The sequence below is a fragment of the Brevibacillus brevis genome, assembly GCF_001039275.2.
Classification (GTDB): Bacteria; Bacillota; Bacilli; order Brevibacillales; family Brevibacillaceae; genus Brevibacillus; species Brevibacillus brevis_C.
The window spans coordinates 1307785-1365455 of the sequence record NZ_CP030117.1; the positions used below are offsets into that span (position 1 = coordinate 1307785).

Annotated in this window: 51 protein-coding genes and 1 other annotated feature (2 of these 52 only partly in view); of the genes, 34 read left to right on the forward strand and 17 right to left on the reverse strand. The window is 47.9% G+C overall.

The window, feature by feature from the left end; translation table 11 throughout:
* Window positions 1-1216, forward strand: the 3' portion of a protein-coding gene (locus AB432_RS06875) for a HAMP domain-containing sensor histidine kinase (RefSeq protein WP_048031615.1). It extends 236 nt beyond the left edge of the window; the window shows 1216 of its 1452 coding nt (coding positions 237-1452); the start codon falls outside the window, past its left edge; the stop codon is at window positions 1214-1216.
* Between the two features lie 5 nt (window positions 1217-1221).
* Here the strand turns inward: AB432_RS06875 and AB432_RS06880 are convergent, their stop codons facing one another.
* Window positions 1222-2271: a DctP family TRAP transporter solute-binding subunit gene (locus tag AB432_RS06880; protein WP_048031616.1), complete on the reverse strand. Its 1050-nt coding sequence runs from the start codon at window positions 2269-2271 to the stop codon at window positions 1222-1224.
* A 98-nt stretch (window positions 2272-2369) separates the two neighbouring features.
* Here AB432_RS06880 and AB432_RS06885 point away from each other — a divergent pair, with 98 nt between their 5' ends.
* From AB432_RS06885 to AB432_RS06900, 4 genes are read left to right on the forward strand one after another with little or no spacing between them, the layout of a single operon-like run.
* Window positions 2370-3941 (forward strand): ATP-binding protein, encoded by a 1572-nt coding sequence (locus AB432_RS06885; protein ID WP_048031617.1) that lies wholly within the window; start codon window positions 2370-2372, stop codon window positions 3939-3941.
* Window positions 3928-4689, forward strand: coding sequence for a response regulator (locus tag AB432_RS06890; protein ID WP_048031618.1), 762 nt, complete (start codon window positions 3928-3930; stop codon window positions 4687-4689). The genes AB432_RS06885 and AB432_RS06890 overlap by 14 nt, the downstream gene beginning before the upstream one ends.
* Window positions 4676-6043 (forward strand): sigma-54 interaction domain-containing protein, encoded by a 1368-nt coding sequence (locus AB432_RS06895; protein WP_048031619.1) that lies wholly within the window; start codon window positions 4676-4678, stop codon window positions 6041-6043. Before AB432_RS06890 ends, AB432_RS06895 begins: the two co-directional genes overlap by 14 nt.
* Before the next feature lie 49 nt (window positions 6044-6092).
* Window positions 6093-7022 carry a S66 peptidase family protein gene (locus AB432_RS06900; RefSeq protein ID WP_048031620.1) on the forward strand — a complete coding sequence of 310 codons (930 nt, stop codon included), beginning with the start codon at window positions 6093-6095 and terminating at the stop codon, window positions 7020-7022.
* Window positions 7023-7147: 125 nt separating this feature from the next.
* On the opposite strand, the gene AB432_RS30675 is transcribed toward AB432_RS06900, so the two are convergent.
* Both AB432_RS30675 and AB432_RS06905 read right to left on the reverse strand, forming a co-directional pair.
* Window positions 7148-7300: a hypothetical protein gene (locus tag AB432_RS30675; RefSeq protein WP_173629614.1), complete on the reverse strand. Its 153-nt coding sequence runs from the start codon at window positions 7298-7300 to the stop codon at window positions 7148-7150.
* 74 nt (window positions 7301-7374) lie between these two features.
* Window positions 7375-9363, reverse strand: coding sequence for a serine hydrolase domain-containing protein (locus tag AB432_RS06905; RefSeq protein WP_048031621.1), 1989 nt, complete (start codon window positions 9361-9363; stop codon window positions 7375-7377).
* 272 nt (window positions 9364-9635) lie between these two features.
* On the opposite strand from AB432_RS06905, the gene AB432_RS06910 reads away from it, so the two are divergent.
* From AB432_RS06910 to AB432_RS06945, 8 genes are all read left to right on the forward strand, one after another.
* Window positions 9636-10223 carry a sensor domain-containing protein gene (locus tag AB432_RS06910; protein WP_048031622.1) on the forward strand — a complete coding sequence of 196 codons (588 nt, stop codon included), beginning with the start codon at window positions 9636-9638 and terminating at the stop codon, window positions 10221-10223.
* Window positions 10224-10227: 4 nt separating this feature from the next.
* Window positions 10228-12036: a helix-turn-helix transcriptional regulator gene (locus AB432_RS06915; RefSeq protein WP_048031623.1), complete on the forward strand. Its 1809-nt coding sequence runs from the start codon at window positions 10228-10230 to the stop codon at window positions 12034-12036.
* Between the two features lie 150 nt (window positions 12037-12186).
* Window positions 12187-14904, forward strand: a complete 2718-nt coding sequence (locus AB432_RS06920; protein ID WP_048031624.1) for an S-layer homology domain-containing protein — start codon at window positions 12187-12189, stop codon at window positions 14902-14904.
* A gap of 99 nt (window positions 14905-15003) precedes the next feature.
* Complete coding sequence (locus tag AB432_RS30975; protein WP_235617630.1) at window positions 15004-15168, forward strand: hypothetical protein; 165 nt, start codon at window positions 15004-15006, stop codon at window positions 15166-15168.
* Window positions 15169-15509: 341 nt separating this feature from the next.
* The gene (locus AB432_RS06930; protein WP_048031627.1) at window positions 15510-16133 is read left to right on the forward strand and encodes a hypothetical protein; all 624 of its coding nucleotides are present in this window, start codon (window positions 15510-15512) and stop codon (window positions 16131-16133) included.
* Between the two features lie 403 nt (window positions 16134-16536).
* Window positions 16537-17121, forward strand: a complete 585-nt coding sequence (locus tag AB432_RS06935; RefSeq protein ID WP_048031628.1) for a hypothetical protein — start codon at window positions 16537-16539, stop codon at window positions 17119-17121.
* A gap of 16 nt (window positions 17122-17137) precedes the next feature.
* Window positions 17138-18031: a nucleotidyl transferase AbiEii/AbiGii toxin family protein gene (locus tag AB432_RS06940; protein ID WP_235617631.1), complete on the forward strand. Its 894-nt coding sequence runs from the start codon at window positions 17138-17140 to the stop codon at window positions 18029-18031.
* 181 nt (window positions 18032-18212) lie between these two features.
* Window positions 18213-19829: a GMC family oxidoreductase gene (locus AB432_RS06945; protein WP_048031630.1), complete on the forward strand. Its 1617-nt coding sequence runs from the start codon at window positions 18213-18215 to the stop codon at window positions 19827-19829.
* Window positions 19830-19968: 139 nt separating this feature from the next.
* On the opposite strand, the gene AB432_RS06950 is transcribed toward AB432_RS06945, so the two are convergent.
* Complete coding sequence (locus tag AB432_RS06950; RefSeq protein ID WP_048031631.1) at window positions 19969-20400, reverse strand: DUF1259 domain-containing protein; 432 nt, start codon at window positions 20398-20400, stop codon at window positions 19969-19971.
* A 52-nt stretch (window positions 20401-20452) separates the two neighbouring features.
* Entirely contained in the window at window positions 20453-20878 is a 426-nt protein-coding gene (locus AB432_RS06955) for a DUF1259 domain-containing protein (RefSeq protein WP_048031632.1), read from the reverse strand.
* Between the two features lie 239 nt (window positions 20879-21117).
* Between AB432_RS06955 and AB432_RS06960 the strand changes: the two genes are divergently transcribed.
* The 3 genes from AB432_RS06960 to AB432_RS06970 all read left to right on the forward strand — a co-directional run bounded on the left by AB432_RS06960 (window position 21118) and on the right by AB432_RS06970 (window position 23177).
* Window positions 21118-21570 (forward strand): Dps family protein, encoded by a 453-nt coding sequence (locus AB432_RS06960; RefSeq protein WP_048031633.1) that lies wholly within the window; start codon window positions 21118-21120, stop codon window positions 21568-21570.
* 191 nt (window positions 21571-21761) lie between these two features.
* Window positions 21762-22700 carry a type I pantothenate kinase gene (coaA, locus tag AB432_RS06965; protein ID WP_235617632.1) on the forward strand — a complete coding sequence of 313 codons (939 nt, stop codon included), beginning with the start codon at window positions 21762-21764 and terminating at the stop codon, window positions 22698-22700.
* 24 nt (window positions 22701-22724) lie between these two features.
* On the forward strand, window positions 22725-23177 hold the full coding sequence (locus AB432_RS06970; RefSeq protein ID WP_048031635.1) for a 2-thiouracil desulfurase family protein: 453 nt from the start codon (window positions 22725-22727) through the stop codon (window positions 23175-23177).
* Between the two features lie 33 nt (window positions 23178-23210).
* Here AB432_RS06970 and AB432_RS06975 read toward each other — a convergent pair whose 3' ends face one another.
* Together AB432_RS06975 and AB432_RS06980 are read right to left on the reverse strand one after the other, a co-directional pair.
* On the reverse strand, window positions 23211-24734 hold the full coding sequence (locus tag AB432_RS06975) for a glycine betaine uptake BCCT transporter (RefSeq protein ID WP_048031636.1): 1524 nt from the start codon (window positions 24732-24734) through the stop codon (window positions 23211-23213).
* A gap of 94 nt (window positions 24735-24828) precedes the next feature.
* Entirely contained in the window at window positions 24829-25701 is an 873-nt protein-coding gene (locus tag AB432_RS06980) for a LysR family transcriptional regulator (RefSeq protein ID WP_048031637.1), read from the reverse strand.
* A 167-nt stretch (window positions 25702-25868) separates the two neighbouring features.
* On the opposite strand from AB432_RS06980, the gene AB432_RS06985 reads away from it, so the two are divergent.
* On the forward strand, window positions 25869-27149 hold the full coding sequence (locus AB432_RS06985) for an NCS2 family permease (RefSeq protein ID WP_217366623.1): 1281 nt from the start codon (window positions 25869-25871) through the stop codon (window positions 27147-27149).
* A 110-nt stretch (window positions 27150-27259) separates the two neighbouring features.
* On the forward strand, window positions 27260-27661 hold the full coding sequence (locus AB432_RS06990) for a VOC family protein (protein WP_048031639.1): 402 nt from the start codon (window positions 27260-27262) through the stop codon (window positions 27659-27661).
* A 39-nt stretch (window positions 27662-27700) separates the two neighbouring features.
* On the opposite strand, the gene AB432_RS06995 is transcribed toward AB432_RS06990, so the two are convergent.
* Window positions 27701-28771: a hypothetical protein gene (locus AB432_RS06995; RefSeq protein WP_048031640.1), complete on the reverse strand. Its 1071-nt coding sequence runs from the start codon at window positions 28769-28771 to the stop codon at window positions 27701-27703.
* A 161-nt stretch (window positions 28772-28932) separates the two neighbouring features.
* Window positions 28933-29889, reverse strand: coding sequence for a GntR family transcriptional regulator (locus tag AB432_RS07000; protein ID WP_048031641.1), 957 nt, complete (start codon window positions 29887-29889; stop codon window positions 28933-28935).
* 138 nt (window positions 29890-30027) lie between these two features.
* On the opposite strand from AB432_RS07000, the gene AB432_RS07005 reads away from it, so the two are divergent.
* The 4 genes from AB432_RS07005 (at window position 30028) to AB432_RS07020 (ending at window position 37737) form a co-directional block, all read left to right on the forward strand.
* Window positions 30028-30555, forward strand: a complete 528-nt coding sequence (locus tag AB432_RS07005; protein WP_048031642.1) for an HPP family protein — start codon at window positions 30028-30030, stop codon at window positions 30553-30555.
* 141 nt (window positions 30556-30696) lie between these two features.
* Entirely contained in the window at window positions 30697-31332 is a 636-nt protein-coding gene (locus AB432_RS07010; RefSeq protein WP_235617633.1) for a Crp/Fnr family transcriptional regulator, read from the forward strand.
* Between the two features lie 69 nt (window positions 31333-31401).
* Complete coding sequence (locus tag AB432_RS07015; RefSeq protein ID WP_048031643.1) at window positions 31402-32082, forward strand: queuosine precursor transporter; 681 nt, start codon at window positions 31402-31404, stop codon at window positions 32080-32082.
* A 171-nt stretch (window positions 32083-32253) separates the two neighbouring features.
* Window positions 32254-37737, forward strand: a complete 5484-nt coding sequence (locus tag AB432_RS07020) for a chitobiase/beta-hexosaminidase C-terminal domain-containing protein (protein ID WP_048031644.1) — start codon at window positions 32254-32256, stop codon at window positions 37735-37737.
* A gap of 61 nt (window positions 37738-37798) precedes the next feature.
* On the opposite strand, the gene trpS is transcribed toward AB432_RS07020, so the two are convergent.
* Complete coding sequence (gene trpS, locus AB432_RS07025) at window positions 37799-38785, reverse strand: tryptophan--tRNA ligase (RefSeq protein WP_048031645.1); 987 nt, start codon at window positions 38783-38785, stop codon at window positions 37799-37801.
* 78 nt (window positions 38786-38863) lie between these two features.
* Window positions 38864-39141, reverse strand: a binding site (T-box leader).
* A gap of 107 nt (window positions 39142-39248) precedes the next feature.
* Here trpS and AB432_RS07030 point away from each other — a divergent pair.
* From AB432_RS07030 to AB432_RS07070, 8 genes are all read left to right on the forward strand, one after another.
* Window positions 39249-39863, forward strand: coding sequence for a TetR/AcrR family transcriptional regulator (locus tag AB432_RS07030; RefSeq protein WP_201265918.1), 615 nt, complete (start codon window positions 39249-39251; stop codon window positions 39861-39863).
* A 15-nt stretch (window positions 39864-39878) separates the two neighbouring features.
* Window positions 39879-40415 carry an HXXEE domain-containing protein gene (locus tag AB432_RS07035; protein ID WP_048031647.1) on the forward strand — a complete coding sequence of 179 codons (537 nt, stop codon included), beginning with the start codon at window positions 39879-39881 and terminating at the stop codon, window positions 40413-40415.
* Window positions 40416-40458: 43 nt separating this feature from the next.
* Entirely contained in the window at window positions 40459-41787 is a 1329-nt protein-coding gene (locus tag AB432_RS07040; RefSeq protein ID WP_235617634.1) for a helix-turn-helix domain-containing protein, read from the forward strand.
* 151 nt (window positions 41788-41938) lie between these two features.
* Window positions 41939-43525: a M4 family metallopeptidase gene (locus AB432_RS07045; protein ID WP_048031648.1), complete on the forward strand. Its 1587-nt coding sequence runs from the start codon at window positions 41939-41941 to the stop codon at window positions 43523-43525.
* Window positions 43526-43659: 134 nt separating this feature from the next.
* Complete coding sequence (locus tag AB432_RS07050) at window positions 43660-44607, forward strand: aminoglycoside phosphotransferase family protein (protein WP_113732263.1); 948 nt, start codon at window positions 43660-43662, stop codon at window positions 44605-44607.
* A 1-nt stretch (window position 44608) separates the two neighbouring features.
* Complete coding sequence (locus AB432_RS07055) at window positions 44609-45046, forward strand: hypothetical protein (protein ID WP_048031649.1); 438 nt, start codon at window positions 44609-44611, stop codon at window positions 45044-45046.
* 268 nt (window positions 45047-45314) lie between these two features.
* Window positions 45315-46538 (forward strand): Zn-dependent hydrolase, encoded by a 1224-nt coding sequence (locus AB432_RS07065; RefSeq protein WP_048031650.1) that lies wholly within the window; start codon window positions 45315-45317, stop codon window positions 46536-46538.
* A 50-nt stretch (window positions 46539-46588) separates the two neighbouring features.
* Entirely contained in the window at window positions 46589-47773 is a 1185-nt protein-coding gene (locus AB432_RS07070; RefSeq protein WP_048031651.1) for a M20 family metallopeptidase, read from the forward strand.
* An 83-nt stretch (window positions 47774-47856) separates the two neighbouring features.
* On the opposite strand, the gene AB432_RS07075 is transcribed toward AB432_RS07070, so the two are convergent.
* The 6 genes from AB432_RS07075 to AB432_RS07100 all read right to left on the reverse strand — a co-directional run bounded on the left by AB432_RS07075 (window position 47857) and on the right by AB432_RS07100 (window position 52623).
* Entirely contained in the window at window positions 47857-48327 is a 471-nt protein-coding gene (locus tag AB432_RS07075; RefSeq protein ID WP_053079555.1) for a DinB family protein, read from the reverse strand.
* An 84-nt stretch (window positions 48328-48411) separates the two neighbouring features.
* Window positions 48412-48921 carry a HugZ family pyridoxamine 5'-phosphate oxidase gene (locus AB432_RS07080; RefSeq protein WP_048031652.1) on the reverse strand — a complete coding sequence of 170 codons (510 nt, stop codon included), beginning with the start codon at window positions 48919-48921 and terminating at the stop codon, window positions 48412-48414.
* 17 nt (window positions 48922-48938) lie between these two features.
* Window positions 48939-49718 carry an ABC transporter ATP-binding protein gene (locus AB432_RS07085; protein WP_048031653.1) on the reverse strand — a complete coding sequence of 260 codons (780 nt, stop codon included), beginning with the start codon at window positions 49716-49718 and terminating at the stop codon, window positions 48939-48941.
* A gap of 1 nt (window position 49719) precedes the next feature.
* On the reverse strand, window positions 49720-50715 hold the full coding sequence (locus AB432_RS07090; protein WP_082195882.1) for a FecCD family ABC transporter permease: 996 nt from the start codon (window positions 50713-50715) through the stop codon (window positions 49720-49722).
* A gap of 12 nt (window positions 50716-50727) precedes the next feature.
* The gene (locus tag AB432_RS07095; protein ID WP_048031654.1) at window positions 50728-51723 is read right to left on the reverse strand and encodes a helical backbone metal receptor; all 996 of its coding nucleotides are present in this window, start codon (window positions 51721-51723) and stop codon (window positions 50728-50730) included.
* Window positions 51724-52029: 306 nt separating this feature from the next.
* Entirely contained in the window at window positions 52030-52623 is a 594-nt protein-coding gene (locus AB432_RS07100) for a MerR family transcriptional regulator (protein WP_048031655.1), read from the reverse strand.
* A gap of 272 nt (window positions 52624-52895) precedes the next feature.
* Between AB432_RS07100 and AB432_RS07105 the strand changes: the two genes are divergently transcribed.
* The 3 genes from AB432_RS07105 to AB432_RS07125 all read left to right on the forward strand — a co-directional run bounded on the left by AB432_RS07105 (window position 52896) and on the right by AB432_RS07125 (window position 55579).
* Window positions 52896-53093 carry a hypothetical protein gene (locus tag AB432_RS07105; protein ID WP_048031656.1) on the forward strand — a complete coding sequence of 66 codons (198 nt, stop codon included), beginning with the start codon at window positions 52896-52898 and terminating at the stop codon, window positions 53091-53093.
* Window positions 53094-53226: 133 nt separating this feature from the next.
* Window positions 53227-53922, forward strand: a complete 696-nt coding sequence (locus AB432_RS07110; protein ID WP_048031657.1) for a metal-dependent hydrolase — start codon at window positions 53227-53229, stop codon at window positions 53920-53922.
* 1198 nt (window positions 53923-55120) lie between these two features.
* Window positions 55121-55579, forward strand: a complete 459-nt coding sequence (locus AB432_RS07125; protein ID WP_048031659.1) for a TspO/MBR family protein — start codon at window positions 55121-55123, stop codon at window positions 55577-55579.
* 13 nt (window positions 55580-55592) lie between these two features.
* Here the strand turns inward: AB432_RS07125 and AB432_RS07130 are convergent, their stop codons facing one another.
* Complete coding sequence (locus tag AB432_RS07130) at window positions 55593-56885, reverse strand: amidohydrolase (RefSeq protein WP_048031660.1); 1293 nt, start codon at window positions 56883-56885, stop codon at window positions 55593-55595.
* 210 nt (window positions 56886-57095) lie between these two features.
* Between AB432_RS07130 and AB432_RS07135 the strand changes: the two genes are divergently transcribed.
* Window positions 57096-57671, forward strand: partial view of a MurR/RpiR family transcriptional regulator gene (locus tag AB432_RS07135; protein WP_048031661.1) — the 5' portion only. 291 nt of this gene lie beyond the right edge of the window; only the first 576 of its 867 coding nucleotides appear in the window; it begins with the start codon at window positions 57096-57098; the stop codon falls past the right edge of the window.

The window sequence follows — 57671 nt, forward strand, 5'->3', positions numbered from 1 at the left end:
TCAGGTATTGGACAATCGGCGCAAGTTTATGGGTGTTGATCGCAACCTGATTTTGTTCATTGAAGATGTAAAAGGAGAGGTCGTTTACAATCGGCCAACCAAGCTTCCACCTCCTTTGCAGCAGGCGGCACCTGAGTTGTTGGATCAGGCGAATATATGGGATAAAGTGAGGCATCCGTCAGGTGAGACACTGTATGTAGTGCGGAAAAATTTGGAATACAATGATCAAGTCATTGGTAAAGTAATCTTGCTTTTCCCAGAAACAGATATCAAGGTAGGCAAAGAGGAAATCCAGTATTTGGTCATCATGCTGGGCAGTTTGGGTGTACTTGGCTGGGCGGTTATTTATTTTCATGCGAGGAAGCTGTCTGAGCCAATTCAAAATGTGGTGATGTCCGCTCGCCAGATCGTTGAAGGAAACTACGACGTCTTGATCAATAAAACGATCAAGGAAAAAGAAATTCACGAGCTGGTGCATACGTTTGCGGAAATGGCAGACCGTCTTCGCCAGTTGGAAAGCATGCGAACAGAGCTTTTGGCTGGAGTGACACACGAGCTGAAAACCCCCGTAACGTCAATTAGCGGACTAATCCAGGCAATTAACGACGAGGTGGTGTCCGGTGAGGAGCAGAAGGAGTTTTTGGAAATCTGCTTGAAGGAAACGAAGCGCCTGCAAAAAATGGTAGAGGATTTGCTAGACTTCAATTCATTTGCCGTAGGAGCGATCACGGTTTGTCAGGAAGAGCAAAACGTGAACAAGCTGATCCGCGAGATCGCCTCACAATGGCAGATTGTCCACGACCTCGGTCACGTCACATTTACCGTTGGGGTTCTGGAAAAGCAAACGATGATCTATGTCGATCCGGGCCGTGTTCAGCAAATCTTGATTAACCTTTTGAACAACGCGAAACAGGCTGTCGGTGAGGCTGGGAACATAGCGCTTACTCTCTACAAAACGGACACCGATTTACGAATCGACGTCAAAGACGATGGGCCAGGAATACCCGCAAAGGAACAGCCTCTTGTGTTCGAGCGTTTCTTTCGGGGAAGCAATAAAAAAGATAAAGTACGTGGACTCGGTTTGGGGCTGTCCTATTCTCGCATGATGGCGAAGGCTCTTGGCGGAGATCTCCTCCTCGCAAAAAGCACGTCAGAGGGATCTGTATTTACGCTGATTTTGCCCATGCGCAAGGAGCAGACCGAGGAGATTGCTTGAGAGCTTCACCTGCGTTGGTGGAGCTCTCTGATTTTCTGCATCAAGGGTTCTCCGATACTCGGAGCGAATTGATCGTAGACTGGTTGCAATGCTGCTATCCAGGCCGCACGTTCTTCTGCTGTCTGAATGTGGATGTGCATTCCCCCATTTTCTTGGAGCAAGCGCAGTTGTTTGTCATTCATCGAAACAGCCAATTGATTATTGTAAGCTGTCGCTTCCTGCATGGCTTCCGATATGGCTTGCTGAATATCGGCGGGGAGGTTGTTCCAAAACGTTTTATTAATTACGACGGCGTAGCCCAGATAGCTGTGATTGCTGATCGTCATGTGCTTTTGTACTTGGTAGAGCCGTTTGGTGTAGACATTGGAGATCGTATTTTCTTCGCCGTCTACTTTTCCGGCAGCCAGCATGCTGTATAATTCATTGAAGGAAGAGCCTACAGGGATTGCCTGGAGCGTGCGAAACTGAGCTTCGATTACGTTGCCTGGAATAATGCGCAAACGTTGACCGACAAAATCGGAAGGCATGATCAACGGGCGGTTAGCTGTCACTTGCTTAAAGCCGCTTGCCCAGAAGGCCAGCCCTTTCATGTCGGAATCTTCAAGCTTATCGAATAGTATTTGACCGATTTCCCCATTGAATACGGTTTCGACATCCTCTTGCGATCGAAACAGATAAGGCAGATCAAGCACAGCCCACTCGGGAATGCTGTTGGAGAGATAGGAGAATGCAGGTGCGATCATCTGGATTTCGCCGTTTTGCAAAGCAGTCATCTCGGTTTTCTCGGTGTGAAGGATACTGTTGGGAAAGACTTGTACCTCTACACGTCCGTTTGTCTTTTCCTTCACTAGTTGGGAAAAGCGTTCGATAGTCAGACCCTTAGGCGTGTTTTCTGCGATAACGTGGCTGAACTTGATGATAATTTGATTGGACAGCCCTACCTGTTCTTCGTCGTATCCTCTGTTTTCCATCAGGAAATCTTGTCCGAAGCCAATGATGACAGCGCTCACAAGTCCGAGGAGGACAATGAATGTACTGGTTACCAACGATTTCATTTTCAAACACCTGCTTACGTTGAATGAATTTGAGTTGCAAACCCAATGGAAAGGAAAGAACGAACCTGTTCGAACGCTTAACAATCAAATGGAAGATTATGCTACTCTCCGTCGGAATCGTTCTTTTTTCCTTGATCATCGGAAACTTGATCATGGCCGGAGGGATTATTCGGATTACGGAAACCCAACTGGGACAACGGCTGATGACCACAGCGCGCACGGTTGCGACGATTCCAAATGTACAAAAAAGCATTCAGGAACCAGACGGATGGAAGGTGATCCAACCGACAGCAAACAACCTGCGCGTCGTCAATGATGTGACGTATATCGTCGTGCTGAATAAGGAGCGTGTGCGTTACTCAGACCCGCTAGATGAGCGGATTGGTACGGTGTTTATGGACCCTGCGGTTGATGAGGCCTATGCCGAGCACTCCTATTTTCAAAAAGTGAAAGGAGAGATGGGAACGGCTCTGCGGGCCTACGTGCCGATCATGGATGACCAGCATCAGCAGGTGGGCGTCGTTCTGGTCGGACGTGTAATGCCTGATGTCTGGGGGATCTTGTACAGCGAGCGAAACAATATCGCGCTGACCTTTTTCTTCTCCCTATTGTTCGGGGTGTGGGGCTCCTATCAGTTGGCCCGTCACATGAAAAAGCAGATGCTCGACCTGGAGCCGGACGAAATCGCGCGAATCCTGGTAGAGAGAACCGCAACCTTCCATGCCATGCATGAGGGAGTCATCGCCATCGACAATCGGGAGCGAATCACGATCTTTAACGACAGGGCGAAGCAAATTTTTGGCATAGAGGGAGAGGTGCTGGGCATGCACATACGGTCTGTCCTGCACGACACCAGATTACCAGAAGTGCTGGAGCTTCGCCAGAATTTTACCAACACCGAAATTCACGTCGGCAATACGCTGCTCTGGTCGAACCGTTTTCTGATCAAGGTCGAGGAAAAGATCGTCGGCGCAATTGCGATTTTTCAGGATAGAACAGAAGTGGCGAGAATGGCGGAGGAGCTGACGGGCGTAAAAGAATTCGTTGGTGCGCTGCGGGTACAAAATCACGAGCACATGAATCATTTGCATACCATCGCAGGTTTACTCCAGCTCCATCAGCATGAAAAGGCACTCGCGTATTTGTTCGAGGTCAACGAGCAGCAGGAGGAGCTCACCTCCTTTTTAACAACACGGATCATGGATGAGAATTTATCTGGGCTCTTGATTGGAAAAGTAAGTCGCGGAAGAGAGCTGGGCATCCGTGTTGTCATTGATCGCAGGAGTCATCTGGAACATTTTCCGCCGTATATGGATCATCACAATTTCGTGCTCATTTTGGGAAATCTGATCGAAAATGCCTTTGATTCACTCGAGCGAATCGAACGCGAGGAGAAGGAGATCATGATCAGTATCGAGCAAGACGAAGAGATTTGCTCCATCCTGGTGGAGGACAATGGAATCGGCATGGACGAAGAGACGCGCCGACACATGCTGGAACGGGGATTTTCTACGAAAGAACGAGCGCACCGTGGACTTGGTCTGCATCTGGTGCATCAGTTGGTCAATAAAGGGAGGGGCGAGCTGGTTTGCCATTCGGAACCCGGAGAAGGGGCCAGTTTTCTCATAACGTTTCCGATGGAGGAGGTGGAGAGTCATGGAGAAGGATAACGATAACGTGCGCGTACTGATTATGGAAGACGATCCGATGGTACAGGAAATCAACAAGCAGTTCATTGAGCGGGTCCCGGGCTTCGTCGTGGTCGGAATTGCAGCCAATGGGGCAGATGGACTCAAGCTAGTGAATGAGCTTACTCCTGACTTGGTGATCATTGATATTTTCATGCCGATCCAGGACGGGGTGAAGGCTCTGATGGAGCTGCGTGCCGCCAAACATGCTGTGGACGTCATCGTCGTGACAGCAGCAAAGGACAAGACCACGATCCAATCCATGCTGCGTAACGGTGCCATGGACTATATTATCAAGCCGTTTCAATTCGAACGGATCAAGCAGTCGTTGGAAAACTATCGGGAATTTCGCCGACGGATTGATTGGGAGGGCATCGCATCCCAGGATGAGGTCGACCGGCTACTATTCCGCAAAAGTCCAGAAAAAGAACAATCCGATACGAATCCAGGCAGGGCAGTGCTGCCGAAGGGACTGCACGCTGTCACCATGGAGCAAATCATGCGTCAAATCGAGAAAGAGAGTCAGCCACTATCGGCAGACGACGTGGCCGAACGCGTAGGGATCGCGAGAGTGACGGCCAGAAGGTATTTGGACTATCTGGAGAAGAGCGGGAGTGTCAGAATGGATGTCAGCTATGGTGGGGTAGGCAGACCGACGAATCGTTATGTACGTGTCACTCCACAAGATACGGGGGGCACGGGAGGTAGAGAGCGCCATGATCGATTATGAAGTGTTATTAGGCTCGCTGTTTGATATCGTGCACGTAACAGACGCAGAAGGCAGAACCTTATTTTGCTCAGGACGATATGAGGAATTTTTCGGAATCGATCCCAAGGAAATGATGCGCAAGCCGGTTGAGGAGTTTTATCATCTTGGTTATTTTGCCCCAACGATCACGAGGCGGGTCATTCGTGACAAGAAAAAGATACATACGATTCAAACCACCCGCAAAAATCGGAAGCTTTTTGTGGAAGGCACACCGATTTGGGATCAGGACGGGAATTTTAGCGGAGTGATCCATACGTTCATTGATATAACAAGCCAGGAGCAATTGCAGCAGGAATTAAACGAAGTCAAGTACGTCGGGACGGTCTTGCAGAGTGAAATGACCAAGGAGAACAACAGACAAAAAGGAGAGACTAGCTTGATCTACCGCAGTCAGTCCATGGAGCAGGTCGCCCTGTTGGCCAAAAAACTGTCGCAGGTAGAATCATCCATGATCCTGTTGGGAGAATCAGGCGTCGGAAAAGGCGTGCTGGCAAAATACATCCACGAGTGCAGTCCACGGGTGGACAAGCCATTTGTGCACATCAACTGTGGAGCCATTCCTGAGACATTGCTGGAGTCAGAGCTGTTTGGCTATGAAAAGGGTGCTTTTACAGGAGCGTTCAAAGATGGGAAGGCAGGTTTGATTGAGAAGGCAAACGGCGGCACGCTGTTTTTGGACGAGATCGGGGAGATGTCACTCTCCTTGCAAGTGAAGCTGTTGAATGTGTTGCAAGAAAAAACGATTACGCCCGTGGGCAGCTCTGTTTCGCGAAAAGTTGATGTAAAGCTGATCACAGCCACGAATAAAAACCTGCGGCAAATGGTCAAGGAAGGCAAGTTTCGCGAGGATTTGTACTATCGCATTCACGTCGTCCCGTTGGAAATTCCACCGCTGCGCGAACGGCAGGAAGAGATACCCGTGCTCGTTCATTACTTTCTCAATGTCTTTTCGCAAAAGTACTGTTTGGAAAGACAGCTCGCAGATACCTGCTATCGCATCCTCAGTGAATACGATTGGCCTGGCAATGTACGAGAGTTGGAAAATGTGGTGGAACGGCTCGTCGTCACGTCTCACGATGTCCTCATTACACCCGCGCAAATTCCGCGTTACATTCATAACCAAGAGTCCAGTGAGCACAAAGGGATCAAGGTCGATCGTGTGATGGCGATGCAGGATGCAATGGACGAGGTGGAGCGCCAGCTCGTGCATCGGGCCTATGAGCAGCATAAGACGACGACAAAGGTAGCGGAAGCGCTCGGAATCAGCCAGCCGTCTGCAAGTCGCAAGCTGCGAAAATGGCTATGCACCATTTGACACAGATGTACGATAATGGGGAGAGAAACCGGAGGAGGAGACTGGACAGATGAACAAAGGGAAAGCATTGCGAGCGGGAGATACAATCGGAGTAGTGGCAACCTCTAGCCCTGCTACAGAAGAAGTGCTGAACAAAGCAATGGCAGAACTGCAAGGTATGGGATACAAGGTGAAAATATCGGATACGTGCCGGGAATCGTACGGTGGGTATTTGGCGGGAACTCCTGAGCAACGGGCGGCTGAGCTGAATGCCATGTTCGTCGACGAGGAAGTGGACGGGATCATGTGCATGCGCGGCGGTTATGGTTCCCCACAAATTCTGTCCTTGCTCGATTATGACCTCATCGCCCAAAATCCGAAGCTGTTTATCGGCTACAGCGACATTACGGCGTTGCATACCGTTTTCGGACAGCGGGCGAATCTGGCTACTCTTCACGGACCGATGGCTACCTCGGACATCGCGCATGGACTGGATGACTGGTCCAAGCAATATTTGCTGCGCGCCATGACTCGCCCAGAGCCATTGGGAGCAATCATCAATCCGCCTGGAGAAGAAATCGTCTGTCTCGTCGAAGGTCAGGCAGCTGGACCCGTAGTCGGCGGGAATCTCGCCCTCGTCTCCGCGTTGATGGGGACGCCTTACCAGCTCGATACGAGAGGCAAGCTGTTGTTTCTGGAGGATATAGACGAGGAGCCGTACCGGATTGACCGCATGCTGACACAGCTTGCTCAGGGCGGCTTGTTTGATGATTGTGCAGGCGTCGTCATCGGGACATGGACCGATTGTGAGCCGAAAAAGCGCGAGGGCTTCTCTGTCTGGGATGTGTTTCAAAATATCGTCGTCCCGTACGGAAAACCGACTATCTGGAACATTCAGATCGGACATGGCGCGTGCAACATCGCTCTCCCACTGGGCGTAGAGGCTAGTCTCGATGCGACAAACGGTAAACTGGTGATCGAAGAGAGTGTAACGATATAGTGAGAATGAGAGTGTGTTTTAAATGGTACTGGCGAGAATCCGTCTTCTATAAGCGGATTCTTTTTTTGTGGACGAAGAAAGGCTGCCGAGTTTCTCGACAGCCTTAAAGTGGGAGACAGTAGTTATTAATCTTTCAGCTCAGTAATCACGTTCGAAGCGTGTTTTTCATCAGGGGTAGGGAACATTTGAAATTGATGCTGAAGCTCGATTTCCTTCTCATTCAAGTCACTTGAATCTTTTTGTTCAGCTTGTCCCCTGTGTTTATCGCTAGTTTCCACGACCAGTCACCTCCCTCAAAGGAGTAGGGTATACAACAAGTCCCTACTTTATCCCAAAAAGAGGAAAAGGATGCTTATCGTTTAATCGGCAATGAATAGTAACCAAATGCTAAGTCAAGTAAGGCACTGGCTTCTTGACGCTTCAGTAAATCTTTTGCGCGGAATGTGAAGGAGCCATCTGGTTTTACCTTCGTGTCAGGATCGACGATGCCTTGTGAAACAAGAGCAGTGATCGCATCTTTTGCCCATGCGTCGGCTGTGTCTTGCAGCGTCACTTTGCTGGTTGCCACAGGTTCAAGCTGCTTTAAATTTTGGATCATGGCAGCAGCGACTTGTCTTGTGATTGGTGCCGATGGGTTCAAATTAGGGATGCCCGCGGCTAATTGCTGTCTAAGTACGTCTTCCATCCCGGCCATTACGTAATGGCCTTCTGCTTTGATCAGGGCGTCAGCAAATTCGCCTTGTGTCATGGTCCCTGTAGGATCAAATTTACTTCCTGATTTCGCTCCCATAATGGAAAGGGCGCTAAGGTTGTTGATATGGGTCTTATAGCTGCTAGTGTTAGGAACGTCTGAGTAGGTATTTTCCATTTCCATTTTTTGCGAATGGGCAACAAGGCTTAAGCCATTCATCGTTGTATAATAGAAGTATTTGATGTTACCGTTTTTGTCTTCCTTGAACGCGACTTTTTCTCCTGCCTCATCTACAAATAGCAATGGGCGAATCATTCGCAGCTTTTGTTTTCCGGTGGCCTCACTCTCGAGCACGAGTGATCCATTCTCATAGGTAATAGAAGTGCGTGTCCAATAGGCACGTGTATTTCGATACAGCCCGAAATATTTTTGTGCATCCGCTTCACTCAAGGGCAAGTAATCAGGCTCAGCTTTTTTTTCTGTTTCTGGGAAATAATGATCCATGAATTCTTTGTAAATATCAGCGCTAACCATTGAATCATTGTTGTAGGACATGAAAAAGCCGGTTTTATGTTCCGGGATCAATACCATCAGGGAAGAATGGCCTGGCATGTTTCCGCCCTTCAAAACAACGTGCTGACCATTTGTATACTCTGGAAAATAGTTTTCAAAGCCTACGGTTGTGATCGGGATGTCATCCGCGAAAACCTGGTGCGTATGCATCAAATCCAAGCTTTTCTGACTGACGATTTCCTTGCCGTCAAATTTTCCGTTTTGCAGGTGCATGATCATGTACTTTGCCATGTCTTCTGCGCTTGATATAATGCTTCCCTGCGGACCATCAGTTGGAGCGTGTCCTTCTAGCGGACGTTGCTCGCCATTAAGATCGTAATTGGCAGCCATTCTCTTCATGAGCTCAGGCTTCAAACGTACACTGGTCGAGGCCATTCCGAGAGGCTTGAACACTTTTTCATCCATATACTGGGCAAAGGGGATTCCACTTGCTTTTTCCACTGCGTAGCCAGCGAGTAAGAATCCTGTATTATCATACGTATAGACTTCGCCAGGTGGTCGGATGATGGTCGGCATGTGCTTTGGAAGGAATTCATCCATAGAGATGTCTTGCCCGATGTATTGTGGACCGGTAAAAGTAGTTTCATCCGGCAATTCGAAGCCAGGTGTGTAGGTGAGCAAGTCGTACATGGTGACTGGTTTTCCTGTCTTATTCGGAATTTTTAGCCCATCGAGATATTCCTCTATATTGGCATGCAGGTCAATTTTACCCGCATCGACTTGCTGCATGGCAGCCAAGGCGGTAAAGGTTTTCGATACTGAGCCAATTTGGAACACCGTGTCTTTATCAACAGGGATTTTCTTTTCCTTGTCAGCGAAGCCGTAGCCTTTGTTCACGATGACTTTTCCATCACGGACGACAACAAAGCTGGAACCAGCCACATTATGTTCTTTCATTTTTTCTGCAAACAGTGGATCGGCAAACGCTTCTATTTCTTTGGCATCCACCGGCCCTTGGGTAGCAATGGAAGCAGTCTGAGTGGATTCCACAGCACCGAGCGACTGTGTGCATGCGGAAATCAAGGTTGTGGAGAGAAGAAAAACGACGAGACTCATTTTTTGTATCACTTTTTTCATGTGCGATTCTCCTTTTTGTGCTGGCAACACGGTTTGACGCACCGACTCTGAGAGTGAGCGCTTGAGCACAGTATGACAAAGCTCGTGTCATGCTCGGTAGTTACTTCCTGTCATCACTTTTCCGACTGACAAAATGATTTTGATGAAATGACATAACTTAGCCTGTCATATGACATTTTGATACTGGCTCATATGACGCGCAGTGGATTACGGTAAGGGCATACCGTCATCAGTGTGTCGGAAAAGGTATAGATGGGAGAGAATTAGCTTAGATGAAAAGAGCGATCATGCGTAACGTTCAAAATGTTATCTTTTTGCTGTATACATTTGTCTCGGGAGTATTTTATTTATGTTTTTACTTGGTCAGTATCGTGCTTGGCTTGGCCTTGTCATTTACCGTAGTGGGAATTCCGTTGCTCACCAATGTGTTGCGTACAACTCAAACCTTTGTCCAGCATGAACGTATTCAGACGAAGATTTATACGGATATTTCCATAGAATCGTTGGCGATGAGACAAAGAGCAGAGGGAAATCAATGGATGCAGGCAAAGGCGGAATTAATGGATGTGAGAAACTGGATATCCGTTTATTGGCTGATGCAAAAATTTGTCCTAGGCTGTATCTGCCTTGTGGTCGGAGTACTCATCTACATTGCACCCGTATGTTTTGCGTTCATACCATTGCTCTATCCTTTCGTGGAGCTACATTTTTTTGGGAGCGTAGTGGATTCAGAGCTGAAGGCATTGCAAATTATGAGTTTAGGATTCATACTCATGATCGGATGCTCCAAGCTAGGGAACGGTCTGGTACAATTAGTTGGTGGGTACACGCGCTTGATGTTCAAAGCAATTAGGGGATGATGGTTTGTTAGAAATCGTGAAACAATGGGCCTGGTATGACTGGGTGATGTTTTTTTTACGTCTGATCGGTTGCTTTTCACTCACCGTTACGACCGTAAAATTTGGAGATTATCTCACGCTACCCTTATGGATGGTTATACTTTGGGAAATGATGGTGTTTTCCGTCCCGTGGATTTGTTTAATGCTGAGCTATCGTTATTATCTGATAGCAGAAATGCTCTTGTTTGGCGGATTATCGATTTATCTCACGTCTATGTTTCCAGAGGCGTACCTTACTTTATTGATGCCAGCTTTTTTGATTGCCGCCAATAGTGCGGAGAAATCGTTTCGCTGGTCGGCTCCCATTACGATTGTTTTTATCCCACTGGTGATTATGTTTTTTTCTCGTGCATTTGATGTCTTCGTGATTTTTTCGCAAGTCGGGCTTGCTTATGCGATAGGGTTTGCTTTTCATTTGCTCATCGTCAACCATCGGCAAAATGAAATTATTCGCAAGCAAAACAGTGTGCTGGAGCAATACCTCACCCAAATCGAGAGAGTGACTTTGCTGGAGGAGCGGGACCGCCTCTCCAAGGACCTGCATGATACGATGGGGCATTCCTATGTCTCGATCATCATGGGGCTGGAAACCTTACGTCAGGATATAGCGTCGCAGGAAGGGACGCAAAAGCTCGAATCCCTCTTGCAGCTTGCGCGAAAAGGCATGAAGGAAGTGAGAGGGTACTTGCATCAGATGGGGTCACCGCAAGAGACGCTTCCCTTGGGTCATTCGTTGAGGCAGCTTGCGGAGGAGTTTCAGACACATGCAAAGGTAAATGTGCGGTTTCGTGCGATCGGAGAAGAGTATCCTGTTGGTAAGCAGGTGAAAATGACGTTGTTTCGCTGCTTGCAGGAATCTTTGACGAATGCCGTACGCCACGGGCACGCTACGGACATCGTCGTTTCCTTGCATTTTGAGCAGCAACAGACGAGGCTGGAAGTACAGGATAACGGTCACGGGGTGGAAAATTGGGAGGACGGCTTCGGGATCACGACGATGAAAGAGAGAGCTGCTCATTTGCAAGGAAGAGTATCCGTATACTCAGAGGGGGGAGAAGGAACGCTCGTTACTTGTTTGGTGCCGAGGATGGTAGAGAGCGCCGACGAAATCATTCGTTTGTTTATCGTCGATGATCACTCGTTTATTCGGGAAAGCTTGCGCTCCATACTCGAGGGACAGCGGGACCTGCGAGTAGTCGGAGTAGCCGAGGATGGGGCGCAGGCTGTGGAGCTGTGCGAGGAGCTAGTACCAGACCTGGTGCTGATGGACTTGGAAATGCCGAATATGGACGGGATTACTGCCACAAAACGAATAAAGGAAAAATGGCCAGGTATTCGTGTCCTTGTCCTGTCTACGTTTCAGGATACTGAAAAAGCCAAGGAAATCATGCGCAGTGGTGCAGACGGGTATCTCTTGAAATCGATTGAATCACGCGAGCTTGCGGAAACGATTCGCCTCGTCCATCGCGGTGGTACGATGATTGCACAGGACCTGTTTCATAAAATGCTGGATGCACAGCCAGTAAACGAACAGGAAGATTTGCTCGGTGCACCGAAACTAAGCGAAAAAGACGAGAATGCTTATGGTTTAACGAAACGGGAGCAGGAGATTTTGCAGATGCTTTCCCAAGGCATGCGCTATAAAACGATTGCTTCCAAGCTGTATTTGTCAGACGGGACCGTGCGTAACTATGCGTCTGCTCTGTATGACAAGCTCGGAGTGCGGAATCGGGATGACGCGGTACAAAAAGGGAAAAAGGAAGGACTTCTGTAACGTATGACAGCCAGGGAAAGTAGGCCCTGGCTTTTTTTCTTTTTTATTCTGACTAAAATAGCTTGTTTATTGTAAATATTTCTTGTTCTGTTAATATAAAGTTTAGCCCAGATTATGGTATACAGAAGACAGAGCAAGGAGATTGCGACAATGAAACGATTCATGGCAGCATTGCTAAGCGTTATGTTAATCCTAACGGCCCACCCTAATACGCTCCAAGCCAAAGGGGACGACACAACAACCGTATACGGAGAGCAATATACACGTATCGGGGAGGATTACCATATCCTGAACGATAATGTGCTCCTCTCGAAAAAAGATGGAACTGTATGGACGTGGTACATCCACGACTATCCGCTTAGTTCTTCCGATCCCTTCTATAAAGCGAAGATGGTGCAAATTCCGGGCTTGCAGAATGTGAAGGAGATGACGGTAAGAAGGAAGACGGCCACCGGAAACCATATTGGTAACTATGTGGCGCTCAAGAAAGACGGAACTGTGTGGTATTGGGACGCCGATCCTAGCGCCACCCTTGCAACTAGTCCTGCCAGTGATCCGCGACAGATCAAAGACTTGAAAAATGTAACATCACTAGACGCCCACTATAGCGGTTCCTACAAGGTCTTCTTCGTATTGAAATCAGATGGTTCTGTTTGGAGCTTGGGAAGTGAAGTAGGCACGACTAATGGTGTCTCACCGATTCCAGTCCGAACAAAGCTGCTGGATGATGTCGCATCTATAGGAATGGCTAGAGGCTTCGGCTTCGCTGTTAAAAAAGACGGTTCAGTATGGAGATGGAATGCAAATTTGTATCTTCCGAATAACCGCTCTAAAAACAAAAGTCCAGAGAAGATGAACGGATTTGATAATATCGTCAAGATAGAGCCAGGCATGTCTACCAGCTATGCCTATAAGAAGGATGGCAATGTCTTGTCTTGGTCAACAACTGACGCTAAAAAGTTTCCCTTGTATTTACATGCTGCAAAAGACGCGCGAACGATGGTTCATTTCAACTCCATTCGTGATCGGAAAATCGACGAAGCTTATGCCTTCCGAGAGGACGATCAGCTTTGGTCTGTGGAAAACAATAAAGTTTTCCCAGAGCTTACGGAAATCGCTTCTATCCACCATAGGGACTTTTCTTCCAAAGAAAGATTTTACTATGTATTAAAAAAGGACCAGACTTTGTGGGCATGGGCAGATGCAATTGCCTTACCGAAGCTGGTTGTTTTCACGGAAGAAACGGTAGCTCGTAATCTCCCTGGGACAGCAGCTAAACCGACTGGCGATCGTTCTGGGACAACAGACAAACCAACTAGCACTCGCCCTGGGACAGCAGCCCAGGCTGTGATACGAACTTCGCCGGAAATCAGTCTCTATCCGTATATCACGATGCTGCAACCTGGCGGAAAACAGTCAATTATGGTAAATAATTTGCTTCCCGGGGCAAAAATGACGTACACCATTGACGATCCGAGCATAGGAACCTTATCGAATGTGAATGGCACACAGGTCGTAAAAGCGAACAAACCCGGGCAGACCATTGTACGGGCTACTGCAAGCAGAGCAGGTTATCCGGACGTGACCGCTTACTTTTTGTTGTACGTCGTCGATAGCAACATGCTGTCCGAGACGTATTACACTGCCGTCCGATCTGTTCCTGTCGCTGACAGACAGCGTCCGTTTATTGTGGAGGGACTGACCCAAGCAGGAGAGCTTGTTATTACAGCAGCAAGCAGCGAAAAGCCGGAGCTTGTTAATGGCCAATTCGTCATCACTCCCGAGTTGGTTGATCGCGTAGCTGACAATGCACGAAAGACTAAGACTGCGGTAGAACAGACGCTGTCGGATAACAAGATTGTTCTTGCGAGAGAGTTAGTCGTGAATGGGGAAATTTTGTCTTCGCCTGATCAAAATGGTTATACATTCAAGCTGGACAAGGATAGCTTCATTAATCGTAAGGATGTCGACTATCTTACCCTGCGTGCGGGAGATGCAAAGCTGGTGGTTAATTTTGCGACCGTAAATCAACTGTTCCATTCGTTCCCCGTTATCGTTATTCGCCTGGTAGAAAGCAGTAACGGCAAATATCATGTGCAATTTTTAGATGAACATGGCCAGGAGCTTTCGAACGTATCTAGCAACATCCGGCTCATTCTGCCTGCCAATCAGGCGGACGCGACCCATAATAGCGTGTTCTATACGAATGGGAAAATAACGCAGCCGATCGGAGGAAAGTTCAATCCGTACAATAACGGCATGGAAGCCGAAATAAACCGTTCTGGAACGTATTTCTTGGACGATAATACCAAAACGTTCCCTGATGTTGACAATCGGGATCCTGAGCTACAGCAAGCCGTACAGTTTCTGGGATCGAAAGGAATCGTAACCGGGAAAGAAGATGGCAGCTTTGAGCCCGATTCACCGCTTACCCGTGCAGAGTTTACGGCGATGCTTGTAAGAGCTTTTTACGCTTTGGACGAAACGGCGACGGAGAGCTTTTCAGACGTGAATCCGCCGCAATGGCATGTTCCCTTTATCGCTTCATCCGAAAAAAAGGATATCGTCAAAGGTTATCCAGATGGTACATTTAGGCCGGACCATACGATATCTCGGGAAGAAATGGCTGCGATCGGCGCGAGAGCATTGCATGAAAAGAAAAATTATTATTACCCTGCGAATACGGAGGACTATCTGAGTCAATTCACTGACCAACAAACGATTTCCGATTGGGCGAAACCAACGATGGCTTTGGCTGTGAAACAGCGTTTGATCGATATTCCTGCTGATAAACAGATTAGAGCTGGCGAGGCTGTTACTCGCGGGGAAGCTGCCCGCATGCTATATCGACTATATTTGCAGCTTTGATACTGTTAATAACGAGATAAACTTTCCAAAGCTCATTTCAACCTGACTATAGGGAGGAATGAGCTTTTTAAAATAATGGAGAACGGGAGAAGTGAGAGCATGGACTTTGATATTGAAGAGATCCGCGATTATTATGACTCTGAATTACAGGCCTACGATTACTTTGAAATAGTCAGTCTGGGCATAAGCCATAATAATGCTGACTTTATGATTAGTATTGGAGTACCGGCGGAATTTGATGACTTCGTATTCTTTATGTGTTGAATATAAGTTTGGAAACATTTTTCTTGTTTCATCTAATTAAGAACGAAGTGGCAATGAAGATGAGAGAACAAGGTGAATTTACTTCATATAAATATGGGTGTGAGCTGCGTAGGCTATTTGAACAAATCGATCCTGCACCAATGAAGGATGCTGAAAGTTACTGGTCACATCTGGTAGAAGATTATGAAACTGGGTTATGAAACAGTGCGAATGGTCTAGGGTGATTTCATAGAAACTAGTTTGACAGCCATTTACATATAGTTGTATATTAAACTACCAAATGTACCCCCTATATACATAAACAATTCTTCTATCAAAACTCCACGAGGAGGAATGACACGATGGAAATGTCTATCACAAGAGGACTCTCAGAATTAAAATTACTCGATAAAAGAATTCAAAAAGGCATCAATGAAACGACTTTTATGACTTCGGCAATTGGGCATAAACCAGTGTCTGGCTATACATCCACTGAGCTATATGAGGAAACGACAGAGCGCAACTACCAATCAGTCGTTGATTTAATAAAAAGAAGACAAAAAATTAAGTCCCTGATCGTCGAGTCCAACGCAAAGACGATGGTAACGATTAGCGGCAAGAGCATGACAGTCGCCGAAGCAATCGAGCGAAAAACGTCCATTCAATATGAGAAATCACTGCTGGAAAAAATGAGAAGAGATTACAACCACGCTGTTACGCAGGTAGAATCAAAAAATGAAGAAGTACAGATGCGATTAGAAAAGCTGCTCGAAGCGAACTTTGGCAAAGACTCCAAGGTGAAGGATACGGAAATGGAGGCAATCTCCAAACCGTTTAAAGAGCAAAATGAAGCGAAGCTCGTAGATCCATTGAAATTGAAAGAGAAAATGGATACGCTTAGTAAAGAAATTGACGAGTTTGAGTGTGAAGTCGATTTTATTTTAAGCGAATCCAATACGATTACCAAAATTAATCTTGTGGATTAATAGTGTGATTTGCTAATCATTTGAATAGCTGATAAACGAGAGTCCCTTGCCTAGTGGGTTAACCAGGCCATCCTAAAACTATTTGGTAAATATGAGGATGAAAGCTCAAAGATGAGAGCTCAGCTTTCAAATCTTACGTATCAAAGCTCTTTAGGCTCAAAGCTCAGAACTTAGGCTTTAAGACTCGATGAAATCTTGGGGCATTGGTCCATAAAAGTACACTCTCTGGACTTTTCAGCAACCACCAAGCTAAATGGTTAGCAATTAGCACTCATACAAAGTAGAGATAGGTTGAAGAAATAATTTTCAACGTACCTCTACTTTTTTTATTTGATGAAAAGCCAATAGGTGATAGGATTCAGGTATAATATGACAAGGAAAGAAATGGTTAGGGAGTGTGGCAATGGAATTTGAATTTCACATTACACTTAATGATATGAGTTTGGATGAAAAAGAAGCGTTTATCGATATTTGCAAGGCGGAACAAGTGAAACCGGTCATGATCGTCTTGGATCAGGGAAATTACATCAATCAACCGATGATAACAGGAGTAATCCAACGCCCAGATTTTCATGAAGCCAATAAAGAGATGGAAAAGATTGCGGCTACGTTTCAAAACAACGGTTTTAGCATCGTCCGAAAAAAAGTAGAGATTTCTCCAAAGGAAGAAAAGTTCTTTTACCAGCCCATCCTAAAAAACTCGAAGCCTTACTTCGAATGGCATGGCAAAGTAGCGGTCGATGATGTCGCCGCATTACGAAATTTATGTGAAGGTCATGGCGGGCATATTTCGAGAAACTCTTTGAATGCGAATGGAAAAGTGAGATTTATTACCGTCCGAGAATATGAGAGTCCAAAACAGTTTTACGATCGAGTAGAAATGATACATATCATTTTGCAAGCAAATCAGATCGAGCTAATCAAAGAACAATATGAACTATGTATTTATGACAGCCGCGAAGAACTGGACAGCGGCTGGATTTCCTAATTTGTAGAGGGGGCTCATGATGATTACGTATGAGGATGTAGCAGAGTTGGAATATGAGGCGAGAGAGCTCGTTGTTTTGGAAGCACTATTGAGAAGAATTGCTCTAGTGAATATGCCCTTTGTATTAAAAGGCAGCCTGCTAACCAGACAATATTTGGACAACCGAGAGATTCGGGACGCGGATGATATCGACTTATTGTATGTGGGGAAAATCAGGGACGTCGAACATGCACATGAAGTATTTACACAATGGATGATCCAAGTAACGGAAATGGATCTAAACGACGGCGTGGTGTTTAGAAGTTTTCGAAAAAATGCCTTTTGGAGATATATCGATTACGCAATGGCAGATGATTTTCCGACAATCAATACGGATATTGCCTATTATTTCACAGGTCAAACAAGGGAAGCGAATGACTATAACGAGCTGAATCTGGATATTTCGTTTAACTTGGAAATGGATGCAGACCCGGTTCCGCTAGAGTACCAACCTGTCTTTGGGGAAAGCTTTTTGGTTCCGTACACGGTACCTCTGTCCATCCAGGTTGCTTGGAAGCTACATCAAACGATTGTCAGGCCGAGGTTTAAAGACTTGTACGATTTGAAATTTTTACTCTCTCACCCGTCCTATGACAACGATGCGCTCAAGGAAACATTACAGGCGCTCGTGAACGAATGCAGTATCGATCCGTCTATTAAAAAAGCGGATATGAAAAAGGTGCTGGTTGATGATTTACATCACATATACGATTCATTATCCTACGATTACGACTTGAGAAAATATGCGGGCAGCATGGATCGTGGCCTCTATTTTACGCAGTTTGTCAGTGATTTGCGTAAAAAGATGGATTTTGCCGGGATTAATGGGTATGCGTTTGAAAGTTTGCCGAGCCCGACACCGAAAAAATGATAACAGCATAGTAAGTGAAGTAGGCTTGTTCCGTCTGTCGTGGTAGACGGAATGAGCTTTTTTTATAACATTCACCATCATCATTCATGAATAATACCCTACATTAACCCAATTTCTTTCGAACACAGGTGTCTTACGAGTCAATGGGATGATCCAAACTGTGCATGTAGGGGAGTAGCGAATGAGCGAAAGCAAACAAAAAGATGGGAAGATCATTTTTGATTACATTGTTGTAGGCACTGGTCCAGCAGGTTCTGTTATTGCAAAGAAACTAACGGACGATAAAAAAACATCCGTCCTCGTATTGGAAGCAGGAGAAAATAATGATAGGGACACGCCAATTAGCAACTCAACGTTTGCCTTAGAACTGGAGGAGCTGTATCTTCCTCAATATTTTTGGCAAGGAGAAGGAGTACCCCAGGAAAAAGTAAATGAACGAAGTTTTGAATGGACGACGGGGCGATTATTGGGTGGAGGCACTTCTATTAACACACAGCAGTATGTAAGACCTACGACAGCAGTTTTTCAACAATGGGAGAAGCTGCTGGGACCTCTTTGGTCACCAAAGAATGCAACTCGCAGATTCCGAACAATGGAAAATTACAATGGAAAAACAAACAATAAAGAGGTTCATGGTTATAAGGGATTGATCGACATTCGGCAAGCACCTGAAAATCCAACACCCATGTCCAAAAAGTTAGTGTCGGCCATTGAGAAAGCAACGGGATTTCGAAAAATTCTCGATTACAATGACCCGAAAACTCCCCTTGGACCCTTTACCCGTTGGCAATTATTTCAGCAGCCCAATGGACGGCGTGAAAGTGCCTCCACCGCTTTTCTATCATCAGATATCATGACTACTGCTGGTCAAGGAGTCAATGGTCGAAAGCTGCAAGTTTTCTTTAAATCAACAGCTCTTCGGGTATTATTTAAAAATAAGCGAGCAATTGGCGTAGAATTTCTCAAAGAGGGTAAACGCGTGAGAGCCTACTCACGGAAAAAAGTAATCATCTCAGCAGGCATCAATAGCTCTCAGCTTTTAATGCTTTCCGGAATCGGTCCTGCCCAAATGCTTAAGGACGCAGGAATCCCTGTTGTTTTCGCCAACCCCCACGTAGGCAAAGGCCTTAGAAACCACACGCTCAACTTTGCTGAGTTTAGTGCCAATCCGAAAGATAACCCATTGCCTGAGGATGATCCCAATGCGCTTTTTACAGGTGGGGCCTTCTTGCCAGATCCCACCCCAGGATCAAACAAAGCTCGTCGTGCAGTCCAACTAATTGGAATCGGCTCAAAAGGGAAACTGATGATAGCTATCCTTTTCCTAAAACCAAAAAGCCGTGGTTCCATAAAAATACAAAGCAATGATCCGTTGAAAATTGTGCTGGCTGATGAAGGATATCTCCATAATCCCGCAGATCTTGAAGCCGTTAAAAACTGTTACAAGGTATATATCAAGAAGATTGCCGCACAATTAACCGCGATCGATCGATCATACCGGCTTATTTCTCCAACGCTAGACATCATCAATAATAATCGCAAGCTTGAAGAGTTCATCAAAAATAATTTTGACCATAATCATCATGAACAAGGTGCGCTTCGCATGGCGCCTCTTAGCAAGGCGGGAGTGGTGGATAGCTATGGTCAAGTCCACGGAGTAAAAGACTTAATTGTTGCTGATGATTCGATTATTCCATTTACGGTGGATGGCAACACGTCTGCACCAGCCTACCTTATTGGAAATACAATTGCACAGCAGCTCTTGAAACAAAACTCGCGACATAATAAGAAAAGGTAAAAGTAGTAATGAAAATGGTAATATCCCGTGAATCCGCAATTGTACGGAAATTCAAGGGATACTGTTTGAAGCTGAGCGGCAGCCTAGGACGATATTACCACGTCATACTGCCGCCGTTTTCTGTTATCAATACCAATGATTAGCCCAAAAAAGCAATAGAACGCTTCACTTTCCTGGCGAATGCAATGGGATTATCAATCGACTCCCAATGAATATACATAAGACGCGGGTTGTCAAAGAGCCAGTGATTATGGACTGCTGTTACCTTTATCCCGTTTTTACGAAGGTTTGACAGCAAACGGTTTACTTGGTTTTGGAAGAGAGCCGTTTCCCCTAAACATAGTGCACGTCCCGAACTGTTCAAGGATTCGAATGAGAACAATTGATAGCGGACCAATGGGGATGTCGTTTTTCTGCCTAATATGGACGCATTGAATACTCTATTTCTGGAGACGAAACAAACGGGACCTCTTGTAATTTCATGCTCTGTTCCACCTAAAATGGCTGAAAATCGGTTACACAGTCTTCTAAACTGGGGACTTGCCTTTGCTTTTGCCTTTACTTTGCCCATATCCGTCATCCTTTCGATTATGATGAAATGAAAACTTCATGGCTCCACCATGTTATCCCAGGAATGCGATGGACTCTTTGGTTTTCCTGGCGAATACGATAGGATTCTCTATCGCTTCCCAATGCATATACATTAAGCGCGGGTTTTCTTTTAGCCAGTGGTTGTGAAGTGCCGTCACTTTAATCCCACGTTTGCGGAGATTCGACATCAAACGGTTCACCTGATTTTGGTGAACGGCAGTCTCGCCCAAACAAAGGGCACGACCCGACTTATCAAGGGATTCAAACGAAAACATTTGAGCGCGAACTAAAGGGGAAAGCGTTCGTCTTCCCAAGATTGTTTCTCGAAGATTTGCAAGCCGCATGACAAAACAAACCGGCCCATTTTCAACTTCCGACTCGCCCCCTAATATTCTTCCAAATCTGGCACAGAGCCTTTTGAATTGTGGGCTAACCTTCGTTTTCGCTTTATGCGCCATAGTAATCCTCCTTTTGTCAATCTAGAAATATCTTATGAATGACAGTAAAAAGGGAAATGAGTAAATAGTGGTTTTTTCACATGAAAAAGACACAGATTTCACTCTAGTTTAGTAGCGTTAGATGCGCTCTGTTTCGTCCGGCCCGTAGAAAAGATGGACTGACGTGAAAAGAATAGGAACGCCCGATTCACCACATACTACAAACGCTATATCTATACCATGAGAGGTGGAGCGTCCGGATGAGTATGACAATGAGTCGGCCCGTGACCGACGTACTTAATAAACAGGTTGCCAACTGGTCTGTGCTGTATATGAAGCTGCATCATTATCACTGGTTTGTCAAAGGCCCGAATTTTTTTACCCTGCATGAAAAATTTGAGGAGCTATACAACGAGGCAGCCAAAAATGTAGATGAGCTGGCAGAGCGGTTGTTAACGGTTGGAGGTAAGCCTGTTTCGACGTTGAAGTCCTGTATGGAGCAGGCTTCCATTAAGGAAGCGACAGGTGGAGAGTCTGCGGATCAGATGGTAGAGGCAGTCGTGAGCGATTTTACACTCCTGATCAAAGAGCTCAAAGAAGGGATTGCAGCCGCGGAAGCAGGGGACGATGAAGCGACTGGCGATATGTTCTTGGGGATCATGGACAGCTTGCAAAAGCATGTGTGGATGCTGCAAGCTCACTTGGGAAAATAACGAGAAATTCTTTTGCAAGCAAAGCTGATGCCATGGGGTGTCGGCTTTTTTCCTATGTACTCATGAAGGCAAAGTGCAGAGCTGGTCTGATTTGGGGCAACGCCCTTGTTCCCAAGAAAGACATGCTGGTGTAAACTAACCTTGTGTGAAATAAAGAAAGCACTTTCATGATGGAAAGGATGTACATTCCCATGGCATCACCCTATGCTACATTTAATCGCGAGCAGTGGAGTGCTCTGCGGGCTTCCACGCCGTTGACCATATCTGATAACGAGCTTTCCCTTTTGCAGGGCTTGAACGAGAAAATGTCCATGACCGAAGTCTCTGACATTTACCTCCCGTTGTCCCGTCTGCTGAATTTATATGTCGGAGGCACGCAGGAGCTGTACCAGGCAACTCACACTTTTTTAGGGAACCAGGATGGCAAGGTTCCATTCATTATCGGAATCGCAGGTAGTGTGGCTGTAGGCAAAAGCACAACGGCTCGCATTTTGCAGACGCTGTTGTCCCGCTGGCCGAATCATCCGAAGGTCGATTTGGTAACGACAGATGGATTCCTGTATCCGAACAAGGTTCTAGAAGACAGAGGAATCATGAAGCGCAAGGGATTCCCCGAGAGCTATGACTTGCGCCGTTTTATCAATTTTTTATCCGATGTAAAATCGGGCTTGCCTGAAGTGAAAGCGCCAGTTTATTCCCATCTTGTGTATGACATCGTACCAGATGAATGGCAGACCGTCAGACAGCCTGACATTTTGATTGTCGAAGGCTTGAATGTGCTGCAACCACCTAGAGGTGACGACAATGATGCTCGTATTTCCGAGGTGATTGTTTCCGATTTCTTTGACTTCACGATCTACGTGCATGCGGAAGAGAAGCACATCCTGCAATGGTATGTAGAGCGGTTCAAGCTGCTGCGCCAGACCGCGTTCTCCGATCCATCCTCGTATTTCAAGCGATATGCGAGTCTGTCTGACGAGGAGGCGACTGAGGTAGCCACGGGTATCTGGACGGAGATCAACGGAGCTAACCTGCGCCAAAACATATTGCCGACGCGTGTTCGCGCACAATTGATTTTGGACAAAGGGCAGGATCATATGATACAAAGCGTGAAGCTGCGCAAGCTGTAGATAAAAAGGTGGGGGACGGTTGTCATGAAAGTGATTAGTGCCTGTTTGATCGGCTGTGAATGCCGTTACGATCAGAAGTCATGCTTGGACCAAGAGCTGGAGCAATTGCTCCGGGAAGGAAAGGCTATCCCCGTCTGTCCTGAACAGCTGGGAGGTTTGCCAACACCACGACCGCCAGCAGAAATCATCGGGGGGACGGGAGAAGATGTTTTGGATGGCAAAGCACGCATCATAGACAACACAGGCCAAGACGTCACCGAAGAATTTTTGATGGGGGCGAACCAAGCGCTGAAGCTGGCGAAAACGGTTGGAGCCACATCTGCCATTTTAAAAGAAAACAGCCCGTCCTGTGGAAGCTCCTTTGTTTACGATGGCAGCTTTTCCGGGAAAAAAGTGCCGGGTGTCGGGCTGACGGCGGCGCTGTTTCGCAGAAACGGGATTGAGGTAACATCTGAGTCTATAGTATCCAATGAATAACAAGGGGGGACGCGATGGATAGCGTCCCTCTTTTTACAACTCCTTCAACAACCTCTCCAGCTTCTTCTGTTGATCCTTCCGTTTCTTTTTCGCGATCCGGTCTTCTTCTTGCAGGGCCTTGACAAGAGAGAAGCACATCAGGACCATGATGACGGTAAAAGGCAGCGCTGCCACAATGGAGGCTGTCTGTAGGCCTTCTAAGCCGCCGCTTAACAAGAGAACGATTGCGATTGCGGATTGGAGGATGCCCCACGTGATTTTTACCCGATTTGACGGGTCCAGATTGCCATCAGAAGACAGCATGCCAAGCACGAAAATAGCTGAATCCGCCGATGTGATAAAAAACGTGATGATCAACAGAATCGCAACGACAGCGAGAATGTACCCCATGGGCAACTGCTCCAGTGCGAGGAACAATGCAGTCGAGATGTCACGTTGCACTGCTGCCCCTATAGCCGCTTGATCAAAAATCTCGAGGTGAAGCGCTGTCCCGCCAAACACCGAAAACCAAATAAAGCTCAACAAACTCGGTACGAGCATCACGCAAATGACGAATTCCTTGATCGTGCGACCTTTGGAGACGCGTGCGATAAACATGCCGACGAACGGCGCCCAGGCAATCCACCACGACCAGTAAAACAGTGTCCAGTTAGCTACCCATGTGCCTTGTGTAAACGGGGTCAGCCGCAAGCTCATCGAGATGAGATTGTTCAAATAACTGCCCAGTGTACTGGTGAAGGCGTCAAATATAAACGAGGTTGGTCCCAATGTGAGCGTCAGCAAGAGGAGCAACAAGGCCAAAACCAGATTCGTATTGCTCAAATACTTGATTCCCCGATCCAGTCCTGTCGTAGCCGAGAGCAAAAATAGGACCGTAATAACGGAAATGATCACGATTTGCACGGTGGTGTTGGTCGGCAATCCAAAGAGGTGAGACAAGCCTCCGTTTATTTGCAGAGTTCCAAGACCAAGTGAGGTTGCGACACCGAATGCCGTGGCGATGACAGCTAGAATATCAATCCCTTTTCCAAGCGGTCCGTGTATGCGTTCACCGAGCAGCGGGCCAAAGGTGGAGGAGATCAAGCCCTTTGTTCCTTTGCGAAATTGAAAATACGCGAGAGCGAGAGCGATGAGAGCGTAGATCCCCCAAGGATGCAGACCCCAGTGAAAAAATGCATACCGCAGAGCAGTTTGTGCGGCTTCGGTCGTTTGTCCAGTCACGCCTGCTGGCGGAGAGAAGTAATGAGAGACGGGCTCCGCCACTCCCCAAAAGACAAGACCAATCCCCATCCCAGCAGAAAACAACATAGCAAACCAGGTAGGCAGTGAATACTCCGGCTCGTCATCGTCGCTCCCCAAGGGGATTTGTCCGTATCTGCTAAAGGCAAGGAAGATGCAGAAGATCAGAAAACCGAAAGTTACGATTAAATAAAACCAGCCAAAATTCGTCGTGGTCACTTTTAGTACTTGGGAAGCCGCTGAGGCGAAAAGCTCAGGAGAAATCGCGCCGAACAGCACAATGACAAATACAATGACCAAGGATATCAGGAAAGTCATCTCTATCCTCCCGGGAATCTACAAGAAATGGTAATAGTTTATCATCCCGCGGGATTTCCAAGATTATTCCGGATGTGACCGCCCTTAAATGGAGTTACGATGAAAACGTCTCGATAAACCGATTCGCTGCTTTGGACAGATGACGTCCAGACTGCCAAACGACAGCAGCGGAAGAATAAATGGAAGTCCCGGAGAGTCGAATCCCGCGAATTTGTTCGCTCTGATGAGTCTCCCATGCCGAGATGGGGACGATAGAAGAACCGACCGAGGAGGCGACCATGCTGACAATGAGAGAGATGTCCGGGCACTCGCAGATGACGTGCGGTTCCACACCTAGACGGGAGAATTCCTTGATAATCAAGTCGTAGATGCCCAATCCTGGCGTGCTCGGCATGATGAGCGGAAGCTCCGCGATCTCGCGCATTTCGATTTCCTTGCGATCGGCATAGGGGGAGGTGGCAGGAACGATGAGCACAAAATCCTCTTCCTCCAACGGAATCATGGTGCAGTTGTTCAACGAGTGGGGAAGGCGTACGATAGCGACTTCTATGGTTCTGCGCTCCAGCCACTGATTGAGGAGCTGCGTATCGCCTTTCCAGATTTTATACGTAATGAGCGGATACTTTTGCTGAAACACACGAATTTGTTCTGGCAGGCGATAGGCCGACAGTGCACTGACACCGATGGACAGCGTCCCACGAATGCCTTCGCCTGTTTCTTTGACCTCGGAGAGAGCTTCCTCCATTTGATGAACGATATTGAGTGCCTGTTTATAGAGAGTGACGCCTGCTTCCGTCAGGACCATTTGTTTTCCGGAGCGCTCAATGAGCATGATCCCGAGCTCCTCCTCCATTTGCTTCAGTTGCTGACTCAACGGCGGCTGAGCCATGTTCAGCCTTTTAGCCGCCCCCGTTATTTGACCTTCCTCTGCTATGGCGATAAAGTAACGCAGTTGCCGAATATCCACACACAATGCCTTCTTTCCTTACGAGAATAGTTCCATATGAAAACGATATGAAAATTAGATTATATGGATATTTTTCATATTGATGAAGCTATGATAGCATGTTTCCTGTGAATCTTCACTTCATGGAAAAGACATAAAAGAAAGAAGGGAAATCCGTGCGTACGTGGATGGAAAAGCTATTTCACTTGCGCGCTTACGACACGACGTTTCAAAGGGAACTCATCGCCGGATTTATTGGCTTTGTCACCATTGTCTACATTGTTGCCGTAAACGCTTCGATTTTAAATGATGCTGGAATACCGATGGAAGCAGGCATTCTGGCGACTGTATTGACGGCATTTATCGGGTCACTTCTTATGGCTTTTTGGGCAAATGCTCCGATTATTCTGGTTCCCGGAATGGGGATCAACGCCCTGTTTACGTTCACATTATGCCAATCGATGGGCCTCACTTGGCAGGAAGCGTTGGCTGCTGTTTTTGTTTCGGGTCTAATCTTTACTGTGATTGCCTTTACCAAGGCCGCGACGATATTGTCCAATGCGATTCCCGCTTCGCTAAAAGAAGCGATTACCGTAGGGATTGGGTTGTTCTTGACCTTCATCGGTCTGCAAAAGGGCGGGTTGATCGTCATGAATCCGTCTACATTTGTCGCGCTGGGTGACTTGTCCAGCCCGCATGTGATCGTCACGCTGATTACTTTGATTGTTACGTTGATTTTGTTTGTTCGCAATGTGCCGGGCAACTTCTTGATCGGAATTGCGATTGGTACAGGACTTGGCTTTTTGTTCGGGATTGTCGAGCCAGGAGGGGGAGGAACGTTTTCGTTCGCGGATTACGGAAGCGTTTTTGCGGGTCTTTCCTTTTCTGCCATTTGGGCGCTGCCATTTTGGATCGCGACCTTCTCATTGGCGATGGTCATCGTCTTTGAAAATATTGGCTTGATTCATGGACATACCTCGATGCTTGGACAGCCGCAGAAGTTCGGCCGCTCGCTGCAAGCGAACGCGTTGTCGGCTGCCATCTCTGGCATTTTGGGAACCAGTCCGACAGTTTCAACGGTGGAGACCGCGGCAGGAATTGCAGCAGGAGGACGGACGGGACTGACCGCACTTGTAACAGGCACCTTGTTCCTGCTCTCACTCGGTTTGCTGCCTGTCATCAAAATGATTCCGGATGGAGCCATTGCTCCGGTGCTTATCATCATTGGCGCACTGATGCTGCAAAACGTACAGAATATCAATCTGAAGGACTTCTCGGAAGGCTTCCCGGCCTTTTTGATCATCGCGATTATCCCGCTGTCCTACAGCATTGTAGATGGGATTGCGTTTGGATTCGTGGCGTATCCGCTCATGAAGCTGGCATTGGGCAAACGTCGCGAAGTGCCTGCGCTGATGTACGTCATCGCGGGATTGTTCTTGCTGAATCTGATGCTGCCGATTTTCGCATAACGAGTAGTCTTCCCTCGACTTGGGTCGGGGGTTTTTTGTTCTGTTCTCTAGAAAGTGGCGCAAGGATTGTGAAATAATGGATGGAAAGTCGAAGGACAGGAGGATTTTCCATGATCCATGAGATGACGTTTCAATTGCGTACTTCAAATTTCGCCAAAGGACAAGCCTGGTACCAGAGCTTCCTACAGAGAGAGCCGGATTTTGTTCCGCATGAAGGTTTTGCTGAATGGGAAGTCTTGCCTGGGTGTTGGTTGCAGTTGGCAGAGGGGACACCAGCGGAAGGAAGCGGTCCCGTGCGTTTTGCTGTGGTCGATATCGAGATGGAAAGAGAAAGACTGATCCACGAGCTGCAAATCGAGCGGTTTGAGATTTTTCAACGGGAAGAGGTCCCGGTCAAGTGGGGGACGTTTGCCGATCCATGGGGGAATCGTCTGGGGTTGTTCGAGTACCTGGATGCGGTTGAAAAAGAGGAGAAGCAAAAAAGACTTGCAAAAAAGTCCCTTTGCCAATGAGAGTGGCAAAGGGATTATTTGTGGAGAGATGCTTAAGAATTATCGATTTACCAGCGTAAACGCTTGTTTTACTTGGTCAAGAGACATCATCAGAGGGATGAATTTCTTTCCTTCTTTGCTTGCTGGATCAAATACCGAGTCTTGAGGCAAGCTTGCTACATATACCGTGTTGGTTGCTTGGTTACGTGCAATTTCAGTGCCGACTGGCGGCTCGTCCGGGTTGTTCAGTTTTTTCCAGTCATTCAGATCAAACGCAGTGATAACCACAACAGGTGTACGATCTTCCGCTTTGTCAGCATTGAAGATGAAGCGGGTTACACTCTTAGCTTCTGGCAAGTATTCGTCTGCATTTGGTCCGGTTTTTTCCTCAACAAGGATGTTGCCGTTCCAAGATTTTGGACCTTTAAAAGCAAAGGCAGAGTCTTGGCTTTTGAACGTATCATGATAGACTTCGAGTGGTTTTACGGCTGGTTCGAAGTTGGCACTCATCAATTCCCATTTGGTTTGGTTCCACTTCCATTTGGATTTGAGGTAGCCGCGAACATCTGCATTGTAATCACCAGTCAGACGCTCTGTGCCTTCCAGTACGTAGAGACCATTTTTGTTTAGATCGATTGGCTTCAGTTCCACGAAGTCCGCTCCGACTACACCTGCTTTGTTTTTATCCAGACCTGGCAGGCTGAGCTCTTTCGCTTTTCCATCCTTGATGGTGTAGATGTGATTGGTTGTGTAGCCACCGCTTCCGCCAGTGCTTGCAGTAACCATGATCTCGCCTTTTTTATCGTAAGTGAAATCTTGAACGGAGAGCTTCGGCTCGTAGCCGTCGTCCTTCACGTCGATGTTAAAAGATTTCTTCGTTTTGCCATCTGTTACTTTGATAGTGAGATCCTTAACGTATGGGCTGTTTTTCTCTTTTTTCCCGTACAGAACGACTGTGTCTGCGGCCTTGTCACCCGTTACGTCTGCTGTTTTTTTCGTAATCTCTTGCAAGCCTTTTGTTGTAGCAGTTGTGTTGCTTGCATCTGCTGTAATGGCATACCCACCAGTGAAAAGTACGGAAGTAAGTACTGTTCCTGTTACGAGTTTGTTCAAGTGTTTCATGTGTTTCATGTGATGAATCTCCTCCCCAGTCTTGTTGACTGATCATGATGAAATGTGTAGTGTGCTGTATTTTGTGCTTGTCCTTGCTACACGTTCATTATGTACGATAGGGTGGATGCGTTGGTTACAGACTGTCGACATAAAACCTACAAATCGGTAACAGGTAAATGTTAGTGTGCGAGGAGGTTGCTCGCTTCTTTTAGTAGTGCCTCGCTGCTTTGCTCCAACAGCATCGGGTAGAGACGTGTTTTGTCCGGAGCTAACGCGAGGAGCTGATCATATACCGCAGCGGAGGCATAGAGCAGGTCAGAATCGTGAATAATCTGCTGCAAGGAGCGTTCATCAGCGAATCCCGCGGTCATATGTTGAATCTGTTCGATACCTGCCTCTTGTACACGGCCCGCCATCCATTCCCCGCCCTTTTTTCCGAGACAAACAAACCCAACTGTACGGCCTGCCTCCAAGCGAGCGATCTCCAGAAGCGTGCTCGTCTGGGCATTTGCTCCAATAATGAGAACTGATTTATGATAACGAGCAGCTAATTCTTTTACTTCCTCTGCATGGTTGACGGTGGTGACAATTTGGTCGGCATCTTGTAAGGCAGGGAGGACATCTGAATGGTTTTCAAGATAGGCAACCTGAATGGGCTGACCGATGATCTCTTCTATTTTCCTACGATAAAAAGGATGATCATGCTCGTGACATTCCACCAAGAGCCATCGAGCTTCTTTTTTGGAGCGGGAAAGAAACAAATGTCCGTAAGCAATCGAAGCAAGCATAAGCTCATCCAGCGAAAACGGGAGCTGCTGTGCCTCGGTCATGATTGTTTTGGCGTGATCAAAAAGCGATTGCTGACGCATGCGAAAGGCAGTAATCGCAGGTTGGTCTGCGATAGAAGTACCGCGACCCTTTTGCATATGGACGAGCCCTTCATCCCGTAGCTGTGTGTATACAGCATTAATGGTGTTGCGGTTGACTTGCAACTGATCGGCTAATTGGGCAGCAGGTGGAAGCATTTCCCCCGGTTGAAGGTGGCCTAGGCCAATGAGAAGCTTCAATTGTTCTTTGATTTGCACATGGATCGGGATTGGAAAGTCCGCATTTAGCCGCACAAGTGATTGAGTCATGGATATTCGCCTCACAGTTTGGTGTTTGTATTCATTTTACTAAATATCTAGGTAACTAGCTATTATTTGTGTTTTTGTAAGATACCTTACAGAACAAGAAAGGGCCACTTGCTACGATGTGAGTAGGAGGTGGCTGTGATGAGTGGTGGATGGAGGATAAAAGAATTTGTAGGTAAAATGAAGGGGAGAAGCAGAACGCCCTTGAAAATATCTGGCTCGGTTGCTTTGATTGGGGGCCTTGGCGGATTAGTGACGATAGGGGTACTGGGCATGCTGACGGAATTAACTACCGCTGTCTGGTTGATGGCTTCCTTTGGGGCCAGTTGTGTGCTTGCTTTTGTGGCCTGGGATTCGCCGTTATCTCAGCCTCGCAATATTATCGGGGGGCATTTTTTCACCAGCTTGGTTGGCGTGCTGCTCTATCAAATAGGCGGATCGCAGCTGTGGGTCGTAGCAGTTAGTGTCGGTCTTGCGATTGTCGCCATGCATGTGACGAAAACGACGCATCCTCCTGCGGGTGCCAATCCGATCGTCATTGTCATGGATGGCAAGGGGTGGGAGTTTTTATTGTCTCCGGTACTCATAGGGGCAGTAGTGGTGGTGCTGATTGCTCTGTTCGTCAATAACATGCATAAGAAACGTGCGTATCCTGTGTTTTGGGTATAGCAGTATCACGGTAAAGAATGGCCGCCTTTTAGTAGGTGGTCATTTTTTCATGTGGAAGGAAGAGGGTAGGGTAATTGACAAATGAATTTAAATACATAAAAGTATAGGTAACTAGGTATTTAAAATAACGAGGGATGTATCATGAGTGAGCCGATCAAGCATGAGGGAATGGGGGAGCAAATCGTTCTTGCCAAGAAAACGGTGTTTCAGACACCGGCTGACACGCGAATGGGCATTTTCTTCATTCAAAAGGGACTCCTGCGGTTCTCTCGGCTGAACGAGGATGGAAAATCCTTTACTGTGGGATTGCTGGGACCTGGAGCTGTATTTGGCGAGATTGAGGAAATGGTGCTAGGGTCACGCGCTGTCTACATTGAAGCGATGCAAAAAACGACCCTTACTCATTGGAGTGCGACTCGGATGGTAGAAATGCTGCAAGCATGTCCACCAGACTTGAAAGAAATGATGTTCCAGTTGTCCAAACGATTGGGCGAACAAGAGGAGCGGATGGAAAAGCTCGCTTTGGAATCGGTTAGGGATCGCGTACTCCATCTGTTGGTTCAGTTGTGTCAGCGATTTGGAAAAGTAGAAGAGCCATTTTGGAAATTGACGGTATCTCTCTCCCATCAGGAAATTGCCAATATGGTGGGGGCGACCAGAGAAACCGTTTCATTAGCTTTAGCCAGTTTGGTCGATGAGGGAATGGTGTTGGTGTCCCGCATGTCGATTGCTGTGCATGCATCGAGAATGGTTGATAAAATAAAAGAATGCAAGTAAAATGATTGAATGCTCAAAACGGGCCGCGGTTCGTAAACTCCCGCGTTATCAAAACTAGGAGGAAATCATATGTTTAATTTTTGGATCGGAGTTCTTTTTGCTCTGGTGAACTTCGGGTTGTTCCTGCTCTGCTACCGATTATTCGGCAGAATGGGACTGTACGCGTGGATCGGGATGGCTACCGTACTGGCCAACATTCAGGTGGTCAAAACAATCGAGATGTTCGGTTTGGTCATGACGCTCGGCAATACGATCTATGCTTCTATTTATTTGGTAAGCGATCTATTGAATGAGAAGTATGGGGAAAGAGAAGCGAAAAAAGCCGTGTGGTTCGGCTTCTTTACCTTAATTGCGGCAACGATCATCATGCAGCTCGTATTGGTGTTTGAACCACAGGAAACAGATATCGCCCAAGGTTCCTTAGAGACGATTTTTGGCTTGATGCCAAGAGTGGCATTGGGTAGCTTGTGTGCGTATTTTGTCAGCCAATTTGTCGACGTGAAAATCTATTCGTGGTTGAAGAAAAAATGCCCAGGCCCAAATCAGCTCTGGATTCGGAATAATGGAAGCACGCTCTTCAGTCAACTGCTCGACTCCGTTACCTTTTGTACGATTGCCTTTTTGGGAGAATTCCCGATGGACGTATGGTGGCAAATCCTGTTGACTACCTACCTGATCAAGTTTATCGTATCGGCAGCTTCGACGCCGGTTCTTTATATTGCACGCAGTATGAAAGTAGACGAAAGCTAATTGACAAAAACAGAGAAAAACCGCCAAGAACGATGGAGCTTGGCGGTTTTTGTTTTTACAAGTTTAGAAGGATTATACAAACTTTACATCAAATTTACATAAGGTTCAGGTTATACGTTTACCATCTTATAGTAGTTACTTCCGAATGATGTGAGGAGGAATGATGCAAGAATGTTGAAAAAAAGAGGGAATACTTCCCGATGGCCGAAGCTGGCGTTAATAGCCGCGGTCATGATGGGAACTGTTTTGCCGACCGGGTGGATGCCACAGGCAAAGGCCGCGCGGGCTGATCATGTGGTAATCAGTGAGGTGTATGGGGGTGGTGGGAACTCCGGTGCTCTGTACAAGAATGACTTCATTGAACTGTATAACCCGACAGACACGGCTGTTTCGGTTGGAGGCTGGTCCGTGCAGTATGCTTCTGCTACGGGAACGAATTGGGCCAAGACAGACCTGACAGGAAGCATTGCCCCTTACGGCTTTTATTTGGTACGGCTAGCATCATCGGGTGCAACAGGGGGTGAACTGCCTACTCCTGACGATAGCGGGACACTGAACTTGTCAGGGTCGAATGGGAAGGTTGCGCTGGTCAAGGATGGTGTCCCGTTAACAGGGACGGATGTCACCTCCCAGGCAAATGTCGTGGATATGGTCGGTTTTGGTACTGCGAATTCATCTGAGGGCAACTCACCAGCACCAGCTCCCTCGAATACGACCAGCGCCCAACGCATTAGCGACGCCAGCGGCATGGTGCCGAACGGAGGAAATGGCTGGGATACCAATAACAACAGTAACGATTTTATTACAGGGACACCTACCCCGAAAAACACGCAAAGCCCGGTAGAACCGCCGCTACCAACAGACGTGACCGAAAAGCTGAATGCTACAGAACTTATTTTTGATCATACTGATCCTATCCAAGCAACAATTCGCGGCTATGCCGGTCAAGGGCGGACGATTAAGGTTTATGTGAGTCAGCCTACAGGAACAGGTAGCGACACTCCTTTAGCACAGCAAGATTCGGATGCTTCCGGACTAATCGAGCTGACTTTTGCCAATCCCGATCCAAATGCGCAGGGAGTCTATCTCACGGCAACGGAAGGGAGCAAGAAGGAGAGCGCAAGTATTGAGCTGAGGCCAGCGGTAGCCAGCCCAGCTTTGATCCAGGAAAAAGTCAGCCTGCAAGCATTGAACGGTGTGGGCGAGCTGCGAGGAGAAGCAGGAGCGGCAGCAGGGAATGCGATACTGCGCGCTTACGATCCGCAAAAACAACCGCTGATGCTTAGTAACAAAGAAACAGGAACGGCACAGGCAAACGGGTCATTTTCTTTTACGATTCCAAACATCGATCAGTTGGATCATATTCTCGTAACGCAGCAAACAGTTGGGGAATATGGCAAGTCGTTTGAGAGCTCAGAAGTTAGCGTCACCAAGTCAGCCGTAGGTTCGACGACGATTGCTGAAGCAAGAAGCACCCCGGTAGGAACGAACGTGATTGTCGTCGGAACAGTGACGGCGATGTTTGAAGCGGGCGGACAAAACAACGTGTATTTCCAGGATGAGACGGCAGGACTCGTACTTCGTGCGCCAGGGTTGACTGGCAAAATTGAAGTGGGAGACAAGATCCGAGCAACCGGAAAAATGAATGATTATTATGGACTGGCTCAACTTGAGGCGCTCACCAATAACGTGGAAATCGTGCAAAAGCAAGCAGGTGTGCCTAACCCGCAAGTTGTGACTTCCACTGATTTTGCGGCTGCTACAGGAGAGGCTTTGGAAGGTAAGCTGGTGACGGTAAAGGTAGTTACAATCAAATCGGTATCAAGCGGCAACTACACGCTGGAGGATCAGCACGGTGCGTTTGTGTCTCGACCGGATGCTTCTCTTCCGCTTCCAGTGAACAAGAGCTATGCAGCTATTACAGGCGTGGTGAACTACGACCGCAATGTATACAAGCTGGTGCCGCGCACTGTCGCTGATCTCGTAGAGGACGAGAATAAAGTCCCCATGGTCACAGCGAGTCCGGCAGGTCCTATGGTGACAAAAGGAACAAATGTAACGCTCTCAACGGTGATGGCTGACGCTACGATCTTCTATACGATAGATAGTTCAACGCCAAGCAGAGGAAGCATCAAGTATACGGGACCGATCCAGATTGACGCGGATACCATCCTTTCAGCCATAGCCGTCAAGGATGGCTACACAGACAGTAATGTAGCGACCTTCCGCTACGTGATTCAAAAAGAAAACGTTCGGATTCATGATATCCAAGGAACGTCCCACCGATCAGCGATGGCGGATGGAACGGTGAATAATGTTCCGGGAATCGTAACGGCTATCGTCAGAAGCGGCAGCAATGTGCAAGGCTTTTATATGCAAGACCCGCAACCGGACGCAGACCCATTTACCTCCGAAGGCATTTACGTTTACGAGCCAAAAGCAGTGGTCAACCCTGGCGATGAAGTAACCGTCAGCGGAACCGTCAAGGAATACGTGCCATCGAACAGAGCGGGTACAGACCTTACCCAGACGCAAATTGATGCGACCTCATACGCCGTTGTCAAGCCAGGCCAATCACTCCCAGAACCACTCATCCTGGGCAAAGATAACTATGAATATCCAAAAGGGATCATCGACAACGACAGCCTTGGCAAATTCGATCCGAATCAAGACGGCATCGACTTCTGGGAAAGTCTCGAAGGCATGCTGGTACAGATCGACAATCCAGTCGTCGTTGGCGAAACCAAGACGTTTACGAATCCACGTGCAACGGAATTTGTCGTTATCGATGATCGGGCCCATCCGAGTCAGCCACGTACGCCAGCTGGCGGTGTGGTACTGGAAGCCAATGATTTTCACCCAGAGCGCATCACGGTATCAGACAAACTCGAAAAGATTACTGGAGAGGTAAAAGTCGGCGACAAATTTGATGGACCACTGGTAGGCATCATTGACTACAGCTTCGCGAACTACAAGCTGTTCCATACACGCGAATTTACGGTACAGGCAAGCCATTATGAGCCGCCAGTGACGAGTATTTCTCCAAAAGAGGACAAGCTGACAATCGCTACGTACAACATCGAGAATTTCTCGGCTAAAACTGATTCTGCCAAAATCAATCGCATCGCCGAGACGATTGTGGATAACATGAAGGGGCCGGATATTATCGGTGTGGTGGAAATGCAGGACGACAATGGGCCGACGGACAATGGGCAAACAGATGCTACACAGTCTGCGGACGCATTGATCAAAGCGATTGAAAACAAAAATGGCCCGACTTACCGATACACCGATATCGCGCCACAGAACAATCAGGATGGTGGACAGCCAGGAGGGAATATCCGTGTTGGGTTCTTCTACAACCTAGAACGGGTACAACTGGCAGATGGAACGCCAGGAGGCGCGACAGATGCAGTACAAATCGAGACAAGAGATGGCGTGGCGCATCTTTCCGTCAATCCAGGGCGGGTAGATCCGACCAACGAGGCGTTTGCTTCGAGCCGTAAGCCGCTGGCAGCGGAATTCATTTTCCAAGGCGAGCCTGTCATTGTCATCGCCAACCATTTCAATTCCAAGGGTGGCGATCAAGCACTGTTTGGAAAAGATCAGCCGCCACTGCTGGTGAGTGAAGTACAGCGCATGAAAATTGCCCGTGTGTTAAATAACTTTGTAAAAGAAATCCATGCGGCGGAAGAGAAAGCAAATGTTGTGGTGCTGGGCGATCTCAACGATTTCCCGTTTTCGAATCCGGTGCAGGAATTGGCAGATGGCGTTTTGACCAATATGGTGGAGAAACTGCCGAAGGGTAAGCAGTATACGTACGTGTACCAAGGGAACTCCCAAGTCTTGGATCAAATTTTGGTCAGCAACCATTTGGAGGATGACACGAAGGTTGATATCGTTCACATCAACGCTGGTTTGACGGAGAGCGAGGGACGTGTGAGTGATCATAATCCTGTCCTTGTACAGTTGGACTTGAAGGATCGAGGCACGCCGGAAAAATCAGCACAAGAAGTGGCAGAAAGCATCACGCAGCTTACACAGCCAGCAGCGGGTGAGAAGCGCTTGAAGCTGCCAGAAGTACCTACAGGCTTTACCATTGCGATCAAGTCGTCTAGTGATCCAGCGATTATTGCGCTAGACGGTAAAATTACGCCGCCAAATCGCCAGACGAATGTAGAACTGATTTTGGAGGTCACACGATTATCCGATCAATCGACAGCAGTTACTAAAGCATTGACAGTAAAGGTTCCAGCCAAGCCGGACTCACCACCGCCAGTTACACCGCCGGACAGAACACCGACACCGGACTCACAGCGAGAGTTGAACAAGCAAGCCGCTCAGGTCATCTCCGCAAGTAACGAGGAGAACAGCATTTTGGGACAGGTGGATCAAGTTCTCAGTCATCTGGAAAAACTTCTGGATGCTGAGCAATGGACGCCGACTGAGAAATGGGAGACAGTCACCGATACGATCACGACTGTACTCGAGGCAGTGGCCGAGCAGGCCGAGTTAGGAATCATTAGTGAAGAGACACTCCAAGATGTGACGAAGAGCTTTTTGGACAAAGCATTTGACCCGCTCACAGAAGATGGCATTGAGGATGAAGAGATTGCCCGGCTGGCACTTGCCTCCTTGACGAGCTTGGCGAAAACAGCGCTGGAGCCGCTCGATGAAAAGGATATTTCCAAAGAGGTAGCCAAGCATGTCCGTACGCTGGCGGAAGAGCTTTTGAAAAAGCTTGGCACTGTCGTCATTGAAGATGGGGATGAGATCAAGGCAGATGACGAACAAGTAGATGAGCTTCTAGACGTACTTGGGGAATTCATGAAAGCAATCGAGTCCGTGAAAGACAAGATCGGCTTTGCTCCGGTACTGTTCGTTCAGGTGGGAGAAAGCGATGACGATTCGATCGATACGCGTTCTCGCAAGGAAGAATTAAACGAACCGACGGTAACCTTGGAGCAGAAGCTGGTTGAGCAATTGAAGGAAAAAGAGGTAGGAATCCGAGTCACCTTGGACAGTGAAGCATGGGTAGAAGTGCCGGGCGCATACTTTTCTGCTGAGCGTGCACGAGAGTTTGCTCTCTCCCTGACAGAAGCAGATGGAACCGGCTGGAAGGGCGTGCCAAACCCGGGCGAAGCTTATCAATTGCAAGCGTGGAGCAAGGGTAAAAAGCTGACAAGCCTCGGAAAAACAGGCTTTACACTCGGGCTACCAGTCGCAGAAGACGCAAGCGAAAAGCTTCAAGCCTACGTGTTCCGAAGCAATATGTGGAGACCAGCTATGGGACTTAAGGGAAAACCGATCAAAGTGGTAAAAGAAGACGATGTAGGAATCTTTACAGTGGCGACGGCTTCCTCTTATGTTGTCGGTGAGACTGCCCTGAAAAGGATCGAGATCAAACCGAAGTCTCTCAAACTAGCACAGGGTGAGGAAGCACAGCTCGAGGTTACAGCTATTCTCGGAAACGATGCAGAAGAAGACGTTACGGATGCAGAAGGAATCGAGTTCACATCGAGCAAGCCCGATCAGGTAGAGGTAGATGAAACAGGCCGGATTCTCGTTTTGGAGGATGCCAAACCAAAGACGAGAGTAACCATCACGATCAGCTATGCTGGCAAAACGGCCAAGGTAACCGTTACAGTTAAGTAGCAACGAGTAAAAAAACGGGGTGGGAGATAGCTTCCCAGCCCGTTTTTGTTGTGGAAATGGATTAGATACGTGCCATCCCCATCGCTTTTTCAACCTTGTACAGCATCTCGTTCGCGACCTTATTCGCTTTGTCTGCCCCGGCAGTCAGGATATCATCCAGCTCAGAGGAGTGGAATAGCTGCTCGAAGCGTTCTTGAATCGGACGGAGTGTTTCTACCACAACTTCAGCCAGCTCGGTTTTGAATGCGCCGTAGCCCTTACCCTCATACATCGCTTCGATCTCATCCAGTGTTTTTCCGGAGCAGAGGGAGTAGATGGTCATGAGGTTAGAGACAGCAGGCTTTTCTGCTTTGTCATATCGCACAACGCTGTCGGAATCCGTTTGCGCGCGCTTGATTTTTTTCGTGATGGTGTCTGCATCATCCAGCATGGAGATGAAGGCGCCTTGGTTTGGATCGGATTTGCTCATTTTCTTGGTGCCTTCAGCAAGAGACATGATGCGTGCGCCAGTCTCCGGCAGGCGAACTTCTGGAATGGTGAAAATATCGCCATAACGGTTGTTAAAACGAGCGGCTAAATCACGAGTCAGCTCCAGATGCTGCTTCTGGTCCTCACCTACAGGGACGAAATCAGTGCCATACAGCAAAATATCAGCAGCCATCAATGGAGGATAAGCCAGCAGACCGCCTGGAATGGATTCGCCGCGACCATCGGATTTGTCCTTGAATTGAGTCATGCGCTCCAATTCACCCAAGTAAGAGGTACACAGCATGATCCAGCCGAGCTTGGCATGGGCCGGTACTTCCGATTGGACGAACAGCGTCATTTTATTCGGATCGAGGCCAACGGACAAATAGAGAGCCGCGAGACGACGGATGTTCTCGCGCAGGACAGCAGGCTCCTGTGGAACGGTGATCGCATGCTGGTCTACGATGCAGTAAAAGCAGTTGAACTGATCTTGAAGCGGAACGAAGTGCTTCATTGCGCCCAAGTAGTTGCCGAGTGTCATAATGCCGCTCGGTTGAATGCCGGAAAAGATGGTTTTCATGAGAAAGCTGCTCCTTTCAATCGTGAAATATGAATCTTGAATGTCCGCTTTAAAATACAAAAAGGTCCATCCGCCCTGGACAGGGACGAATGAACCGTGGTGCCACCCTTGTTATTTCACGCAAGGAATCATCCATACGCAAAATCTCTTTGATCCGTACCGTTTCTGTGTAAGACAGCTTGATACGGTGTCCATTGTAACGTACGGACGTAACGCCAAAGCCTACTGCCGCCATGAGAGCGGGTTCGGTTTGGAGCTCGGAAGCCCATTCATCATTTCCTTAACACTGATTCGCACCAACCATCAGCTCTCTGAAGTCTCGCAAAATGACTACTCTTCTTCCTCATTGCCATCAAATGATACCCTTTGAGCAAACATTTTACCCACTGTCGAAAGAAAAAGCAAGTGGGTCTTGACAAGAAAAACCAAAAGTTGTAAAAGTAACTCAATAGTTATATAACTGATGAGTTACTTTTGGGGTGAAAAAATGACCAATGACAAATTGTCAAAAGGGGAGCTGAGTCGCAGTCGGTTGCTTGCGGCGGCAGCTTCTGAGTTCGCGGCAAAAGGCTTTCATCGTACGCGGGTGAGTGACATCGTGAAAGCAGCAGGCCTGACACAGGCGTCGTTTTATCAGTACTTCGACAGCAAGGAAGGTCTGTACCAGCAGTTGACGGACACATTCGTCACCAAGTTGTGGGAATTGGCGGACAGCGGTCAAAAGGTAACGGCTTTGACGAAGGCAGATGCCTTCCATCAGGTACGGGAGAATCTGCTCGCTTTGTTCCGATTTTTTCAGGAACAGCCTGACTTGACCCGGATCGTGCTGTATCAGGCAGAAGAGGGCGAAGAGCTGCATCGTAAGCTGGCTTCGATTGTTGCTGTCAACTTGCGACAAAATCAGAATGCCGGGCATGTCCGTATCGAGTTGTCTGTGGAGGTGGCGGCAGAGGCAATGATCGCAGTCGTAGATCGTATGACGACGCGGTATTTGCTGACGGGGGAGAAAACGGCGGAGCAGCTTGCGGACGATGCAGTATCTTTTTTGGCATATGGAATTTTGCAGGCAAACGAATAGGAGGAGGGTGCGTGTATGCTGGAGTTGTCCCATCTGATTTGGCTGTTTTTAGTCGTTTTCATGTTTCATGATTTCGAGGAGATCGTGATGGTAGAAGGGTGGGTGCGAGCTAAAAAAGACATCATTAGACAGACCGTGCCAGAACGGCTTATAAAGCTCATAGAGCCGTCACTTTCGATGAACACGGCGCAATTTGCCGTCGCAGTTTCTTGTATTTTCGCAGTGTTATCGGCAGCGGTCATTCTGACTGTCACGACACTTTCGGCTGGAACGTACCTCCCGTTTTTTCTGGTTTGTCTACACGTGATGTTTCTCCATGTGTTCATGCATGTTGGGCATACCGTTGTCCTTCGCATGTACACACCAGGTGTAGTGACGGCTGTAGCATTGGTTTTGCCGTATAGTTTGTATACGTATGATCGATTGCTTGAGGCTGGGATTGTGACGTGGTCGATGCTATGGAGCACGTTGCCGTACAGCTTGCTGATCGTACCTGTTTTGTACGTGACACACCGGATTGGGGAGGCAGCAGGTAATATGATCCCTCGATGAGAAAAAGAGAGGGAGTATGTTATCCTAGTAGGAAGAGATTGGTGTGAAAGAGGGAATTTTGTTGAAGCTGCGACTAGGCGTAATAGGCGCGGATGATTCACTTGCCATCATCGAATCAGTCATGCGAGAGTTTCCCGAAATTGAATACTTGCCGATTGTCTATTGGAAAGAAGAAGAAATCCTCGATCTGATCTTGCCGCATGTGGATGAGGTGGACATGTGGCTTTTCTCCGGACAGGTCCCTTATGCCATGGTGAGCGAGTCAGGCAAGGTCCAAGTGCCGATGGCTTATGTGCCTCATCTCGGTGCGAGCTTGTACAGAACCTTGCTTCACCTGTCTCATCAATTGGGAATCCGGGTGGATGAAGTGAGCTTTGATACATTTTCACCAGAAGAACTGGAGCATTTTATGGACGAGGCGGGTATCGCTGGTGGATACAAATGGCTCAAGCATTACGAGGGAGCAATTTCAGCCGATGAACTGGCCGATTACCACGAACAGCTTTGGAGGGCAGGCAAGACAAAGATGGCTGTCACCTGCTTGCGGACAGCAGATGTAGAACTGGCACGGAGAGGTGTCCCTGTACATCGGGTCGTGCCTACACGTGCAGGCGTGATTTCGGTCATTCACATGCTTTTGCGAACGCACGAAATGCTTCACTTCAAAGATACCCAAATTGCCGTGCAGATGATGGAGATCGATCCATTTCGCGAGCTTGCCGGTGGCAACTTTTCCACAGATGAATGGCAAAATGCCGAGATCAAGACGATGGAAAAGCTGTTGCGCTACGCGAAGCATTTGCAAGGCTCACTGAAGACAGCGGGTCCCGGACGCTACGTCATTTTTACAACGCGGGGCAACCTGCAAGAAGTGACCCGTGACTATGTGACCATGCCGAATTTGGAAGAGCTGTTTGGCATTCGCGCTGATCTGGTGACGTGCGGAATCGGGATCGGCAAGACCGCTTATGAAGCAGAAATCCACGGTGGCGCGGCTTTGCTGCACGCCAAAGAGCGCGGGACAGGTAATTGGATGGTCTTCTTTGATGACAAAAGCGTCGTAGGGCCGCTTGGTCGTGATGAACAGATCACCTATCGGTACGACTCAGAAAAGCTGCAAGAGCTCAGCCAGCTAACCTCTCTGAGTGTCATGACGCTCGCCAAGCTTTACTCCATACTCAAAAAGCGAGGCTCTCAGGAAATTCATGCGACAGAATTAGCCTCATATCTGCAAATTCTGCCACGAAGCGCCAGACGAATCCTGATTGAACTGGAGTCAAAGGGACTAGCACAAGTGATCAGAGAAGAAAACCCGCACCCGCGCGGCAGACCGCGAAAGGTGTATCGGATCGTATGGCAATCGCAATTGTAATAAATTTACCAATTAATCATTTCTTTCGGGAAATGATTTTTTTGTCGTTAAAAAATTGTTCTCAAATTCACATTTATGACAAATAATAAGAGATGTAAACAACTATGAACTTACATAAAAAACAATATTTTCCAAGGAGGAGTTAACGAGTATGAAGAAATCGGTTTTTGCAGTAACACTCAGCTTCGCATTGGGTACTTCTACATTCCTGCCGCTTGCTGCGCAGGCAGAATCCGAAAGCATCGTCTATAGCGCTGAGTGGGATACCCCCGAATTTATCGGAGAAGAGTTCGAGGCAGAAGACCTGGATGGCGAAGACAAAGTTTGGGGATTCCTGGAGCAACATCAAGATTCCTTCCGCATTGATGGAGATGTGAAAGATCACTTTAAAGTGCTAGATGAAGTGACAGACAAAGAGACAGACATGACTCACTACCGCGTACAAGAAATGTACGAGGGCATCCCGGTCTATGGTTATCAGCAGACGATTCACGTAAATGAGGATGGAAATGTAACAGCATTCCTCGGAAACTACGCGCCTGACCTGTCAGACAATGATAAGCTGACGAAAAAACCAAAACTCAAGGCAGATAAGGCGGTCAAAGAGGCCATCAAGGATTTGGAGGATGAGATTGACGAAAAAGTGGAGAAGTTCGAGGTGAAGCCAAAAGGGAACCTCTACGTATACATCCACGAAGATGAATCGTACTTGGCTTACGAAGTGGAGCTGAATTTCCTCGATCCGCTGCCAGGCCGTTGGAAGTATTTCATCGATGCTAATTCTGGTGACGTGATCAACAAATACAATATGCTCCATGAGATTACAGGAACTGGTACGGGGGTACTTGGTGACTCTAAGTCCTTCGAAGTAACGAAAGTAAGCAATACAAACTACACGGCGAAAGATACGACGCGCGGTAAGGGAATTGAGACGTACACGGCACGGAACAGATATACCCTCCCAGGCACTCTTGGCTCTGATACAGATAACAAATGGACAGATGGCGCACTTGTTGACGCGCATGCCTATGCACAGAAAACCTACGATTACTACAAAAACGCACATAACCGCAACAGCTATGACAACAACGGTGCGAAATTGATCTCCACTGTCCATTACGGTAGCAACTATAACAACGCATTCTGGAACGGCGTACAAATGGTATACGGTGATGGAGATGGAAGCGTATTCCGTCCACTGTCTGCTGGCTTGGATGTCGTCGCACATGAATTAACACATGCTGTTACAGAAAAAACAGCCAATCTGATCTATCAAAATGAGTCCGGTGCGCTAAATGAATCCATCTCTGATATCTTCGGGGCAATGATTGACGACGACGATTGGCTCATGGGTGAAGATGTATACACGCCAGGAACTCCAGGAGATGCTCTGCGCTCTCTCGAAGATCCAACCATTGCTGGTGATCCTGACCACTACAGCGATCGATATACAGGTCCAAATGACAACGGAGGCGTACACACGAACAGCGGTATCAACAACAAAGCGGCATACCTCCTCGCAGAGGGTGGCTCACACCACGGTGTAACGGTTACAGGCATTGGTCGCAATGACACAGCAAAAATCTACTACTACGCTCTAACTAACTACCTCAATCCAAACTCTAATTTCTCCGCGATGCGACAAGCAGCTATTCAATCCGCAACAGTTCTTTTCGGTGCTAATTCCCAACAAGTAGAATCTGTAAGAGATGCGTATGATGCAATTGGTGTGCAATAATCACTAAGATATTTCGTGTCACGAAATATTTGTCATACTATTAAAAATTGTCTTGCTCCTATTGTGGGGCAAGGCAATTTTTTGTATGTTGATGGTTAACCGCGTGTGTATATGAAGTTAGAAAGGAGTACCCCATGGATCATTTCAAGACCATTTTGAGACACCAGTATGATATAGAGGCTGTTGATGTTATTCCTCAGCAAGGAGGATGGTCGGCGCTTGCTTATAAAGTCAACAGCGACCAGCATTCCTATTTCTTGAAGGTCTATGAAAAAAGCAGAGCATCTACGCCCAAGTGGACAGCGTTGATTGACAAGTATGTTCCCATTATCCAGTGGCTATCACGCGAGACCAGACTACAAGGCAAACTTCCAGTTCCACTACTGACTAGAAACGCAGCGTATAAACATGAAGACGACATGGGCATCTACCAACTGTTTGCATATATTGAGGGAAAAACCATTGGGAGCCAACCGTTAAACTCGATGCAAGTTCGCCAGCTAGCAGAAATCATAGCGGAGTTGCATTTGTACGGGGAAGAAATACCGGTTAGTACGTCTGCAATCAAGGAAGACTTCCTCATTCCATTTGCCGAGCAGTTTAGAGAAATGCTGAATGACGATATCCATCGTCTGCCTGATGATGTGAATGAAATCGTCAAACCTTTTGCCAATATACTGGCTACCCGCATGAATGATTTGGAGATGATTGCCGAGGAATTGCGAGGCAGTGAGGTTATAATGAAGCTTTGCCATACAGACATTCACAACTGGAACCTGATGCAATCTGGTCAAGAGCTCATTCTCATAGATTGGGAAGGGTTGAAGCTGGCACCGGTAGAAGCCGATCTGATGTTCTTGGTAGATCAGCCTTTTTTGGAGGAGTTTATGGCTACCTATCGGAAGACACATACAAATTATGTGGTCAATCGACGAGCGCTGGAATTCTATCAAATCCGGCGTAGGCTGGAAGATATATGTGAACTGTTAGAGCAGCTTTTGTTTGATGAGCAAGAGGAGAAGGATCGAGTAGAGACGATCGGGCATTTGAAAGGGGAATTGAGTAAGTTGATAGGAGGTTAACATGATCGAGGTTGCTTACCTGAAAGGGTTATTCCTAAATAGAAGGGAAGATCTACATCTCAGATTGGGTGATATTGGTGATTTGCTCGAGTATGGAAATCCTAATCGGAATGACGTTATAACATTTACAAAGTATGCCCTAGAACTTGCGATTGCAGAAGAAAACTTTGATATAAAGGAAAGTTTGTTTTATCTACTCATGAATGCAGTAACATTTCAAGGAGTCGCAAGAAATGTAGAATGGGATCCATTAGCAGATGTTCTGCCAACACTAGACGACGCTATCCTTGACTATGCATTAACTATCCTCGGGTGTTCAAAAAACCGAAAATTTATAAAAGTAATTGAGCCGTACTTACAATCTCCGAACGATTCTATTAGGGAAACTGCGGAGGAAGCATTGGAGGAAATCAATGATAACGTAGAAGGATCTTCATAAGGAAATCAGCGAAGTAGACGAGTAAATCTGAACCTAAAATCGAACAGCTCTTGAGAGAAGCTGGCTTTACGAATATAGGCAGGTTTCATTCTACGGGACTTTTTGGGGGATGGATTTGCCATGTGGAATGAATGGCGGCGGCAGTCTTGGACTTTATTTCGGGGTCCGTGGTTGCCGCCTTTTCAAAATAGACAGACTATTATACAATTAAGGACATAACCGTTAATCAACCGATATTGGCTCTGCATAGAAGGAGGAGTGGCGCGTCATGATCAATTCGGATCGATTGTGGGATCGATTGGGACAGCTTGGCAACATTGGGAAGCAAGAAGCGGGCGGCATCACGCGGTTGTCTTTTACGCCTGAGGAACGTGCGGCAAAAGATCTCGTCACAGGCTTTATGAAGGAAGCGGGTCTCTCCGTTCGCGAAGATGAGGTTGGGAACTTGATTGGGCGAAAAGAAGGGAAAAATCCGGCCGCTCCTGTCGTTTTGGTTGGCTCGCATATCGACTCTGTACCAAATGGCGGCGATTATGACGGCCCACTTGGCGTACTGGCTGGCGTAGAAGTTTTACAGACGATGCAGGAACTTGGGATCGAAACAGAGCATTCGATCGAAGTGATCGCGTTCACGGATGAAGAAGGAACGCGTTTTGGTTACGGGATGATCGGGAGTCGTGGTATCGCGGGTCTGATCAAGCGGGATGAGCTGGAACAAGCAGACAAGAATGGGGTCTCGATTGCCGAAGCAATGCGGCAAACGGGGCTTGATCCGGACCGCACCAGTCTCGCCGCGAGAACTCCTGGAAGTGTGAAGGCATATGTGGAGCTACATATCGAGCAAGGCAAGGTACTGGAGAGCCGCGGGCTATCTGTTGGGATCGTGACAGGCGTGGCGGGCCCACTCTGGTTAAATTTCGTGCTAGAGGGAGAAGCCGGTCATGCCGGGGCAACGCCGATGAATTTGCGCCGTGATCCGATGGCAGCAGCCGCTCAGGTGATGCTCGCCATTGAGGAAGAAGCCGGACGGACAGGAACCAGTGTAGGGACGGTTGGAAGGCTGCAAGCATTCCCAGGCGGAGTGAACGTCATCCCTGGACGAGTCGAGTTTTCTCTTGATTTGCGTGACGTGGACGAAGCGATCCGCGATGAAGTGGAACAGCGCATTTACGAACGGGCAAAAGCGATTTGTGCCCAGCGCAATGTGAGGTTGAAAGTAGAGCTGCTGCAACGCATAGCTCCTGCTGTATGCTCGGATGATATCCAGAATGCAGTAGCCGAAGCGTGTGAGGCAGAAGGCTTGGAAGCATTTAGACTGCCGAGTGGGGCAGGGCATGATTGCATGCAGCTAGTTGAGCTGTGCCCGGTTGGCATGATTTTCGCTCGATCCAAGGATGGCATTAGTCACAACCCGGCAGAATTCACGACAAAAGAGGATTGTGCGAACGGAGCGCAAGTACTGTACCGCACCGTTTTATCCTTAGCAAAATAGGCATAAGAGATAGTAAGTGGGGGAGCCACGTAAATCAGGAGGAGAGCGGCATGACAGCAACGGCGGTGGTAACGCTTAATAAGGCGGTCGAAGAAATCAAGGATCAGGTAATCGCGTGGAGACGTTATTTGCACGAGAACCCTGAATTATCCTTCCATGAAGAAAAAACAGCACAGTTTGTGTATGAGACACTGCTTACCTTTGGGAACCTGGAAGTGTCCAGACCGACGAAAAACAGTGTAATGGCCAGACTGATTGGTTCCGAGCCTGGGAAAGTGCTCGCCATGCGCGCTGACATGGATGCATTGCCGATTACAGAAGAGAATACGTTTGAATTCGTATCGAAAAATCCGGGCGTTATGCATGCGTGCGGACACGACGGACATACTTCCATGCTGCTCGGAACGGCAAAGCTGCTGTCCGGGATGAAGGATCAGATCAAGGGAGAGGTTCGTTTCTTCTTCCAGCACGCAGAGGAAGTATACCCAGGCGGAGCGGAGGAAATGGTACAGGCAGGCGTCATGGACGGCGTAGACATGGTGATTGGTACACATCTGTGGTCGACGATGGAGTTTGGGACAGTGGGTATCTGCCCAGGTCCAATGATGGCAGCGCCTGATACATTCTGGATCACCGTTCTTGGAAAAGGCGGACATGCGGCGCTCCCGCATGAAACGATCGACAGCATCGCGATTGCGGCTCAAGTGGTGACTAATCTCCAGCACGTCGTATCCCGCAATGCCGATCCGCTCGATAATCTGGTTCTCTCTGTCACACAATTTGTGGGAGGAACGACACATAATGTCATTCCGGGTGCTGTAGAGATTTGCGGGACAGTCCGCAGCTTTGACAAAAATCTGCGCGAGTCCGTTCCGGGACTCATGGAACGCGTGATCAAAGGCATTACAGAAGCACACGGCGCGGGGTACAAGTTCAAGTACGAATTTGGTTATCGCCCGGTTATCAACGATGCCGAAGTGACGAAGTTGATGGAAGAGGTCGTGGAAGAATCACTGGGAGCAGAGTGGGTAGAGCATATGCGTCCAACCATGGGTGGCGAGGATTTCTCCGCCTTCCAGCAAAAAGCACCAGGCTGCTTCTTCTATGTCGCTGCCGGAAACAAAGAAAAAGGCATCACATATCCGCACCACCATCCACGCTTTACGATCGACGAGGATGCGCTCGAAGTTGGCGTAAAAATGTTCGTCAACGCAGCAAGAAAAATCGTGATGTAACCAGAGTGGCACACATGCAAAAAGAGCTTCCAGTCAAGAGAGACGGGAAGCTCTTTTTGGTGTGCGAAAGGCGGTATCAGACCTTAGTGGGTGAGCTCTTTTTCTTTGGTGTGAAATGATTTTTGAATCTGCGAAATTTGTCCGGCATGGATACCCGTGTGATACATGAGGCGACCCAATGCTTCTAATGGAGTAGAAGACCCCAATGGCGTTTCAACGGGCTTGTGCCAAGCGCCCTCAGGTAAGTCACGCATCGCATCGATCAAGTGTTGGTTGGAAGCGGTCATAAAATCAGCGAGCTCTTGCACGTTGGTAAAGGCAACTTTGGTTCCGGCAGGACCGTTTTTCGTCAACAGCTCTACGTCCGCTGGGATGCTCCGACCGAAAAACCATTCGGCAAACATGTACTCGACCTCAGCGCTATGGCGCAGCATATACCCGATGGAGACTGCATTCATGCTCAAACGCAAATCTTGTTCGGGCAAGTTTTTCGCAGTCTTGTGAAAACGTTCCTGGATGGTGAGCCAAAGTGTCAATGCGGTTGAATAGGTCATGAAAGATGCCCCTCCGTTAAGTGAAAAACGTCTCGACGTTTTTCATAGAAATTGGATGTGACCGCTTGCGGTCAGACAAACCGGTCAAGATCGGTTTGTTGATGTGTGACCATCTCGGTTAACGTGGACAAATTTATCGGCTGTCAGGTCAATGTCGTAAGCCTGACCGAACCCAGCTACATAGCGTCCCTCTGATGGTGTCAATTCGAACAAGGAAAAATCAAGGCCGCGCAGCATATCCATCATGCTTTTTCCAAATGACTGTGCAAACAGCTCGAAAATCTCATCGTAACCGGCGTTACCCAAATTCAGGGCTGAACACACGAAGCGAGCGCGTTGGCGAGCAAATAGATTGGTGGCTTTCGACTCGTCTTCAATGAGCATGACATCGACTGCTGGATTTTCTTCCATGTAGCGATAGTGATTCGCAATTTTACTAATGTAGATGTAGAACTTTCCATCGTATTTGACGAACGGGGCGTAGGAGAGAAACGGTTTTCCATGCTCGTCGATCGTGCTCAACATGAGTGTCTTCATGTTCGCAGCAAACGATTGGTACTGGACCTTCATCGCTTCCTTATCCATCGCTTTCATACGAGCACCTCACTTGTTTAATTTGCTTTTTTCAAAATGTGAATCCGCGGGCTACCGCTGTCTGACGTGTACTGAATCTCGGTTTCGACACCGTACACGCTTCGAATCATCTCCATCGTTAGCACATCTTGAGGTTTTCCGAAAACACGCAGGCCTCCGTCTTTGATCACACAAATTTTATCGCTGTAGGCGCTGGCGTGATTCAAATCATGCAGCACCATGACAACCGTCAGCTTCAAATCATGATTCAGCTTACGAACGAGCTCAAGCACATCCAGTTGATGGGCGATGTCCAAATAGGTAGTTGGCTCATCAAGTAACAAGATTTTCGGTTTTTGAGCCAAAGCCATCGTGATCCAGGCACGCTGTGCTTCCCCGCCAGACAGAGAGACGAGGTAGCGGTCCTTGTAGCTGAGCATACCGGTTTGTTCCAAAGCCCACGTGACGATCTCATAGTCTTCGCCACTCAGGCGCTCAAACCATTTTTTATGGGGAACGCGGCCGTATCCGACTAGCTCTCCTACGGTTACGTCTGACGGGCACGTGTTGGATTGGCAAAGCATGCACATGATGCGAGAGATTTGCTTCATACTCAGGCTGTTCAATTCTTGATCCGCAATACATACACGGCCGCTTTCACAAGGAATCAGCCGTGAAATCGCTTTGAGAATCGATGATTTTCCTGAACCATTTGGACCAATGATCGAAACAACCTCTCCTTCTTGGATATCGAGAGAAAAGTCATGGACGATTGTACGTGAACCGTAGCTGATGTTCAACGATTGCACCTGTAACATGTCACATGCCCCCTTTTCGCATCAAGTAAAGGAAATAAGGTCCTCCCACGATTGCCATCACAATCCCGGCAGGAATCTCCAAAGGAGCGAATGCCGTTCGACCAAACGTATCGGCCACAAGCAAGACAAGAGAGCCAAGCACGAGGCTAAATGGCAAGCCCAGACGGTAATCAGAGCCGACGAGCATGCGAGCCATGTGCGGCACGACTAGTCCGATAAACCCAACAAGGCCGACAGTCGATACAGAAACGGCTGCCAGATAGACCGCGATGATCGAAAGAGAGAGGCGCAAGCGATGCAAGTTCTGCCCTAAATTGTGAGCGACTTGTTCTCCAAGGCGTAAAATGTTTGCCTGCCTGATCGATAACAGCGCTGCGATCCACCCGACGATCGAGTAGGGAAGCATCATCATGACATCGCCCATGCCTTTTCCAGACAGACTGCCATTCATCCATTGCAGCGCACCAGGCAGCTTGTCACTGTACAGGATGGACCATAACCCGATTGCTCCACCGAAGACAGCGTTGACGGCAACCCCCGATAATATAATGCGCACAGGTGTTAATCCGCCCTGTTTTTTCCAAGCCATGGAGTAGACCATGCCTGCGGCTACTCCGCCGCCAATGATGGCAGCTAAGGGTATCAAGTAAGAATAGTCGGGCACGACCAGCATGATGAACAACACCGTAACGGCTGCCCCGCTGGATACCCCCGTCAAACCTGGATCGGCAAGCGGATTTTGCATGACTGCTTGCAGCAGGGCACCCGATGCAGCGAGATTGGCCCCAATCAATAGAGCAAGAAAAACACGCGGAATCCGGATATCCCACAGGATGGTTTGACTTGCGGCATCGCCGTGTCCGAGGATGGTTTCTATTGTTTCGGCAAGCGTGAGGCGTACGCTCCCCAGACCAATGGAGAGCAGTACAGCTACACCGAGCATGATGCAAGCTGTCACCAAGAGAGCTGCTTTCCTGTTCGGAATGTGCTGGGTCACAGAAAAAACTCCTTAATCGTTATACAGGATGTTTGCGAGCTCCTCGTAGGCAGCCGGAACTTTTACCAGTGAGGCGATCCCGAATGTGCTGTAATCGAGTGCTTTCATTTTGCCATTTTTGAATGCGCTCAGCTTTTCCCATGCGCCGTTTTTCTTCACGTCTTCTTCGAACTTTTTGGTCACTGCGCTCGGATCGCCATGCGCTACCAGTAAAATGACATCGGGATTGGCAGCTACGATCGATTCCATGTTGAGCGGCACGTATGTTTCGGTTTGTTTCAGAACATCGGAAGCGACGTTGGATGCGCCGAGATTACGGGCAAGGCTTCCGACAAATGTATTTTCATTCATGACCATAAGGGCTTCGGCAGAACCGAACAAGAACAATACTTTGGGGGCGGGCTTCCCTTTGGTTGCGTCTATAATCGTTTGTTCTTTTTCCATGATGGATTGGAGAAACGCTGTTGCTTTCTCTTCCTGCTTGAACAGGCGTCCGAGTGCGACAGTAGACAGTTTGAGCTCGTCGATTGAGTCTACAGGCAAGTACGCGGTAGGCAGTGCTGCGGGTTTTAATTTTTTATCGATGCTCGCTTGGATTGAGGTAGGACCGAGAATCACGTCAGGCTGAAGCTTCGCGACCTGCTCCAAATCAGGCTGGTGAGAAGTGCCGATACGCGGAACATTGTCAAGGGAGGCTGGCAGCTTGCTGCTTGTCGTCGGTACGCCTACCGGAGTGACACCCAGTTCGTTCAGTAACTCGGTAATCGCTACGGAAACGGTCACGACTTTTGTAGGTGGCTGGGCTTTGAATTGGGTGAGTAGATCTTCTACCTTCTTTTCATCTACGCTGATTGTATGGACGGCTTGTTTGCTTGATGTCGACGAGTCCGACTGTGAGCTGCTAGCAGCTTGTTGTGTGACAGCTTCAGGGGACGCGGAATTGCTGCATCCAACTACACCTGTCAATAGCAAAGCAATCATCCCGGTTTTCCATCCTGCATGTTTCAATGTACGAAGCCTCCTGAGAATTTATGATAATGAGAATCAATCTCTTTTGAGTCGATTATGATTATATAGAGAATGATTACTATTATCAATAAAAAATTTCCATAGAAAAGAATGGCGAAAACAGGAGGAAAACCGGGGGAAAAAGAGGAAAGTAGAGGTGTTTTGTGCTAAGAGAGAAGGTTGCCCGGAGTAATTGAATGGAGCGTATATCATGCGGAAGTGGCCATTTCGTAAGCGAGGCGTCCGGGCATCCCAAGTCGCTGGCTGCGAGAAAAAAGAAGGCAACAATGTAAATCTTGCAGCCGTCTAGCGAATCCGAAAAAGCTTCTGCCAGATCGAAGTTTTCCGTTCAGCGTCCCTGATTTTGGCTAACTCGATTTTGGCATCCATAATGTCATTCATTGCCTTGGTCAAGCGGCGATCACGTTCCTTCAGGTTGTTGGTAATATAGGTTTCCTGCTTTTCTACACGAGCTAGCAGCGCTAAGTAGGCGGCGTCTTGTTGCTGGACATGAGAAGCCAAGGCATGCAGCTTTTCATCCAGCTCTTCAAGGGCAGCAGTATGATTCAAAGCCGGATGTGAGGAAACAGGGGGGAATGCAACCGCAACGGCCGTTTCCTTACGAGCGGGTTCAAGGGAGCTTTGCGTAGCAACCATTTGGGCAGCTTCATCTTGCGGAATGAGTTGATCCTTTGTTAAACTATAAAACCGCTGAAGACACGTAATATCTGTCTGCCTGTACTCCCGACGATTTTGATTATCCCGCAAAAACCAGTAGCCGTGCTGTTCCAAGAGCATGCTCCACTTGCGCAAGGTGCTCGCTCCGATGCCTAACAGTCCCGCAACTTCTCTGCCACTGTATGTTCTCTCCCGTGCCAATAACTCGATAACTTCTCCCATGGAAATCCCTCCTCTGGCGTAAGTCCGCTCATCTCTTGCTATACCGTTTCTGTACGTGAAAATGGTTTTCCTCTTGGAATCGTGCGACAAAATCTCACAGTGTTCGTAAGCAGTGTGCTGATTTGGCGTCAATTTGTCACCAGACGACAAAGTTGTTGGCAAAATGAGGACAAATGACGGACGGGTACAAGTACATTTTCTCTTTAACTCCGCATGTGCTCAGTAGGGCTATGCCAAATGTTCATAGGATGCATGAGAAGGAGGGATTAACCATGGCATTCAAAGATCAGGTAAAAAAATTCGAAGGCAGAAATGTTAGGGTTGCCACTGTAGACGGCACTTTTTTTGGTCGTCTAGTACAAGTAAAATCGACCACCATTATTTTGGAAGAGCGCAATGGTAATCGCCGCACCATTATTCGTGATTCGAAAATTGTTGCCGTTACAGAGCATGACGGCGACGATTGCTAAGTACTGATTGTAGAAAAATAGGATTTGTTTCTCAGGCTGTCGAGTGATCGACGGCCTTTTCTATTCTTTACACCCTGCGGCATGGTAACATTAAAGGGACTGAAAAAACGCTGCGAATAGAGGGGGTAACACTATGTTGGATATTCGGTTTCACGGACATTCTTCCGTGCAGGTAACAAGTGAAGGGCATTCGATCATGATTGATCCATTTATTTCAGGAAGCCCAGTGGCAGCAACCAAGCTGGAAGACATCTCTGTTCAGTACATTCTTCTAACACATGGACACCAGGATCATATTTTGGATGCGGTAGAGTTGGCCAAGAAAAACGATGCGACAATCGTTGCAACCCATGAGCTTGCTACCTATTTGAGCTGGCAGGGAGTCAAGACCATCTCGATGAATCTGGGAGGCTCTATCAAACTGCCATTTGGAAAAGTGAAAATGACACAGGCGTTCCACAGCTCCGGTGTCGTGCTGGATGATGAGAAACAAATCGTGTACATGGGAATGCCAGGGGGCTTTGTGATCGAGCTAGGTGGAAAAACGCTCTATCACGCAGGGGATACAGGATTGTTCGGTGACATGAAGCTAATCGGAGAGCGTCATAACATCGATTTGGCGTTCCTGCCGATTGGAGATGTGTTCACAATGGGACCTGAGGATGCACTCGTTGCTGCCGAGTGGGTACAAGCCGATTTTGTTGTCCCAATTCATTACGATACATTCCCGCCGATCAAACAGGATGGGGAAGCGTTCGTAGCCGAGCTGGCTGAAAAAGACATCAGAGGCAAGGCATTGAAGCCAGGGGAGACATTGCGTTTGCCATAACACGATCTTGATACATAGAACCGCTAATCTACCGAGGGTGAGATTAGCGGTTTTTTTATGGGGGTTCTAGGTATGTGGCTGCGGTGGGGAGAAGAATATTTCCAGACTAGGCTCCAGGCTCCGTCCCGCTGGGGGTTGGGACTGTCCGCTCCGAAGGGATTTGCGGGGAAACGCAAAAGTGGTAGCCGCTTCGTCGTATGGGCACGTTGCGTTTCTTTTGCCCGCAAATCCCTTCTCCGCTCGGTAGGACTCCACAAGTCGCTACGTCTGGAAATATTCTTCTCTGTCGGAACTGATTATGTTCTTCCATCTTTTAAAAAATCGGATCACACGGAAAGCTCGTAGAGGAAACAGGAGAAAAAAGCGAAGATCTTAGGGACACCGACCGAGGCGCAATGAAAAAAAGAGAAACAAGCTCTTAGCGTCCACCTCTGAGACGCCTCCTGAACGGACGACTTTGGACGCGGGTTTCGCTTTTTTTCATGGAGCCGGGCAGTCAATCCCACAGGGGGTGGACCTAGAAGCTGAGCGTTTTCTCCTGTTTCCTCCCCAGCACTACAGCAGCAACTTGAGGTTCCCGTTATGTAGCTGCGGTGGGGAGAAGAATATTTCCAGACTAGGCTCCAGGCTCCGTCCCGCTGGGGGTTGGGACTGTCCGCTCCGAAGGGATTTGCGGGGAAACGCAAAAGTGGTAGCCGCTTCGTCGCAGGGGCACATTGCGTTTCTTTTGCCCGCAAATCCCTTCTCCGCTCGGTAGGACTTCACAAGTCGCTACGTCTGGAAATATTCTTCTCTGTCGGAACTGATTACATTCTTCCATCTTTTCAGGCATTTAAGACCCGGTTAACACGGAAAGCTCGTAGAGGAAACAGGAGAAAAAAGCGAAGATATTTGGTACACCGACCGAGACGGAATGCAAAAAGCGAAACACGCCCTTAAGCGTCCACCTCTGAAATACATCCTGAAAGGACCACTTTGGACGCGGTTTCGCTTTTTGCATGGAGGCGGGCAGTGAATCCCCCAGCGGGTGGGACAAGAATCTAAGCGTTTTCTCCTGTTTCCTCCCCGGCACTACAGCAACGTACCAAAAAGTTTTTTATACCAAAAAAGAAATCTCTGAAACTAGCATGAAAAGAACAGGACCACTCATAGATATAAAAGAGTAACGAAGAGTAAAGAAGAAAGGGTGACTTCCTGGATGAGATTGGTGCACAATAGTCTTCTATTTCTTGCGGGAGTGGTCCTCTATTCACTGGGTGGTCTTGCTTTTCCATACGGTGGGGACTGGTATGATTCCCTGGCCAAGCCCGATGGGACACCGCCAATTTACTTGTTCCGTATCATCTGGCTCATTTTATATGCACTCATAGCATGGTCGCTCCTGATCTTGATTCGAACCAGGCAGATAGACCGCGAGCTTTTGCTTCTATATGGAATCAATTGGTTTTTTCATCAACTTTTTTTCGTATTGTTTATCGGCTATCAACTGCTCGTGTTGGCTGCGCTGGATACCATTCTGGTGATGTATTCCACATGGGTGCTGATTCGCGCCATTCGTCCCCACCACAAAATTGCATCCTCACTGCTCATTCCCTCTTTCATGTGGAGCTTGTTTGCGATGTGTCTCGCGGTTGGCTTCTGCCTGCTCAACCTGTGAGAGCACAAAATAATTACAGGCCCTCTACGAGTCGGCTGGCTCGCGCTGTCGCTTCTCTCTTTATTTCCTCCCAATGAAGGGTTTGGAATTGGCGCTGATACATCAAAATTTCTCCGTTCACAATAGTTGTATCCACATCGGCTCCTGTTGCGCTGTATGCAAGCAGGGCAGGGATGTCATGGACAGGCTGCAGGTGCGGTTTATCCAGATCGATCAGGATGAGATCAGCTCTCTTCCCGGCTTCCAGAGTTCCGACCTCGTGATCGATCGCAAGCAGCTTTGCACTTTCGATGGTAGCCATGCGCAAGGCTGCTTCGGCAGGAAGAACCGTCGGATCGCCGTGCTTGAGCTTTTGCATCCAAGTTGCGGCTTTGATCTCGGCAAACATATCGAGAGTCGTAGCACTGCCAGCACCATCTGTTCCCATCCCGACAGTGACCCCAGCCTCGATCAGCTCTCTGACAGGGGCGATGCCGCAGCCGAGCTTCAAATTGCTGACAGGATTATGTGCGACACCGCCTCTCATCCTGCGAAGAAGTGAGACATCGGATTCATTCAGATGAACAGCATGCGCGAGCAAGACGTGGGTGTCGTGGAACATGCCCAGTTCATGCAAATACTCCGTGGGAGTCTGATTGTACTGGGTCCGGATTTTTTCTCCTTCCTCAATCGTTTCAGCCAGATGGATGTGGAGCGGGATTTTGCGCTTGCGGGCAAGCTCGATGACTCCTTGCAAAGGCTTCGGAGGGCACGTATAAGGAGCGTGCGGACCGAGCATCGTCGTGATTCTGCCATCGCCGGCCCCCGTCCAGTTGTCGATGAGGTCTAAGGCTTCAGCCATTCGTCGTCCTCCGTCATCCTCGAAAAAGACCATGCCGCGAGTCAAGGAAGCGCGTATCCCGGAATCAAGTACCGCTTGGGCAACCGCATCCATATGCACGTACATATCGGCAAAAGCGGTCGTGCCAGAAGCGATCATTTCCGCGATTCCCAGTGTCGTTCCCCAGTAGACATCTTCTCTTGTCATCCGGGCTTCAGCAGGAAGCATCTTTTTGTCCAACCAATCCATCAGCTTGAGGTCATCGGAAAAAGCACGCAGCAAGGACATGCTGGCATGGTTGTGCGCGTTGATGAGACCAGGCATTGCTACCTTATTTTTAGCCAGTATGACACGGTCTGCTTCCTCTTCAAGGGATGGTCCGATTTTGGCGATTCGACCATCCACGATCCAAATATCCCCGAGAAATGGCTTCTCTCCCTCAACCATCGTCAATAACATGCAGTCTTTAATCAGTAACGTTTTCATGGGAAAATCCTCCTTTTTATTCCTGGTAGCGATGCAAGCGTAAAGCTTGACGCCGCGAGAAAGTCAAGGAGGGAATTTTTAGAAAAGGAGAGAACAAATTCAGAAGAGTTGTGCTGAGCTTCGTGATTTTGAAATATTGTTTATTAGATAACAATTGACTAGAGAAATAATGCTACATAAAATGTAGATAAGATTTGGGGGAAGAAAGCGATGTCACATATGTTAAATGGAGGGCTTGTCGGCCTACAAGCAATCTTGGATCAATTGAAGCCTTCAGAGCGAAAAGTCGCTGATTATATCCTGGCTCACCCGGAAGATGTCGTGAAGCTTTCTGTCCAAAAACTGGCGGAATATAGTGGGGTTTCCGAGGCGACGATTATCCGTTTGGCTCGCTCTCTTAATATGAAGGGATATCAGGAGCTGAAGCTGCGCGTCGCGGGAGATTTGACGAAACAGACGGCGATGGGCAGCTATCAGGAGATTATGATGGAGGGTTCAGTTGAATCGATTATGCAAGCGGTCAGCTGGAACAACATTCAATCCATCCAGGATACGCTCTCCGTCTTGTCCAACGAAGAAGTAAAGAAAGCAGTCGACGTGTTGTCGGTAGCCAGGAAGATCGATGTCTACGGGGTCGGTGCATCCGCAGTCATTGCTGACGATATCCGGCAAAAATTTTCGCGGATTAACTTGTGGTGTGAGGCTTATTCGGATTTTCACGCACAATTGACGTCGGCAGTCACTTTAACGGAAAAAGACGTGGTTATCGGCATATCTTATTCAGGA

What these genes read in the sequence shown, in the direction of transcription:
- AB432_RS06930 (WP_048031627.1), top strand. Translation starts at nt 15,510, where the DNA reads ATGGAAATGTCTATCACAAGAGGACTCTCAGAATTAAAATTACTCGAT.
- AB432_RS06950 (WP_048031631.1), bottom strand. Translation starts at nt 20,400, where the DNA reads ATGGGCAAAGTAAAGGCAAAAGCAAAGGCAAGTCCCCAGTTTAGAAGA.
- AB432_RS07015 (WP_048031643.1), top strand. Translation starts at nt 31,402, where the DNA reads ATGTTTAATTTTTGGATCGGAGTTCTTTTTGCTCTGGTGAACTTCGGG.
- AB432_RS06895 (WP_048031619.1), top strand. Translation starts at nt 4,676, where the DNA reads ATGATCGATTATGAAGTGTTATTAGGCTCGCTGTTTGATATCGTGCAC.
- AB432_RS07000 (WP_048031641.1), bottom strand. Translation starts at nt 29,889, where the DNA reads ATGACTCAATCACTTGTGCGGCTAAATGCGGACTTTCCAATCCCGATC.
- coaA (WP_235617632.1), top strand. Translation starts at nt 21,762, where the DNA reads ATGGCATCACCCTATGCTACATTTAATCGCGAGCAGTGGAGTGCTCTG.
- AB432_RS07050 (WP_113732263.1), top strand. Translation starts at nt 43,660, where the DNA reads ATGGATCATTTCAAGACCATTTTGAGACACCAGTATGATATAGAGGCT.
- trpS (WP_048031645.1), bottom strand. Translation starts at nt 38,785, where the DNA reads ATGAAAACCATCTTTTCCGGCATTCAACCGAGCGGCATTATGACACTC.
- AB432_RS07055 (WP_048031649.1), top strand. Translation starts at nt 44,609, where the DNA reads ATGATCGAGGTTGCTTACCTGAAAGGGTTATTCCTAAATAGAAGGGAA.
- AB432_RS07085 (WP_048031653.1), bottom strand. Translation starts at nt 49,718, where the DNA reads ATGTTACAGGTGCAATCGTTGAACATCAGCTACGGTTCACGTACAATC.
- AB432_RS07010 (WP_235617633.1), top strand. Translation starts at nt 30,697, where the DNA reads ATGAGTGAGCCGATCAAGCATGAGGGAATGGGGGAGCAAATCGTTCTT.
- AB432_RS06975 (WP_048031636.1), bottom strand. Translation starts at nt 24,734, where the DNA reads ATGACTTTCCTGATATCCTTGGTCATTGTATTTGTCATTGTGCTGTTC.
- AB432_RS07035 (WP_048031647.1), top strand. Translation starts at nt 39,879, where the DNA reads ATGCTGGAGTTGTCCCATCTGATTTGGCTGTTTTTAGTCGTTTTCATG.
- AB432_RS07110 (WP_048031657.1), top strand. Translation starts at nt 53,227, where the DNA reads ATGTTGGATATTCGGTTTCACGGACATTCTTCCGTGCAGGTAACAAGT.
- AB432_RS06880 (WP_048031616.1), bottom strand. Translation starts at nt 2,271, where the DNA reads ATGAAATCGTTGGTAACCAGTACATTCATTGTCCTCCTCGGACTTGTG.
- AB432_RS06905 (WP_048031621.1), bottom strand. Translation starts at nt 9,363, where the DNA reads ATGAAAAAAGTGATACAAAAAATGAGTCTCGTCGTTTTTCTTCTCTCC.
- AB432_RS06985 (WP_217366623.1), top strand. Translation starts at nt 25,869, where the DNA reads ATGGAAAAGCTATTTCACTTGCGCGCTTACGACACGACGTTTCAAAGG.
- AB432_RS06935 (WP_048031628.1), top strand. Translation starts at nt 16,537, where the DNA reads ATGGAATTTGAATTTCACATTACACTTAATGATATGAGTTTGGATGAA.
- AB432_RS07130 (WP_048031660.1), bottom strand. Translation starts at nt 56,885, where the DNA reads ATGAAAACGTTACTGATTAAAGACTGCATGTTATTGACGATGGTTGAG.
- AB432_RS06940 (WP_235617631.1), top strand. Translation starts at nt 17,138, where the DNA reads ATGATGATTACGTATGAGGATGTAGCAGAGTTGGAATATGAGGCGAGA.
- AB432_RS06910 (WP_048031622.1), top strand. Translation starts at nt 9,636, where the DNA reads ATGAAAAGAGCGATCATGCGTAACGTTCAAAATGTTATCTTTTTGCTG.
- AB432_RS06955 (WP_048031632.1), bottom strand. Translation starts at nt 20,878, where the DNA reads ATGGCGCATAAAGCGAAAACGAAGGTTAGCCCACAATTCAAAAGGCTC.
- AB432_RS07125 (WP_048031659.1), top strand. Translation starts at nt 55,121, where the DNA reads ATGAGATTGGTGCACAATAGTCTTCTATTTCTTGCGGGAGTGGTCCTC.
- AB432_RS06945 (WP_048031630.1), top strand. Translation starts at nt 18,213, where the DNA reads ATGAGCGAAAGCAAACAAAAAGATGGGAAGATCATTTTTGATTACATT.
- AB432_RS06990 (WP_048031639.1), top strand. Translation starts at nt 27,260, where the DNA reads ATGATCCATGAGATGACGTTTCAATTGCGTACTTCAAATTTCGCCAAA.
- AB432_RS06885 (WP_048031617.1), top strand. Translation starts at nt 2,370, where the DNA reads ATGCTACTCTCCGTCGGAATCGTTCTTTTTTCCTTGATCATCGGAAAC.
- AB432_RS07020 (WP_048031644.1), top strand. Translation starts at nt 32,254, where the DNA reads ATGTTGAAAAAAAGAGGGAATACTTCCCGATGGCCGAAGCTGGCGTTA.
- AB432_RS07030 (WP_201265918.1), top strand. Translation starts at nt 39,249, where the DNA reads ATGAGTTACTTTTGGGGTGAAAAAATGACCAATGACAAATTGTCAAAA.
- AB432_RS07075 (WP_053079555.1), bottom strand. Translation starts at nt 48,327, where the DNA reads ATGACCTATTCAACCGCATTGACACTTTGGCTCACCATCCAGGAACGT.
- AB432_RS07045 (WP_048031648.1), top strand. Translation starts at nt 41,939, where the DNA reads ATGAAGAAATCGGTTTTTGCAGTAACACTCAGCTTCGCATTGGGTACT.
- AB432_RS07080 (WP_048031652.1), bottom strand. Translation starts at nt 48,921, where the DNA reads ATGAAAGCGATGGATAAGGAAGCGATGAAGGTCCAGTACCAATCGTTT.
- AB432_RS07065 (WP_048031650.1), top strand. Translation starts at nt 45,315, where the DNA reads ATGATCAATTCGGATCGATTGTGGGATCGATTGGGACAGCTTGGCAAC.
- AB432_RS06970 (WP_048031635.1), top strand. Translation starts at nt 22,725, where the DNA reads ATGAAAGTGATTAGTGCCTGTTTGATCGGCTGTGAATGCCGTTACGAT.
- AB432_RS06995 (WP_048031640.1), bottom strand. Translation starts at nt 28,771, where the DNA reads ATGAAACACATGAAACACTTGAACAAACTCGTAACAGGAACAGTACTT.
- AB432_RS07105 (WP_048031656.1), top strand. Translation starts at nt 52,896, where the DNA reads ATGGCATTCAAAGATCAGGTAAAAAAATTCGAAGGCAGAAATGTTAGG.
- AB432_RS07005 (WP_048031642.1), top strand. Translation starts at nt 30,028, where the DNA reads ATGAGTGGTGGATGGAGGATAAAAGAATTTGTAGGTAAAATGAAGGGG.
- AB432_RS06920 (WP_048031624.1), top strand. Translation starts at nt 12,187, where the DNA reads ATGAAACGATTCATGGCAGCATTGCTAAGCGTTATGTTAATCCTAACG.
- AB432_RS06890 (WP_048031618.1), top strand. Translation starts at nt 3,928, where the DNA reads ATGGAGAAGGATAACGATAACGTGCGCGTACTGATTATGGAAGACGAT.
- AB432_RS07100 (WP_048031655.1), bottom strand. Translation starts at nt 52,623, where the DNA reads ATGGGAGAAGTTATCGAGTTATTGGCACGGGAGAGAACATACAGTGGC.
- AB432_RS07070 (WP_048031651.1), top strand. Translation starts at nt 46,589, where the DNA reads ATGACAGCAACGGCGGTGGTAACGCTTAATAAGGCGGTCGAAGAAATC.
- AB432_RS30975 (WP_235617630.1), top strand. Translation starts at nt 15,004, where the DNA reads ATGGACTTTGATATTGAAGAGATCCGCGATTATTATGACTCTGAATTA.
- AB432_RS06960 (WP_048031633.1), top strand. Translation starts at nt 21,118, where the DNA reads ATGAGTATGACAATGAGTCGGCCCGTGACCGACGTACTTAATAAACAG.
- AB432_RS06900 (WP_048031620.1), top strand. Translation starts at nt 6,093, where the DNA reads ATGAACAAAGGGAAAGCATTGCGAGCGGGAGATACAATCGGAGTAGTG.